At 46.9% G+C, this 57671-nt stretch carries 57 protein-coding genes (1 of these 57 running past the window's edge); 49 read left to right on the plus strand and 8 right to left on the minus strand.

Annotated features, from left to right (window positions below; genetic code table 11):
- The 15 genes from QTO06_RS00005 to fliJ form a co-directional block, all read left to right on the plus strand.
- Positions 1 to 241 (plus strand): flagellin (locus tag QTO06_RS00005; protein WP_331406452.1); only part of this gene is annotated, 241 nt, incomplete at its 5' end.
- A gap of 299 nt (positions 242 to 540) precedes the next feature.
- On the plus strand, positions 541 to 1671 hold the full coding sequence (locus tag QTO06_RS00010) for a flagellin (RefSeq protein ID WP_331406453.1): 1131 nt from the start codon (positions 541 to 543) through the stop codon (positions 1669 to 1671).
- An 80-nt stretch (positions 1672 to 1751) separates the two neighbouring features.
- Entirely contained in the window at positions 1752 to 2180 is a 429-nt protein-coding gene (gene flaG / locus QTO06_RS00015; protein ID WP_331406454.1) for a flagellar protein FlaG, read from the plus strand.
- 20 nt (positions 2181 to 2200) lie between these two features.
- Positions 2201 to 4213: a flagellar filament capping protein FliD gene (gene fliD, locus QTO06_RS00020; RefSeq protein WP_331406456.1), complete on the plus strand. Its 2013-nt coding sequence runs from the start codon at positions 2201 to 2203 to the stop codon at positions 4211 to 4213.
- Positions 4214 to 4519: a flagellar protein FliT gene (locus tag QTO06_RS00025; protein ID WP_331406458.1), complete on the plus strand. Its 306-nt coding sequence runs from the start codon at positions 4214 to 4216 to the stop codon at positions 4517 to 4519.
- 12 nt (positions 4520 to 4531) lie between these two features.
- Positions 4532 to 4942, plus strand: coding sequence for a flagellar export chaperone FliS (gene fliS / locus QTO06_RS00030; RefSeq protein WP_005438665.1), 411 nt, complete (start codon positions 4532 to 4534; stop codon positions 4940 to 4942).
- Positions 4943 to 5228: 286 nt separating this feature from the next.
- Positions 5229 to 6695, plus strand: coding sequence for a sigma-54 dependent transcriptional regulator (locus tag QTO06_RS00035; protein WP_331406459.1), 1467 nt, complete (start codon positions 5229 to 5231; stop codon positions 6693 to 6695).
- A 192-nt stretch (positions 6696 to 6887) separates the two neighbouring features.
- Positions 6888 to 7919, plus strand: a complete 1032-nt coding sequence (locus tag QTO06_RS00040) for a sensor histidine kinase (protein WP_005438668.1) — start codon at positions 6888 to 6890, stop codon at positions 7917 to 7919.
- A gap of 36 nt (positions 7920 to 7955) precedes the next feature.
- The gene (locus QTO06_RS00045) at positions 7956 to 9365 is read left to right on the plus strand and encodes a sigma-54-dependent transcriptional regulator (protein ID WP_009707377.1); all 1410 of its coding nucleotides are present in this window, start codon (positions 7956 to 7958) and stop codon (positions 9363 to 9365) included.
- A gap of 126 nt (positions 9366 to 9491) precedes the next feature.
- Entirely contained in the window at positions 9492 to 9803 is a 312-nt protein-coding gene (fliE, locus tag QTO06_RS00050) for a flagellar hook-basal body complex protein FliE (RefSeq protein WP_005438670.1), read from the plus strand.
- A gap of 15 nt (positions 9804 to 9818) precedes the next feature.
- Positions 9819 to 11561, plus strand: coding sequence for a flagellar basal-body MS-ring/collar protein FliF (gene fliF / locus QTO06_RS00055; RefSeq protein WP_331406460.1), 1743 nt, complete (start codon positions 9819 to 9821; stop codon positions 11559 to 11561).
- Entirely contained in the window at positions 11554 to 12609 is a 1056-nt protein-coding gene (gene fliG / locus QTO06_RS00060; RefSeq protein WP_005433061.1) for a flagellar motor switch protein FliG, read from the plus strand. The genes fliF and fliG overlap by 8 nt, the downstream gene beginning before the upstream one ends.
- A gap of 113 nt (positions 12610 to 12722) precedes the next feature.
- Positions 12723 to 13523, plus strand: coding sequence for a flagellar assembly protein FliH (fliH, locus tag QTO06_RS00065; RefSeq protein WP_039842490.1), 801 nt, complete (start codon positions 12723 to 12725; stop codon positions 13521 to 13523).
- 3 nt (positions 13524 to 13526) lie between these two features.
- Positions 13527 to 14846, plus strand: a complete 1320-nt coding sequence (gene fliI / locus QTO06_RS00070; RefSeq protein WP_199436685.1) for a flagellar protein export ATPase FliI — start codon at positions 13527 to 13529, stop codon at positions 14844 to 14846.
- Positions 14847 to 14852: 6 nt separating this feature from the next.
- Complete coding sequence (fliJ, locus tag QTO06_RS00075; RefSeq protein WP_038896140.1) at positions 14853 to 15296, plus strand: flagellar export protein FliJ; 444 nt, start codon at positions 14853 to 14855, stop codon at positions 15294 to 15296.
- A gap of 36 nt (positions 15297 to 15332) precedes the next feature.
- Here the strand turns inward: fliJ and QTO06_RS00080 are convergent, their stop codons facing one another.
- Positions 15333 to 15647, minus strand: coding sequence for an NIPSNAP family protein (locus tag QTO06_RS00080; RefSeq protein WP_331406461.1), 315 nt, complete (start codon positions 15645 to 15647; stop codon positions 15333 to 15335).
- A gap of 282 nt (positions 15648 to 15929) precedes the next feature.
- Here QTO06_RS00080 and QTO06_RS00085 point away from each other — a divergent pair, with 282 nt between their 5' ends.
- The 31 genes from QTO06_RS00085 (at position 15930) to QTO06_RS00235 (ending at position 44893) form a co-directional block, all read left to right on the plus strand.
- Positions 15930 to 17987, plus strand: a complete 2058-nt coding sequence (locus QTO06_RS00085) for a flagellar hook-length control protein FliK (RefSeq protein ID WP_331406462.1) — start codon at positions 15930 to 15932, stop codon at positions 17985 to 17987.
- A gap of 38 nt (positions 17988 to 18025) precedes the next feature.
- Positions 18026 to 18526, plus strand: coding sequence for a flagellar basal body-associated protein FliL (fliL, locus tag QTO06_RS00090; RefSeq protein ID WP_331406463.1), 501 nt, complete (start codon positions 18026 to 18028; stop codon positions 18524 to 18526).
- A gap of 7 nt (positions 18527 to 18533) precedes the next feature.
- Positions 18534 to 19580 (plus strand): flagellar motor switch protein FliM, encoded by a 1047-nt coding sequence (gene fliM / locus QTO06_RS00095; RefSeq protein WP_005438695.1) that lies wholly within the window; start codon positions 18534 to 18536, stop codon positions 19578 to 19580.
- A gap of 101 nt (positions 19581 to 19681) precedes the next feature.
- Entirely contained in the window at positions 19682 to 20092 is a 411-nt protein-coding gene (fliN, locus tag QTO06_RS00100) for a flagellar motor switch protein FliN (RefSeq protein ID WP_005438697.1), read from the plus strand.
- A 1-nt stretch (position 20093) separates the two neighbouring features.
- Positions 20094 to 20507 carry a flagellar biosynthetic protein FliO gene (gene fliO, locus QTO06_RS00105; RefSeq protein ID WP_005438699.1) on the plus strand — a complete coding sequence of 138 codons (414 nt, stop codon included), beginning with the start codon at positions 20094 to 20096 and terminating at the stop codon, positions 20505 to 20507.
- Complete coding sequence (gene fliP, locus QTO06_RS00110) at positions 20494 to 21363, plus strand: flagellar type III secretion system pore protein FliP (protein WP_032802991.1); 870 nt, start codon at positions 20494 to 20496, stop codon at positions 21361 to 21363. Before fliO ends, fliP begins: the two co-directional genes overlap by 14 nt.
- Positions 21364 to 21390: 27 nt before the next feature.
- A complete protein-coding gene (fliQ, locus tag QTO06_RS00115; RefSeq protein WP_005433008.1) occupies positions 21391 to 21660 on the plus strand; it encodes a flagellar biosynthesis protein FliQ in 270 nt (89 codons plus the stop codon).
- Between the two features lie 8 nt (positions 21661 to 21668).
- Positions 21669 to 22451, plus strand: coding sequence for a flagellar biosynthetic protein FliR (gene fliR, locus QTO06_RS00120; protein ID WP_005438703.1), 783 nt, complete (start codon positions 21669 to 21671; stop codon positions 22449 to 22451).
- Positions 22452 to 22460: 9 nt separating this feature from the next.
- The gene (flhB, locus tag QTO06_RS00125) at positions 22461 to 23591 is read left to right on the plus strand and encodes a flagellar biosynthesis protein FlhB (RefSeq protein WP_038896138.1); all 1131 of its coding nucleotides are present in this window, start codon (positions 22461 to 22463) and stop codon (positions 23589 to 23591) included.
- Between the two features lie 239 nt (positions 23592 to 23830).
- On the plus strand, positions 23831 to 25930 hold the full coding sequence (flhA, locus tag QTO06_RS00130) for a flagellar biosynthesis protein FlhA (protein ID WP_005438706.1): 2100 nt from the start codon (positions 23831 to 23833) through the stop codon (positions 25928 to 25930).
- A 28-nt stretch (positions 25931 to 25958) separates the two neighbouring features.
- Positions 25959 to 27470: a flagellar biosynthesis protein FlhF gene (flhF, locus tag QTO06_RS00135; RefSeq protein WP_009707369.1), complete on the plus strand. Its 1512-nt coding sequence runs from the start codon at positions 25959 to 25961 to the stop codon at positions 27468 to 27470.
- 14 nt (positions 27471 to 27484) lie between these two features.
- Positions 27485 to 28372 carry a MinD/ParA family protein gene (locus tag QTO06_RS00140; RefSeq protein ID WP_005438708.1) on the plus strand — a complete coding sequence of 296 codons (888 nt, stop codon included), beginning with the start codon at positions 27485 to 27487 and terminating at the stop codon, positions 28370 to 28372.
- Positions 28365 to 29099, plus strand: a complete 735-nt coding sequence (locus QTO06_RS00145) for an RNA polymerase sigma factor FliA (RefSeq protein ID WP_005438709.1) — start codon at positions 28365 to 28367, stop codon at positions 29097 to 29099. The genes QTO06_RS00140 and QTO06_RS00145 overlap by 8 nt, the downstream gene beginning before the upstream one ends.
- A 45-nt stretch (positions 29100 to 29144) precedes the next feature.
- Positions 29145 to 29513, plus strand: a complete 369-nt coding sequence (gene cheY, locus QTO06_RS00150) for a chemotaxis response regulator CheY (protein WP_017635949.1) — start codon at positions 29145 to 29147, stop codon at positions 29511 to 29513.
- Between the two features lie 119 nt (positions 29514 to 29632).
- Entirely contained in the window at positions 29633 to 30373 is a 741-nt protein-coding gene (locus tag QTO06_RS00155) for a protein phosphatase CheZ (RefSeq protein ID WP_005438710.1), read from the plus strand.
- A 9-nt stretch (positions 30374 to 30382) separates the two neighbouring features.
- A complete protein-coding gene (locus tag QTO06_RS00160) occupies positions 30383 to 32620 on the plus strand; it encodes a chemotaxis protein CheA (protein ID WP_331406464.1) in 2238 nt (745 codons plus the stop codon).
- 29 nt (positions 32621 to 32649) lie between these two features.
- On the plus strand, positions 32650 to 33765 hold the full coding sequence (locus QTO06_RS00165) for a protein-glutamate methylesterase/protein-glutamine glutaminase (protein WP_331406465.1): 1116 nt from the start codon (positions 32650 to 32652) through the stop codon (positions 33763 to 33765).
- A gap of 8 nt (positions 33766 to 33773) precedes the next feature.
- Positions 33774 to 34553 carry a ParA family protein gene (locus QTO06_RS00170; RefSeq protein ID WP_005438728.1) on the plus strand — a complete coding sequence of 260 codons (780 nt, stop codon included), beginning with the start codon at positions 33774 to 33776 and terminating at the stop codon, positions 34551 to 34553.
- Complete coding sequence (locus QTO06_RS00175; protein WP_331406467.1) at positions 34543 to 35604, plus strand: chemotaxis protein CheW; 1062 nt, start codon at positions 34543 to 34545, stop codon at positions 35602 to 35604. Before QTO06_RS00170 ends, QTO06_RS00175 begins: the two co-directional genes overlap by 11 nt.
- Positions 35605 to 35640: 36 nt before the next feature.
- Positions 35641 to 36135 carry a chemotaxis protein CheW gene (locus QTO06_RS00180; protein WP_005438733.1) on the plus strand — a complete coding sequence of 165 codons (495 nt, stop codon included), beginning with the start codon at positions 35641 to 35643 and terminating at the stop codon, positions 36133 to 36135.
- Positions 36136 to 36149: 14 nt separating this feature from the next.
- Complete coding sequence (locus tag QTO06_RS00185) at positions 36150 to 36641, plus strand: DUF2802 domain-containing protein (RefSeq protein WP_005438735.1); 492 nt, start codon at positions 36150 to 36152, stop codon at positions 36639 to 36641.
- Positions 36642 to 36839: 198 nt separating this feature from the next.
- Entirely contained in the window at positions 36840 to 37457 is a 618-nt protein-coding gene (ccmA, locus tag QTO06_RS00190; protein WP_038896124.1) for a cytochrome c biogenesis heme-transporting ATPase CcmA, read from the plus strand.
- A gap of 1 nt (position 37458) precedes the next feature.
- The gene (ccmB, locus tag QTO06_RS00195; protein ID WP_005438746.1) at positions 37459 to 38127 is read left to right on the plus strand and encodes a heme exporter protein CcmB; all 669 of its coding nucleotides are present in this window, start codon (positions 37459 to 37461) and stop codon (positions 38125 to 38127) included.
- Between the two features lie 108 nt (positions 38128 to 38235).
- Complete coding sequence (locus QTO06_RS00200) at positions 38236 to 38979, plus strand: heme ABC transporter permease (RefSeq protein ID WP_009707361.1); 744 nt, start codon at positions 38236 to 38238, stop codon at positions 38977 to 38979.
- Positions 38980 to 38990: 11 nt separating this feature from the next.
- Positions 38991 to 39197 (plus strand): heme exporter protein CcmD, encoded by a 207-nt coding sequence (gene ccmD, locus QTO06_RS00205; protein WP_005433154.1) that lies wholly within the window; start codon positions 38991 to 38993, stop codon positions 39195 to 39197.
- Entirely contained in the window at positions 39194 to 39679 is a 486-nt protein-coding gene (ccmE, locus tag QTO06_RS00210) for a cytochrome c maturation protein CcmE (RefSeq protein WP_005433109.1), read from the plus strand. The genes ccmD and ccmE overlap by 4 nt, the downstream gene beginning before the upstream one ends.
- On the plus strand, positions 39676 to 41658 hold the full coding sequence (locus tag QTO06_RS00215) for a heme lyase CcmF/NrfE family subunit (protein WP_039842472.1): 1983 nt from the start codon (positions 39676 to 39678) through the stop codon (positions 41656 to 41658). Before ccmE ends, QTO06_RS00215 begins: the two co-directional genes overlap by 4 nt.
- Before the next feature lie 3 nt (positions 41659 to 41661).
- A complete protein-coding gene (locus QTO06_RS00220; RefSeq protein WP_331406469.1) occupies positions 41662 to 42216 on the plus strand; it encodes a DsbE family thiol:disulfide interchange protein in 555 nt (184 codons plus the stop codon).
- Entirely contained in the window at positions 42213 to 42698 is a 486-nt protein-coding gene (locus tag QTO06_RS00225) for a cytochrome c-type biogenesis protein (protein ID WP_005433110.1), read from the plus strand. The genes QTO06_RS00220 and QTO06_RS00225 overlap by 4 nt, the downstream gene beginning before the upstream one ends.
- Positions 42698 to 43915 (plus strand): c-type cytochrome biogenesis protein CcmI, encoded by a 1218-nt coding sequence (gene ccmI / locus QTO06_RS00230; RefSeq protein ID WP_331406470.1) that lies wholly within the window; start codon positions 42698 to 42700, stop codon positions 43913 to 43915. Before QTO06_RS00225 ends, ccmI begins: the two co-directional genes overlap by 1 nt.
- A gap of 198 nt (positions 43916 to 44113) precedes the next feature.
- On the plus strand, positions 44114 to 44893 hold the full coding sequence (locus QTO06_RS00235; protein WP_009707358.1) for an MlaA family lipoprotein: 780 nt from the start codon (positions 44114 to 44116) through the stop codon (positions 44891 to 44893).
- A gap of 93 nt (positions 44894 to 44986) precedes the next feature.
- Here the strand turns inward: QTO06_RS00235 and QTO06_RS00240 are convergent, their stop codons facing one another.
- The 4 genes from QTO06_RS00240 to QTO06_RS00255 form a co-directional block, all read right to left on the minus strand.
- The gene (locus QTO06_RS00240) at positions 44987 to 46285 is read right to left on the minus strand and encodes an outer membrane protein transport protein (protein WP_331406471.1); all 1299 of its coding nucleotides are present in this window, start codon (positions 46283 to 46285) and stop codon (positions 44987 to 44989) included.
- A 309-nt stretch (positions 46286 to 46594) separates the two neighbouring features.
- On the minus strand, positions 46595 to 47818 hold the full coding sequence (locus tag QTO06_RS00245; RefSeq protein ID WP_039842468.1) for an outer membrane protein transport protein: 1224 nt from the start codon (positions 47816 to 47818) through the stop codon (positions 46595 to 46597).
- Positions 47819 to 48116: 298 nt separating this feature from the next.
- Positions 48117 to 48851: a DUF3379 domain-containing protein gene (locus tag QTO06_RS00250; RefSeq protein WP_331406473.1), complete on the minus strand. Its 735-nt coding sequence runs from the start codon at positions 48849 to 48851 to the stop codon at positions 48117 to 48119.
- A complete protein-coding gene (locus QTO06_RS00255; RefSeq protein ID WP_331406474.1) occupies positions 48844 to 49419 on the minus strand; it encodes a sigma-70 family RNA polymerase sigma factor in 576 nt (191 codons plus the stop codon). The genes QTO06_RS00250 and QTO06_RS00255 overlap by 8 nt, the downstream gene beginning before the upstream one ends.
- A 631-nt stretch (positions 49420 to 50050) precedes the next feature.
- Between QTO06_RS00255 and fadI the strand changes: the two genes are divergently transcribed.
- Together fadI and fadJ are read left to right on the plus strand one after the other, a co-directional pair.
- Positions 50051 to 51358 (plus strand): acetyl-CoA C-acyltransferase FadI, encoded by a 1308-nt coding sequence (gene fadI, locus QTO06_RS00260; RefSeq protein WP_005433092.1) that lies wholly within the window; start codon positions 50051 to 50053, stop codon positions 51356 to 51358.
- Complete coding sequence (gene fadJ / locus QTO06_RS00265) at positions 51358 to 53472, plus strand: fatty acid oxidation complex subunit alpha FadJ (RefSeq protein WP_331406475.1); 2115 nt, start codon at positions 51358 to 51360, stop codon at positions 53470 to 53472. The genes fadI and fadJ overlap by 1 nt, the downstream gene beginning before the upstream one ends.
- 67 nt (positions 53473 to 53539) lie before the next feature.
- On the opposite strand, the gene QTO06_RS00270 is transcribed toward fadJ, so the two are convergent.
- The gene (locus QTO06_RS00270) at positions 53540 to 53794 is read right to left on the minus strand and encodes a hypothetical protein (protein ID WP_009707352.1); all 255 of its coding nucleotides are present in this window, start codon (positions 53792 to 53794) and stop codon (positions 53540 to 53542) included.
- Positions 53795 to 53891: 97 nt separating this feature from the next.
- Positions 53892 to 56669 carry an insulinase family protein gene (locus QTO06_RS00275; RefSeq protein ID WP_331406476.1) on the minus strand — a complete coding sequence of 926 codons (2778 nt, stop codon included), beginning with the start codon at positions 56667 to 56669 and terminating at the stop codon, positions 53892 to 53894.
- Between the two features lie 377 nt (positions 56670 to 57046).
- On the opposite strand from QTO06_RS00275, the gene sixA reads away from it, so the two are divergent.
- The gene (gene sixA, locus QTO06_RS00280; protein WP_005438776.1) at positions 57047 to 57511 is read left to right on the plus strand and encodes a phosphohistidine phosphatase SixA; all 465 of its coding nucleotides are present in this window, start codon (positions 57047 to 57049) and stop codon (positions 57509 to 57511) included.
- 103 nt (positions 57512 to 57614) lie between these two features.
- On the opposite strand, the gene smrB is transcribed toward sixA, so the two are convergent.
- Positions 57615 to 57671 carry the final stretch of an endonuclease SmrB gene (gene smrB / locus QTO06_RS00285; RefSeq protein ID WP_009698558.1) on the minus strand. Its footprint extends 474 nt past the window's final position, so the window shows 57 of its 531 coding nt (coding positions 475–531); its start codon lies beyond the right edge, outside the window; its stop codon occupies positions 57615 to 57617.

A 57671-nucleotide genomic window follows, 5' to 3' on the forward strand; every position in this document is an offset into this window, starting at 1 on the left:
GAAATACGTAGACAGCCACCGTGCAGAGCTAGGTGCTTTCCAAAACCGTTTCAACCACGCAATCAGCAACTTGGATAACATCAACGAGAACGTGAACGCGTCGAAGAGCCGTATTAAAGATACTGACTTCGCGAAAGAAACGACTCAAATGACTAAGTCACAAATTCTATCGCAAGCGTCAAGCTCAATCCTTGCGCAAGCGAAACAAGCGCCAAACTCAGCGCTAAGCCTACTAGGTTAATTGATAACCTAAGGCGAGAACCTCATTGGCTCGTGGTGAGAGATGAGCGAGTAAACCCAGCTTCGGCTGGGTTTTTTTATGTCTGTTTTTGAGGTTTGGACAAGCTTGAGTTACTTCTAGTTACAATATTAGAGATGCATCACACTTCAGTAAGCCAAAGAAATTAATCGCAAAAAATTGAAAATTTCTCCTAAAGGATATTTATAGGCCGCCGTTAAAGGGACTGAGAGAAATGAGATGTACCTAAGTGAGGTGAGAGACACGACGGTACATCAACTAAAGCCTTAAGGAGATCAACTATGGCGATTAACGTTAATACTAACGTTTCTGCGATGACCGCACAGCGTTACCTAAACCAAGCGGCTGAAGGTCAACAAAAATCAATGGAGCGTTTGTCTTCGGGTTATAAAATCAATAGCGCGAAAGATGATGCTGCAGGTCTACAGATTTCTAACCGTTTGAATGCACAGAGCCGTGGTCTAGACATGGCTGTGAAAAACGCGAACGACGGTATTTCTATTGCACAGGTTGCTGAAGGTGCAATGAATGAATCTACCAACATCCTACAACGTATGCGTGACCTATCGCTTCAATCTGCGAACGGTTCAAACTCGCGTTCTGAGCGTGTAGCGATTCAAGAAGAAGTAACAGCACTTAACGACGAACTAAACCGTATCGCTGAAACAACTTCATTTGGTGGTAACAAGCTTCTTAACGGTACTTACGGTACTCAATCTTTCCAAATCGGTGCGGACTCTGGTGAAGCAGTAATGCTTTCTATGGGTAACCTACGTTCTGATACTTCTGCAATGGGCGGTAAGAGCTACGCAGCAGAAGATGGCAAAGATGCATCTTGGGCAGTAGGTGATAACACTGAACTTAAGATGACTTACACCAACAAGCAAGGTGAAGAGAAAGAGCTGACTATCAACGCGAAACAAGGCGATGATATCGAGCAGCTAGCAACTTACATCAACGGTCAAAGCGAAGATGTAAAAGCATCTGTTGGCGAAGATGGCAAGCTACAAGTATTCGCTGCTACTCAAAAAGTAACAGGCGATGTAGAGTTCTCTGGCAACCTAGCGGGTGAAATTGGCTTCGGCGATGCAAAAGACGTAACGGTTAAAGACATCGACGTAACCACAGTAGCAGGCTCTCAAGAAGCAGTAGCGATCATTGACGGCGCACTAAAATCAGTAGACAGCCAACGTGCGTCTCTTGGTGCATTCCAAAACCGTTTCAACCACGCCATCAGCAACCTAGACAACATTAACGAGAACGTTAACGCGTCTAACAGCCGTATTAAAGATACTGACTACGCGAAGGAAACGACAGCAATGACTAAGTCGCAAATCCTTCAACAAGCAAGTACTTCAATCTTGGCACAAGCGAAGCAGTCACCATCTGCAGCGCTGAGCTTGTTGGGCTAATTGGGTCGACTCAGCCTAGTGATACCATCACCAAAGCGATAGACCTAATCGTTAGCTCATAAGGTGGAAGGGAGATTGTAATGGAAATATCCTCCTACGCATCGAACATCCAGCCTTACGGCACACCGAGTGGCACAAAAGTTGCTAAAGAAAATGGCATAGGCACGCCTAGCACAGCAAGTTCTAACGGCACCGTTCCCGTTGAAAAACTGAACGATGCCGAACGTGATCTCTCTGTTCAAGCTGCGATTGAAATGGCGGAGTCCCGCCAAGAGCTGAACAAAGAAGAACGCGAAAAAATGGTCGAGCAAATGAATGAATTTGTGAGCGCCATGAATAAAGGGGTAGCGTTTCGAGTCGATGAAGAATCTGGCCGAGATGTCGTGACGATTTACGAAGCCACAACCGGTGATGTAATTCGTCAAATCCCTGATGAAGAAATGCTCGTGGTATTGCGTCGCCTAGCTGAGCACACAGCTAACCGCGGTTTGTTAGTTGAAAAGGTGTAAGTCGTTTTTGAGGTGATTTGATGAGTTTAGGCCCTTTGGGGATGTCTGGCGGCATGGATATCAATTCCATGGTCAGCAAAATTGTAGATGCCGAGCGTGTGCCAAAGCAGCAACGCATCGACAACGAGCGCGCGACAATTGACGCCAGCATCAGTGCCTATGGGCGACTCAGAGAATCGTTGGATACGATGAAGAATCTCATGACGAACTTTCGTCAGGAGAAGGCGTTTGCCGTTCGTACGGTAGAAACCACCGATGATAAAATCGTATCTGCGACCGCAACAACAGACGCTATAGCCGGTAAGTATGCTATCGATGTGTTGCAGCTTGCACAGAGTCATAAAGTGGCTTCTGACGTTTTGCCAGAAGATGCCAAGTTTGGCGCTGGTAAGCTGCAGATTTCTCTTGGTGATGACACCTTCGACGTTAATGTTCGTTCTAGCTCCAAGCTAGTTGATGTCGTTCGTGGAATTAACGGCGCTAAGGATAACCCAGGCGTACGTGCTTCCGTAATTAACGACGTAGAAGGGCCGCGTTTGATCCTTGCTTCGAACCTTTCGGGCAAGGACCATCAAATCAAAGTCAGTGTGGAAGCCGAAGTCGGTAACCCTCTGAAACATTTCGAATACAAAACTCTGGAAGACCGAGTGAACGCGCTTGAAGAAGCTCGTGAAGCGGCAGAAGCCGTACTTGGCCCCCTTAAAGAACCAGAGTCAAACACCGATGCAGACAAACCTGAACAGGTGGATGCAGACGGCAATCCTATACCTCCTGAAGAACAAAAAGCGGCAGAGAATGCGCAAGATGGCGCAACGGATGAACCGATCTCTGCAGCGGGTGCCGCTGCGGCGAAAGCAGGGCAAGAAGCGATTGATGCTGCCAATAAACGAGCGGGTATGCGTCCGCAAGACAGTATCCCAGGCTGGACTGAAACCGCTTCAGGTACACTTCTCGACTCTTACCATCCGCCAGAATTAGAGCTGGATGAAGAAGCCATCGTGAAAGCACCAGACGTTCCGGGCTGGAACAATGCCGCCTCAGGTACGCTGACCGACTCTTACGTGACGACCAAGGAAGCTAAACAACAGCTCGAACAAGAGAAAGCTGAAATCGAGCAAAAGATTGCCGATGAAAAGCAAGAGCTTGACCAAAAAGTTGAGCGTGGCGAGTTGACGGAAGAACAAGCGAAACAAATCCATCGTGCCAAGCTCGAGCCTGAAGAGCGTGAGCGTCTTGAGAAAATTGATGCCGCAGAGGCAAAGATCGCAGAAGCGCAAAAAGCCTTTGAAGTTTATTCAGGCATGACAGAAGTGCAAGCGGGTCAGGATTCGCAAGTGATGCTTGATGGCGTCGCACAACTGTCGAGCCACAACAACGTGATTGAAGATGCCATTGAAGGTGTAAACCTCACGTTGAAAGGCAAATCCGAACTGGGTAAGCCGCCAGCCGAAATTGGCGTAGAGTACGATCGCCAAAGCGTTCGCGCAGACATCGAAAACTTTGTTTCAGCGTACAACTCGTTCTACCAAACCTCAAAAGCGCTCGCTAGCGTCGATCCGACAACAGGTCAGAAAGGGCCGCTTGCGGGCGATAGCACAGTACGTAACGCTGATGCGCGCCTGAAATCGGTGTTCTCAACATCCATTGAAAAAGCCCCAGAAGATCTGAAATCTTTAACAGAGTTCGGTATTACCACCACGCGCCAAGGTTCATTGGAAATCAATTACGATATGTTGGATCGCCAACTGAACAACAACTTTAACGAGTTAGAGAAGTTCTTTGGCGGCAACACCGGTTTTGCCAAACGCGTTGAAGACGCAATCCAAGGCATTACCGGTTTTACGGGTAGCATCCGTACGCGAGAGAAGAGCCTAACTGAACAAAACTATCGCCTTGGAGACGACCAAGCGGCATTAGATCGCCGCATGGACAGTTTAGAAAAACGTACCCACGCAAAATTTGCTGCAATGCAAGATGCCACAGGCAAGATGCAAGGGCAGTTGGGGGCGTTGATGAACGCGCTGGGTCAATAGATGAAAAACGAACTCATTGAAATTAGTGATGTTGATCAACTAATTACGCAAGAACTGGAAAAAGTCGACTTTAACGCTGAAGAAATTCAACGTTTGGTCGATATCAGGGAACAGTTATTGCAAAACCTGCTAACCATTGTTGAAAGCAATCCATCGGTTAAGCAGGAAGCAGAGTGGCAAGACTTGCTCATTCGTACCAAAAGAATTGTAGAGCTGATGCAAAACGAGACCACTAATGTTGGTAAAGAGCTTCATAAGTTCCGTTATGGTCAACGTTCGCTTCAGCAGTACAAAAAATTTATATAAAAGAGGAATACTATGCGCGGTTCTTTGCAAGCATACAAAAAGGTATCAGTCGACAGCCAATTGAGCGCGGCTTCTCCGCACAAAGTCATTCAAATGCTAATGGCGGGTGCAATTGAGCGCCTGATCCAAGGTAAAGCAGCAATGCAAGCAGGCAACATTCCTGCAAAAGGTGAGCGTCTGGGTAAAGCGTTGGACATCATCATCGCACTGCGCAGCTGTCTGTCTATGGACGACGGTGGTGATATTGCATCAAACTTAGATTCACTTTACGAGTTCATGATCACTCAGATCTCGGCAGCGAACCACCAAAACGATCCTCAACCGATCGACGACGTTATCGACATTATTCGTGAGATCAAATCAGCTTGGGACCAGATCCCAACTGAGTTTCACAACTTAACGGCTGCTGAAGTCGGCATTTAATAGATAAAACAATACCTTACTTATTTAGTAGGGTATTGTGTCTGATTGCACAGAAAGTCGTTCAGTAAAGTTACAATCAAGCTCACACCTCTTTATTGCTTGGTTGCCTTATTTTTTTATTCAAATAAAATAGAAGTCATTAGTGGCCCCTAATGGCTTTTTTTTGTTGCTGATTTTCCTATTTTGTCTATCGTTAATTGAGAGTGGTCCCACCTTTCTGACACTCAATTGCGCAAATCAAGGTCTGGCCGCAACACACCCATAATAAAGGCAATCATTCTTACTTATGCAAGGTTTGGCAAAGCTGCTTGTAATCGATGACGATGCACCAAGTCGTTTGAATATAAGCAATATATTGGAATTTGTTGGAGAAAGTTGCGAAGCTGTCAGTTCTGATCAGCTAGGCGATGTAGACTGGTCTAGCGTTTGGTCAGGTTGCATTGTTGGTAACATCTCTGCAGGTCGTGCTGCGACAGCGGTGATGACCCACCTCAACGAAGCGTACCATATCCCCCTTCTGGTTCTGGGTTCTTTCCCATTGCCTGTTGATGACTTGCCAAATTTTGTCGGTGAATTAGAACAACCTTTAAACTACCCACAACTTAGCGAAGCGTTACGTCACTGCAAAGACTTCCTTGGTCGCAAGGGCGTTAATGTAGTCGCAAGCGCGCGTAAAAATACCCTTTTCCGTAGCCTTGTTGGCCAAAGCCGAGGCATTCAAGAAGTTCGTCATTTGATCGAACAAGTATCGGGCACAGAAGCAAATGTGCTGATCTTGGGTGAGTCTGGCACAGGTAAAGAAGTAGTCGCACGTAACATTCACTACCATTCTGCCTATCGTAATGGCCCGTTTGTGCCAATTAACTGTGGGGCTATCCCACCAGAGCTTCTTGAAAGTGAGCTGTTTGGTCATGAGAAAGGCGCATTTACTGGTGCTTTAACAGCGCGTAAAGGCCGTTTTGAACTGGCTGAGGGTGGCACCATCTTCCTTGATGAAATTGGCGATATGCCGATGTCGATGCAAGTGAAGTTATTGCGTGTACTGCAAGAGCGTTGCTTCGAGCGTGTTGGTGGTAATACGACGATCAAGGTGAACGTTCGTGTTGTAGCCGCAACGCACCGTGATCTAGAAACCATGATCGACAACGGCACGTTCCGTGAAGACCTTTTCTACCGCTTGAATGTTTTCCCTATCGAGATGCCTGCGCTAAAAGCGCGTAAGCAAGATATCCCGTTGTTGCTACAAGAGCTGATGACTCGCCTTGAAGCAGAAGGCGGACAACCAATTTGTTTCACACCTCGTGCGATTAACTCGCTGATGGAACACAACTGGCCGGGTAACGTTCGTGAACTTGCCAACCTTGTCGAGCGCATGATCATTCTCTACCCAAACAGTTTGGTCGACGTAAACCATCTGCCGACAAAGTACCGTTACAGTGATATTCCTGAGTTCCAACCAGAAGGTAACCCGTTTGCTTCGGTTGAAGAACAAGAGCGTGACGTGTTCCAAGATATCTTCTCTGAGAACTTCAGTTTTGAAGATCAAAGCGACTTGGACCACAACATGAATGCCCCTCAAGCGCTACCGCCAGAAGGCGTGAACTTGAAAGAGCTTCTAGCCGATATGGAAGTCAACATGATCAGCCAAGCGTTAGAAGCACAAGGTGGTGTTGTAGCAAGAGCTGCTGACATGCTAGGTATGCGACGCACGACTTTGGTGGAGAAGATGCGCAAATACAACCTACAACGCTAGGTTTTATCTGACATTGAAGTAAGCACTTTTCATTGAAGTTGTTGTCTTTTCCGACAAGAAAAGCGCGCTTTTCCTAGTGTCAACTTCTTGTCGTTAGTATAACGCTATGATAAATATAGAAAATAGCTTGGTACGCTAATTGCTTGCCAAGCTATTTTAGTTTTTAAATGGCGATATTTCGACAGGCAGTGAATGGACAATAATACCAACCAATCCCATTTAGACTCGGTAGAGAATCAGGTCGAGCGTTATAAGCAGGTTTTGGATGTGATGCCCGCAGGTGTGATCTTATTGGATACACACGGTGTGGTACGCGAAGCCAACCCAGAAGCGCACCGTATCCTTGAGATCCCACTGGTCAACGAGAAATGGTTCAACATCATCCAAGTGGTATTTGATCCGCGCGAAGATGATGGTCATGAAGTCTCACTGCGTAATGGCCGTAAGGTCCGTTTGGCGATCTCGGCCTCTGCTACGGGTCAGCTTATCCTGATCACCGACCTAACAGAAACGCGTTTGCTGCAATCTCGCGTGAGTGACTTGCAGCGCTTGTCATCGCTTGGTCGCATGGTGGCTTCTCTGGCTCACCAAGTGAGAACGCCGTTATCGAGTGCCATGCTATATGCATCCAATTTAGGTGCGCCAAATCTCCCTCCGGCGACAAGAGAGCGATTCCAAAGCAAATTAATGGATCGACTGCACGATTTGGAGAAGCAGGTTAATGATATGCTGCTTTTTGCCAAAGGTGGTGATAATAAAGTCATTAAGCCTTTTAACATTGCTCAGCTTGTTGCCGAATATCAGCCAATGGTGGAAACCGCGCTGAAGAACAACAGCATCGACTACTTCCTAGAAGTTGAAGAAGAGAACACTGAGCTGTTAGGCAACGCTAACGCCATTGCTTCAGCACTGAGTAACTTAGTGATGAACGCGATTCAGATGTCTGGAAAGGAATCGCAAATAGATGTCTTTTTCCGCCCGGTGAACGGTGAACTGCGCATTTCTGTGCAAGACAGCGGTCCGGGTGTACCAAAAGAACTGCAAGCAAAAATTATGGAGCCATTCTTTACCACGCGTTCTCAAGGAACTGGGTTAGGGCTCGCTGTGGTTCAAATGGTTTGCCGTGCCCATGACGGTCGATTGGAACTTATTTCAGAGCAGGGTGATGGAGCCTGCTTTACCATGTGCATTCCGCTAGAGCGAGTGCAAGCAGAAGCGCAATAAGCGGCTTTTGTCGATAACAATTACTGGAGAATCATAATGGCGCAAAGCAAAGTGCTGATCGTAGAAGACGATGAAGGTCTTCGTGAAGCCCTAGTGGATACTCTGGCTCTGGCAGGGTACGAGTGGTTAGAAGCTGATTGTGCAGAAGACGCTTTAGTAAAGCTGAAGTCGAACGCGGTGGACATCGTGGTTTCTGACGTGCAAATGGCAGGCATGGGCGGTTTGGCTCTGCTACGCAATATCAAACAGAATTGGCCAAACTTGCCAGTTCTTCTTATGACGGCTTACGCAAACATTGAAGACGCCGTGTCGGCAATGAAAGAAGGTGCGATTGATTACATGGCGAAGCCATTTGCACCAGAAGTTCTGCTGAACATGGTGAGCCGTTATGCACCAATCAAAAGTGATGACAACGGTGATGCCGTTGTTGCAGACGAGAAAAGCCTGCGTCTACTTGCGTTAGCTGACAAAGTGGCACGCACGGATGCTAACGTAATGATCTTGGGTCCAAGTGGCTCAGGTAAAGAAGTCATGTCTCGCTACATCCATAACGCTTCAAACCGTAAAGATGGTCCTTTTGTTGCAATCAACTGTGCGGCGATTCCAGACAACATGCTGGAAGCAACACTATTTGGTTACGAGAAAGGCGCGTTTACTGGCGCAGTCCAAGCGTGTCCGGGTAAGTTTGAACAAGCTCAAGGCGGCACGATTTTGCTGGATGAAATCAGTGAAATGGATTTGAGCCTACAAGCGAAACTGCTGCGCGTTCTTCAAGAGCGTGAAGTAGAGCGTTTGGGTAGCCGTAAGAGCATCAAACTGGACGTTCGTGTATTAGCAACCAGTAACCGTGACCTTAAGCAGTATGTATCAGAAGGCAACTTCCGTGAAGATTTGTACTACCGCTTGAACGTATTCCCAATCTCATGGCCAGCACTTTGTGAGCGTAAAGGTGACATCTCGCCACTTGCGCAGCACCTTGCTGAACGTCATTGCAGCAAAATGGGCATGCCAGTGCCTAAGTTCTCTCAAGTCGCGTTAGATAAGCTGCTTCAATACCCATGGCCGGGTAACGTTCGTGAGTTGGATAACGTGGTTCAACGTGCTCTGATTTTGAGTGAAAACGGTGACATTGATGCAGAACACATTTTGCTGGAAGGTGTAGATTGGCAAGATGCCAGCAGCCTGCAACATGTTGTACAAAATGCAGAAGTGGTGGTACCGGATGTTAAGCCAGTCGCGCAAGCAGAATCTATCAACCGTGTTGCCGCTGGTGGTGAAGGACTCGGTGGTGAACTGCGTGACCAAGAATACGCGATCATTTTGGAAACGCTGATCGAATGTAACGGTCGTCGTAAAGAAATGGCAGAGAAGCTGGGCATCAGTCCACGTACTTTGCGCTATAAACTTGCCAAAATGCGTGACGCTGGTATCGATATTCCGGCTTAGTATTCACATAAATAGCCATAGGACAAAAGTGTGGGTACACTACGGCACTATTGTCTTATGGCACAGTAATTGCTGTGTCAATAATCAGTTTTATTTAATAGTCAAACTTTTGGCTTAGAGGTGACAATGAAAGTTGATGGTATTCAGGCAGAAATGCGCGCCATGATGGTGGAAGCGACCAACACCGCTCCCGTTGCAACAGGTGCGAAAGTTGGGGCAGATTTTGGTGATCTCCTAACAAAAGCCATCAATAACGTAAACTCACTTCAAAAAGCATCGGGCGATCTGCAAACGCGTTTCGACCGTGGTGATGCCGATGTTTCCCTTTCTGACGTTATGATTGCTCGTAACAAGTCCAGTGTTGCATTTGATGCCACTGTACAAATCCGCAATAAGCTCGTTGAGTCCTACAAGGACCTCATGAACATGCCAGTGTAATTTTAGGTAATAAGTGTGGCAGACAAGTCTACAGATTTAACCGTCACTGATGGCGGCGCAGATGGTGCACTGATCGCTGGCTCAGATTTGGATGTGGATAGCCAAAACCCAGATCTTGAAGAGCGCAGTGCGTCAAAATTCGATATGGCAGTAGGCGACCTCGATTTACTTCGTCAGGTCGTATTAGTGCTGTCCATCTCTATCTGTGTTGCGTTGATCGTGATGCTTTTCTTCTGGGTAAAAGAACCGGAAATGCGCCCACTTGGTGCATACGAAACCGAAGAACTGATCCCAGTGCTGGATTACCTCGACCAGCAAAAAATCAATTACAAGCTAGATGGCAACACCATTTCTGTGGAATCGAGTGATTACAACTCGATCAAACTGGGCATGGTGCGTGCGGGCGTGAACCAAGCAACAGCGGCAGGCGATGACATTCTGCTGCAAGACATGGGCTTTGGTGTATCACAACGTTTGGAACAAGAACGTTTGAAGCTCAGCCGCGAACGCCAACTTGCACAAGCGATTGAAGAGATGAAGCAGGTACGCAAAGCGCGTGTGTTGCTCGCTCTGCCAAAACACAGTGTGTTTGTTCGTCATAACCAAGAAGCGTCTGCTTCAGTATTTTTGACGCTCTCTACAGGCGCAAACCTAAAACAACAAGAAGTGGATTCCATCGTTGATATGGTGGCAAGTGCCGTTCCGGGCATGAAGACCTCTCGTATTACGGTCACCGACCAACACGGTCGCCTGCTTAGCTCAGGTTCTCAAGACCCTGCGTCTGCAGCGCGTCGTAAAGAACAAGAGTTAGAGCGCAGCCAAGAGCAAGCGCTGCGCGAAAAAATTGATTCAGTACTTCTGCCTATTCTAGGTTTTGGTAACTATACCGCTCAGGTCGATATCCAAATGGATTTCAGCACTGTTGAGCAAACTCGTAAAAACTTCGATCCGAATACTCCAGCAACGCGCAGTGAATACGCACTAGAAGATTACAATAACGGCAACATGGTTGCGGGCATTCCTGGTGCACTGAGTAACCAACCGCCAGCTGATGCGTCGATCCCTCAAGATGTGGCGCAGATGAAAGACGGTTCGCTGACTGGCCAAGGCTCAGTTCGTAAAGAATCGACGCGCAACTTTGAGCTTGATACCACCATCAGCCACGAGCGCAAGCAAACCGGCACGTTGGCGCGTCAGACCGTTTCGGTTGCAATCAAAGACCGTCGCACCTTAAACCCAGATACGGGTGACGTGACGTACACGCCACTTTCAGAATCTGAAATCAACGCGATTCGCCAAGTGCTGATCGGTACCGTTGGCTTTGATGAGAACCGCGGTGACTTGCTCAATGTACTGAGTGTGAAGTTTGCTGAGCCAGAGCTTGAGCAAATGGTTGATCCACCTATTTGGGAACATCCAAACTTCAACGATTGGGTTCGTTGGTTCGCGAGTGCGTTGGTGATCATCGTGGTTATTTTGGTTCTGGTTCGCCCTGCGATGAAGAAACTGCTTAACCCTGCGAGCAATGACGAAGATGAAATGTACGGACCAGATGGCTTGCCAATTGGTGCGGATGGCGAAACCAGCCTGATTGGTAGCGACATCGAAAGCGGTGAACTGTTTGAGTTTGGTTCAAGCATTGATCTGCCTAACCTGCACAAAGATGAAGATGTACTCAAAGCAGTACGTGCTCTGGTGGCAAACGAGCCAGAGCTTGCTGCTCAAGTTGTGAAAAACTGGATGAACGAAAATGGCTAACGATATCGTACCTCAAGATGAAAACGGCGCAGGTTTGCCAGCGGAGTTTGATGTCTCTAGCATGACAGGCGAAGAGAAAGCGGCGATTTTGCTGCTGAGCCTGAACGAAAACGACGCGGCGGGCATCATCCGTCACCTAGAACCAAAACAGGTTCAGCGTGTGGGTAGCGCAATGGCGCGAGCGAAAGACCTAAGCCAAGATAAAGTGTCTGGTGTGCATCGTGCGTTTTTAGAAGACATCCAGAAATACACCAACATCGGTATGGGCAGCGAAGACTTCATGCGTAATGCACTGGTGGCTGCTCTGGGTGAAGACAAAGCTAACAACTTGGTCGACCAAATCCTATTGGGTACTGGCTCGAAAGGTCTGGATTCACTTAAGTGGATGGACCCTCGCCAAGTGGCAAGTATCATCGTCAACGAACACCCGCAGATTCAAACCATCGTACTTTCGTACTTGGAAGCAGACCAATCGGCAGAAATCCTTTCTCAGTTCCCAGAGCGTGTGCGTCTGGATCTGATGATGCGTATTGCCAACCTAGAAGAAGTTCAGCCATCGGCATTGGCAGAGCTGAACGAAATCATGGAGAAACAGTTCGCAGGTCAAGCGGGTGCACAAGCAGCGAAGATTGGCGGCTTGAAGGCAGCAGCAGAAATCATGAACTACCTAGACAACAACGTCGAAGGTATCTTGATGGAGCAAATCCGCGACCAAGACGAAGACATGGCAACACAAATCCAAGATCTCATGTTCGTATTCGAGAACTTGGTGGAAGTGGACGACCAAGGTATTCAGAAATTGCTGCGTGACGTTCCTCAAGACGTTCTGCAACGTGCACTTAAAGGTGCCGACGACTCTCTACGTGAGAAAGTCTTCAAGAACATGTCTAAGCGTGCAGCTGAGATGATGCGTGACGATATCGAGGCAATGCCTCCGGTTCGCGTAGCAGACGTAGAAGCGGCGCAAAAAGAAATCTTGGCGATTGCTCGTCGTATGGCCGACGCTGGCGAAATCATGCTGTCTGGCGGTGCAGACGAGTTCTTATAATCCTTTCTTATTCCTCCTGCTTAAGTGGGAGGAATGCACTTCCTTAGTCGCGCATTTTTCAAAGCACTTTATTTTTAAAATCAATTTCAACATAGACAGATTGTAGGTTAAGCATGGCTGGCGATAGAAAACGTGGATTTATCCGTCCTGATGAAGACGATGCGATGATCGAACCGCAGCGCTGGGGGTTGCCTGATTATGGTGAGCCGAAAGCAAAGCAAGCCAAGCAAACTGCGTTTAACTACGATCCAGGTTGGGTGCCAAATTTTGACGAACCGGAAGAAGAGCAAGCGCTTGAGCTGACAGAAGAACAGATCGAACTGATCAAGCAAGGCGCTTATCAAGAAGGTCTGTATCAAGGTCAAGAAGCAGGCTTTAAACAAGGTTACGACAAAGGCAAAGAAGAAGGCATTCAAGCAGGTCATGCAGAAGGTCTTGAGCTGGGTAAAGCGGAAGGCGTTACCGCTGGGCAAGAGTACATCCAGCAGCAGGTAGAAACCTTCATGAACTTGGCTAACCAGTTTGCTCAACCTTTAGAGCTGATGAACGCTCAGGTTGAAAAGCAGCTAGTAGACATGGTGCTGTGCCTAGTTAAAGAAGTTGTGCATGTAGAAGTGCAAACCAACCCTCAAATTATTCTCGATACAGTAAAACAATCTGTCGAAGCGCTGCCAATTTCTGGCCATCCAATTACTTTGCACTTGAATCCAGACGATGTGGCGATCATTCGCTCTGCATACGGCGAAGAAGAACTTGATTGTCGTAATTGGACATTGGTTGCAGAGCCAGCATTAAATCGCGGTGATGTACAAATTGCTGCTGGCGAATCGAGCATTAACTACCGCATGGAAGAGCGCGTTAAAAGCGTGCTGAACAGCTTTTGTGGTGCAAACCGCCATCAAGGGGGCGAATAATCCATGCAAGCCTTGGCCGACCGTTTAAAAAACTACAAAGTTGAAGGGTTGACCACGCGTCCAGTTGCTTCAGGCAAGCTTGTGCGTGTTGTTGGCTTAACTTTGGAAGCGACAGGTTGTCGTGCTCCGATTGGCAGCTTGTGTTTGGTCGAAACTATGTCCGGTCATATGGAAGCGGAAGTGGTGGGCTTTTCTGGTGATAACCTTTTCTTAATGCCGAGTGAGCAGATTACGGGTATCTTACCGGGCGCGAAAGTGACACCGTTGACCAGTGAAGCGGGTTTGCCAGTCGGAATGGAACTGCTTGGGCGTGTGATTGATGGTGTGGGCAACCCACTTGATGGTCTTGGTCCTCTTTACACGGAGCATCGAGCTTCGTTCAATGCCGAACCAATAAACCCCCTAGCACGTAAACCTATTTCTGAGCCGCTTGATGTCGGCTTAAAAGCCATTAACGGTTTGTTGACCGTAGGTAAAGGCCAACGTATCGGTCTGTTTGCGGGTTCTGGTGTGGGTAAATCGGTCACCCTTGGCATGATGACGCGAGGCACGACGGCGCAAGTTGTTGTCGTTGGCCTGATTGGTGAACGTGGACGCGAAGTAAAAGAATTCATCGAAGAAATTTTGGGTGAAGATGGACGCCGCCGTTCTGTGGTGGTGGCTGCACCTGCCGATGCTTCGCCTTTGATGCGCTTAAAAGGCTGTCAAACCGCACTGACGATTGCCGAATACTTCCGTGACCAAGGACTAGATGTTCTCCTACTAATGGACTCTCTGACGCGTTTTGCTCAAGCACAGCGTGAGATTGCATTGTCTGTGGGTGAGCCGCCTGCAACCAAAGGTTATCCGCCTTCGGTATTTGCTAAATTGCCTGCCTTGGTGGAACGTGCAGGTAACGGTGGTGATGATCAAGGTTCGATCACCGCATTCTTTACCGTTCTGACCGAAGGTGACGATCTACAAGATCCGATAGCCGATGCGTCACGTGCGATCCTCGATGGTCACATTGTTTTGTCTCGTGAAATGGCGGATGCAGGTCACTACCCAGCCATTGATGTCGAGAAATCGGTGAGTCGTGTTATGCCGCAAATCACCACAGAAGAGCACGTGTTGATGTCGAAAGCGGTGCGTCAGGTGTTGTCGATTTGCCGTAAAAACCAAGATCTGGTGTCGATTGGCGCTTATAAACCGGGGACTGACCCTGCTATCGATGGCGCATTTACCCTCAAGCCAAAACTGGACGAATACTTGCAGCAGCGCATGAAAGAGTCTGTGCCTTATGACATGTGCGTCAACATGTTGAAGAGCATCTTGGGTGGGTAATAACGTATGAATAACGCCATGGAATTCTTACTTGAGCAGGCAAAAGAACGCGAAGACCAAGCCGTATTAGCGCTCAATAAAGCCCGCTCGGAGCTTGAAGATTACTACCGCCAAGTAGAGCAAATTGAAAAGTACCGCTTAGATTACTGTCAGCAGTTGGTAGACCGTGGTATGGCAGGACTCACCGCAAGCCAATATGGCCACTTAAACCGCTTCTTAACCCAGCTTGATGAAACGCTTTCCAAGCAAAAACAGGCAGAAAACCACTTTAAAGAGCAGGTGGTGAACTGCCAAGATTACTGGTTAAACATGCGTAAAGAACGGATGTCTTACGAGTGGATGATTGAAAAGCGCGAGAAAGAAAAGCAAATTGCGGAAGCGAAGCGTGAGCAAAAGCAGATGGATGAGTTTTCTACCTTGCTGTATAGCCGAAAACCGCAACGTTTCTAAGCGTTTCTCATCGTTATATCGCGCAAGTGCTGCTGGTTATATATCTACTGATTCAAGCAAGGTCACTTTGACCGAGTCTTGCTCTATCAACTCAAACACTTTTGGTCGAATCTCGCGAATCCACCATTCATTGTAAGTCTCTGCGTATATCGTTTGTCGCGCTTGTTCACTGTCGAACTCACGCAACCAGACAAAGTAATCGTGCCCATCTTCACCCGTGTGAACATAGGTGTTTAAGACACGCATGCCTTTGGAGCGTTGGTAGGGCAGCAACTTGTCTTTCATCCACGTTAACCATTGCTCTGTTTTGCCAGTCTTAATTTTATATTGGCGAAGTTCTGTGACTTTCAAAGCGATTCCTTATTGATTGAGCAAGGTTTCTGTTTACGCTCCCACTAATGAATAGTCAAATCATGATGATGGTTTACACATCTTTGATGTCGTTTAGGGATATCGCAAAGTTGATCTTTGTTCCACTGATGTTGCCTCACTTAACCGTCAGAAATTCCACACTATGCGTTGGCGTGATTTTTGCAATTTAGCCGTCAGTATCGGGTCTTTTGACCTAAGTTTGCCGCCTATGTGCAATCCGACAGCGAGTTGCTCAACGCTGCCGATGACGAGAGTTTCTATATGAATGTGAATTTATCCAATGTTTCTGCAACCAATAAGACGTCGGTTTCCGATTCTTCAAATAAAGTTGATGCAGAAAACCCTGAAAGCAAAGGTTTTTTTGAAACCTTAGCCGGGGTATTTACTGATTCACAAAAAGCCGAAAAAGCGGTGGCAAAATCTGATGCGCCAGACGTATCGGCAGAAAACACAGATGAGGCGACAAAAGTCGCATCGGCAAACTCAGAAGGTGAGAGCCGAGAAAAAGTCGCTGAAGCTGTGGATGGCGAGAAAGTGGCATCTGCAGAATCAACCGACGAACTACTTGCTCAAGGCGACGGTAAACAAGTTGCGAGCAGCAAAGCAGGTGAGCTTTCAGATAGCGAATCGGCTTCTAGCGGTGTTAAACAAACAAATTCATCACAAGGTGATGCAACCCAGTCAGCAGCAAATGGTGCTTCAAGCCAAGTTGCCCAAGGCGCGATAGCAAACCAAACGCAACCTAATGATGCAGACGTTTCTGAACAGGCGCCTAATGCTCAAGTGAAAAGTGCGATGGGTGAAGGCCAACAATTGTTGGGACGTATTGAGCAAGCAAACCAAACGCTTAAGCCTAATGAGCAATTAGTTGATAGCGGCAAAGCATTGCCACCTGAGGCAGTATCAACACAAAGCGTTGCTCAACAGGAAAAAGGCACCCCACTTACTCCAGAACAACAAGCGATGCTTTCTGCTAAGCAATCCGGTCCACAAAGCGGCGCGGCGCAACCTGTTGGCAGTGACAAAGTAACGTTGGATGCCAATGGCAAACCCGTTGTATTGACGACGGAATCTGCCGCGAACGTACAAGCAGCAAACACAAATCAAGCGGCTCCAGTTGCCGCGCAAATTGATTGGAACTCGCCAAGTACTCAAGCTGTTCACACAGAAGCAACGGTGAATGCGACAACTCAAGCCGCGGTTAACGGTCAAGTTGTGGCTCAAGGTGCTCAGTCGATGGTTGGTGGAGAAGTATTGCAAACGACACTGCCAGTCGAGACTGAGATCTCTGAAGTAAAACGCGTTTCTCTTGATGAGCTGCACATCATTGATACCAAGTTAGCGCAGGGTAAGCCTCTTTCTCAACAAGAACTTGATGTGATTGAAGGGCTAAAAACAGGTGAAATGGTTGCGGATATCCCTGTGCAAGAATTAGCGCAATTCGCGGCTTTGCCAAGCGATGTAAAAGTGGCGATGGCAGAGCATCAAGCTGCTCATAACCAAACTCGTGTTGCGGCGTCTTCAGTGGCGGCTCAACAAGCTCATCAACTAGCCACGCAGGACATGAAGCACGCTGCAGCTCAAGCGAGTGGGCAGGCAGCCGTATACCCAAATGCTGACAAAGCCGCGTTATCTGCAATGCCAGAAGCGCTAGTGGCAGCAAATCTTAACCCAGCGGCGCAGGCTGCTTCTAGTGCAGAGCTGAGCAAGAAAGTGATGAATGCTGGTCTTGCTGCAGGCGCATTGAAAGGTGCTTCAAGTAAGCAAGATAAGCCGGAACCACAACATGGTTTAGCGGGACAAATTCAAGCGGCAGCAGGTCAACAAGGTGTGACAGCTCAGCAACAAGCACGAGTAGATGCTGCGCAACAGGCACAGTTACCGTTGCAACTAACCAAAGAACTGGCCAATGACCAAGTGGCAGAGAAAGTACAAATGATGATGTCGAAGAACTTAAAGAACCTCGATATCCGTCTTGACCCACCTGAACTTGGTCGTATGCAGATCCGCATGACAATGAACAACGACCTTGCCAATGTGTATTTTACGGTGGCAAACCCTCAAGCTCGTGACTTGATTGAACAAACCTTACCTCGCCTGAGAGAGATGTTGGCTCAGCAAGGTATGCAATTAGCGGATTCTTCGGTTCAGCAGCAGAGCAGTGGTCAGCAACAAAGTGGCTACGCCAATGCGGAACAAAACGATCAAGGCTTTCAAGGTCGTGGATTTTCTGGTCAGTCAGATGAAAACTTTGATGCCGACACGAATCTTGATTTGAATGTGGTTTCAAAGCGTGATGGAATTAGTTTTTACGCATAAAATAGCGGCCTAAAAAAGCAGAACAATAAGAGACAGTAATGGCAGAAGAACAGCTACAAGGTGTGGATGCACCAAAAGGAAAAAGTAAGTTACTGATCATCATTATCGCAGTGGTGGTTTTGCTTATCGGTGGTGGTGCGGCAGCTTTCTTTTTAATGGGTTCTGATGAACCTGCGCAAGCAGCACAAACCGAGCAAGCACAAGCGCAAACGGCAGCAGCACCAATTGCGTACGTGAACATTGCACAACCGTTTATTTTTAACGTGACGGGAGACCGCCGCGATAGACTGGTACAAATCAAAGCGCAACTGATGGTGCGTGGCAGCGAGAATGAGCAATTAGCTCGTTACCATTCTCCACTGATAGAGAGTTCACTGCTATCGACATTTGCGTCAGCGACCGTGGAGCAACTTCGTTCTCCAACAGGACGAACTGAACTGCGTGATCGCGCTTCTGATGATATCAAAGCTGCATTGAATGCCGCTGTTGGTAAGCCAGTGATTGAGAAAGTACTGTTTACAGATTTTGTAATTCAATAGGTATAACGTGACCGATCTATTAAGCCAAGACGAGATTGATGCGCTTCTGCATGGGGTTGACGATGTTGATGACGTCGATGAACCCATAGATAACGACACCGAGGGTGCCGTCAGTTTCGATTTCTCGTCTCAAGACAGGATTGTCCGTGGTCGAATGCCGACGCTCGAACTTATCAATGAGCGTTTTGCCCGACACATGCGAATCAGCCTGTTTAACATGTTGCGTAAAACCGCTGAAGTGTCGATCAACGGCGTGCAGATGATGAAGTTTGGTGAATACCAAAATACCCTGTACGTTCCGACAAGTTTGAACATGGTGCGCTTCCGTCCACTTAAAGGTACGGCGCTGATCACCATGGAAGCACGCTTGGTGTTTATTCTGGTAGAGAACTTCTTTGGTGGTGATGGCCGTTTCCACGCCAAAATTGAAGGTCGTGAATTTACCCCAACTGAGCGTCGCATCATCCAGCTTCTGCTGAAAATTGTTTTCGAAGACTACAAAGAAGCGTGGTCGCCAGTAATGGGTGTGGAATTTGAATACCTCGATTCTGAAGTAAACCCAAGCATGGCAAACATCGTCAGCCCGACCGAAGTGATCGTCGTGAGCTCATTCCATATCGAAGTCGATGGCGGTGGTGGTGATTTCCACGTGGTCATGCCTTATTCGATGGTGGAACCAATCCGCGAACTGCTCGATGCGGGTGTTCAATCCGACAAGATGGAAACTGACGTGCGTTGGAGCTCTGCACTGCGTGAAGAGATCATGGATTGCCCAGTCAACTTCCGTGTGAATCTGTTAGAGAAGGACATCTCTCTGCGTGATTTGATGGAGCTGCAACCTGGCGACGTGATCCCGATTGAAATGCCAGAACACGCCACCATGTTCATCGAAGACTTACCAACTTACCGTGTGAAAATGGGTCGCTCCGAAGACAAGATGGCAGTGCAGATCTCTGAAGAGATCGAACGCCCACACGTAGTAAAAACAGATTTAGCGTTCTTGGGTAAAGACATCATGTCTGAACTTGAAAACGACGACGATACAGACGATTAAAACCCTTACTCATTACAATCGCTTCGCTTTGTTCTCTGTTATCGACAACAAAGAATGAAGCCAGAAGTATGGCGTAGTAAGGTTTAACACAGGACAGAAAAATGGAACCAAGTGACGATCAAAAGCTAGCAGACGAATGGGCAGCCGCTCTTGGCGAAGACCCGTCTGCACCTTCAATTGATGTTGATGAAATATTGGCAGCGCCACTGGAAGAGTTAAAAGACACGTCGGCTCCAATTACGGAAGATGAGCGTCGCAAACTCGACACCATCATGGATATTCCAGTGACTATTTCGATGGAAGTTGGGCGCTCACAAATCAGTATCCGTAACCTACTGCAATTGAACCAAGGTTCGGTTGTAGAGCTTGATCGCCTAGCGGGTGAATCGCTCGATGTACTGGTTAACGGTACTTTGATTGCGCACGGCGAAGTCGTTGTCGTCAACGATAAGTTTGGTATTCGTCTAACTGACGTGATCAGCCAAACTGAACGCATCAAAAAGCTGCGTTAATATGAGCAGTTCAATCAAAACGCGATTGAAGCAAATTACAGGAGCACTCGGCTTAATGCTGAGTGCTCCTTATGCATTTGCTGCCGCGCCAACGAGTTTGGATCTTGCGACCACATTAGGTTCTTTAGTGCTGGTTATTGGTGTGATTCTATTTCTGGCTTGGTTGCTAAAGCGCATGCAAGTACCAGCAATGGGTCAACAAAAAGGGCTACGAATTGTTAGCCAGTTACCAGTCGGTACCAAAGAGCGCATTGCGGTTGTGCAAGTCGGGGAAGAACAGTTTTTGGTGGGCATTACCAGCCAATCTATCCAAACCCTAGCCAAGCTTGAAAAGCCATTGAAAGAGGAAGAGTTGGCGACCAGCGCCTTCGCGAGTCAATTTAGCCAACTGATAAAAAAACATGACAAAGGATAATTCAATCCGCCTAATGCTGAGCACTTTTATGCTGCTCGTTGGCGTGCTGTTTTCTTCACTTTCGTTTGCGCAGGCAGAGGAATCGCCATTGCCTTCTAACCTTGCACAAGGTGATAGTGTGACGGTTCAGGCGATGGAAAACGAGTCGGGCTCAAGTCGAAGTATGTCCGTGGGCAATGGTGGAGGGATTCCTGCCTTTACCATGACGACCAATGCCGATGGCAGCGAAGACTACTCGGTTACTCTACAAATTCTTGCGTTGATGACCATGCTTGGCTTCTTGCCAGCCATGGTGATTTTGATGACGTCGTTTACCCGTATCGTGGTGGTTATGTCCATCTTGCGACAGGCAATGGGTCTACAACAAACGCCATCTAACCAAGTCATTATTGGTATCGCGCTATTTTTGACGTTCTTTATCATGTCCCCTGTTTTGAATGAAATTAACGATCAAGCGGTACAACCTTATTTGAACGAGCAAGTGACAGCACGTGAAGCCTTTGATGCGGCGCAAGCACCGATGAAAGCGTTCATGCTTAAACAGACCCGAATTAAAGATTTGGAAACGTTCGTCAATATGTCTGGCGAAGAGGTGACAAACCCAGAAGATGTGTCGATGGCGGTGTTGATTCCTGCTTTCATTACTTCTGAGCTTAAGACCGCTTTCCAAATTGGTTTCATGCTGTTCTTACCATTCTTGATCATCGACCTAGTTGTTGCGTCGGTGTTGATGGCAATGGGTATGATGATGCTATCACCAATGATCGTATCGCTACCATTTAAGCTGATGCTGTTTGTGCTGGTGGATGGGTGGAACCTGATATTGTCGACACTCGCCGGCAGTTTTGCCCTTTAGATTGGCACAGAGAGAAGAGGGTAAGACATGACTCCAGAAATGTTTGTCGAGCTTTTCCGTGATGCACTTTGGATGGTGCTGATCATGGTTTGTGCCATCATTATCCCAAGTTTGCTTATTGGTCTTGTCGTCGCTATTTTCCAAGCGGCAACCTCTATCAACGAACAAACGTTGAGTTTCTTACCGCGTTTGATTGTTACCTTGTTGGCGTTAATGTTGTTCGGCCACTGGATGACCCAAATGTTGATGGAATACTTCTTCGGCCTGATTGAACGTCTACCACAGGTGCTCTACTAGAGGCGCGTATGGAGTATCCGACCCATATCGTCCTCGACTGGATCGCAAACTACTTTTGGCCCTATACCCGTATTTCTGCCATGTTGATGGTGATGACGGTAACCGGGGCTCGTTTTGTCTCACCTCGAATTCGTCTCTACCTCGGTTTAGCGATCACTTTTGCCGTTGCTCCTGCGATTCCTGCTGTACCTCAAGATATTGAGCTGCTCTCTTTCCGTGGTTTTATGACCATTGCTGAGCAAATCATTATTGGTGTAGCGATGGGCATGGTGACCCAGTTTATGATCCAGACCTTTGTACTTTTAGGTCAGATCTTAGGTATGCAATCGAGCTTGGGTTTCGCATCCATGGTCGATCCCGCGAACGGCCAAAACACCCCTTTGCTTGGTCAGCTATTTATGTTCTTGGCGACCATGTTCTTCCTTGCTACCGATGGGCATTTAAAAATGCTGCAATTGGTGGTGTTTAGTTTCAAGACCTTGCCAATTGGGTCTGGCTCGCTCAATGCGGTTGATTTCCGTGAAATGGCGAGCTGGCTTGGCATCATGTTTAAGACGGCATTGAGTATGTCGTTGTCAGGCATTATCGCACTGCTCACGATTAACTTGTCATTCGGTGTAATGACACGTGCCGCACCGCAGCTGAATATCTTCTCACTCGGTTTTGCCTTTGCCTTGATGGTGGGCTTGTTACTTTGTTGGTACATTCTGGCTGGTTTGTACAGTCATTATGAATTGTTCTGGGCAGTGGGTGAGGAGCAGATTTGTAACCTCATTCGCTTGGATTGCTAGGAGGCTGGATTGGCAGAGTCAGACGGTCAGGAACGCACCGAAGAAGCCACGCCCCGACGGTTACAACAAGCTAGAGAAAAGGGGCAGGTTGCTCGGTCTAAAGAGCTCGCATCAGCGTCAGTGCTGATAGTGGGGGCTATCGCCTTAATGTGGTTTGGCGAGTCTTTGGCACGCTCGCTGTTTTCCATCATGAGTCGTTTGTTTGATCTCAAACGCGATGAAATCTTCGATACCGCTAAGTTATTCGACATTGCGTTTGGTGCGATGACGGATCTGCTGTTCCCGCTGTTCCTTATCCTCATCACCTTGTTTGTCGCTGCCATGATTGGAGCAGCAGGGGTGGGGGGCATCAGCTTTTCTGCCGAAGCGGCAATGCCAAAGCTTTCCAAGATGAACCCGCTCAGTGGTCTAAAGCGCATGGTGGGCATGCAAAGTTGGGTTGAGCTGATCAAATCGATTTTAAAAGTTGCGTTGGTAACGGGGATGGCAATCTACCTGATTCAAGCGTCGCAAGCGGATTTGATTCAGTTAAGCATGGATGTGTACCCGCAAAACATCTTCCATGCTTTGGATATCTTGCTCAACTTCATCCTGCTGATCAGTTGTTCTTTGCTCATCGTTGTGGCGATCGATATTCCGTTCCAAATTTGGCAACACGCTGATCAGCTTAAAATGACCAAACAAGAGATCAAAGACGAATACAAAGAGACCGAAGGTAAGCCTGAAGTGAAAGGTCGTATTCGTATGTTGCAACGTGAAGCAGCTCAGCGTCGAATGATGGCCGATGTGCCACAGGCCGACGTTATCATTACCAACCCTGAGCATTTCTCTGTTGCGTTGCGTTATAAGCAGAAAACCGACCGTGCGCCAGTGGTGATCGCCAAAGGTACCGACCATATGGCGATGAAGATCCGAGAAGTAGCGCGCGAACACGACATTACCATCGTACCTGCTCCGCCATTGGCGCGTGCGCTCTACCACACCACAGAGTTGGAGCAGGAAATTCCTGACGGCTTGTTTACCGCCGTAGCGCAAGTTCTGGCGTTCGTTTTCCAACTTAAGCAGTATCGTAAACGTGGCGGTCAACGACCGAAAATTCAGGACTACGACCTACCAATCCCACCTGAACATCGTCACTAATGAAAATAATTGCATGGTGTGATTAGACAAAAATTCACATTAGATCAAAGGATTGTGATTTCTTTGAGCAACTAGTCATTATTTTGGCGTTAATCATGGTACACACATTGCTTAAATCGCGCTAATCAACAACAATACCTAAACTTTTAGGCGAAAGCTGTCGCGTAATACTAGTTACATGTGTGTACTTGCATGCCTCTGTTACGTGATGCTCCAGACCGATTGAGACACCTCGCAGTATGAAGTTAAGCCTGCCATTTGCAGATAAATTACCCAAAATTCCACAGCGTTCCATGCCTGCCATTGGTGCGCCTGTTATGGTATTGGCCACCCTTGCAATGGTGGTGTTACCTATACCTGCATTCCTGCTGGATTTATTCTTCACCTTTAACATCGCCCTCGCTATGGTGGTGTTGTTAGTGACCGTTTACACACGTCGTCCACTCGACTTTGCGGCGTTCCCTACGGTACTGCTTATCGCGACGTTATTACGTTTGGCGCTGAACGTTGCTTCAACCCGTGTGGTACTTCTGTACGGTCATGAAGGGGGCAATGCGGCCGGTAACGTAATCGAAGCCTTTGGTAACGTTGTTATCGGTGGTAACTATGCCGTCGGTCTGGTGGTCTTCCTTATCTTGATGATCATTAACTTCATGGTTGTGACCAAAGGTGCGGGTCGTATTTCTGAGGTAAGTGCTCGCTTCACCTTGGATGCCTTACCAGGTAAACAAATGGCGATCGATGCAGACTTAAACGCTGGTTTGATTGACCAAGACCAAGCGCGTTTACGCCGTTTTGAAGTGACCAAAGAAGCCGACTTCTACGGTTCAATGGACGGTGCGTCTAAATTCGTAAAAGGTGATGCGATTGCGGGTATTTTAATCCTGTTCATCAACATCATCGGTGGTCTATCGATTGGTATGGCGCAATACGGTTTGGGCTTCTCTGAAGCAATGCAAATCTACACCTTGCTGACCATCGGTGACGGCTTGGTGGCACAGATTCCATCGCTATTATTGTCTATCGCGGCTGCGATGATGGTAACGCGTCAAAATACTGATGAAGACATGGGCGAGCAGCTGATTTTCCAGATGTTCGACAACCCGAAAGCCCTGATGATCACCGCCGCGATTCTTGGTGTGATGGGTATCGTTCCGGGTATGCCTCATTTCTCATTCTTGTCATTAGCGGTTATTGCTGGTGGTGCAGCTTACTGGCTCGATAAGAAGCAAAAACAAAAAGCCAAAGAACCCGCCTTACCCGCCAAAGCGGAAGATGGCAGTGAACCAATTTCTCAACGCGAATTGTCGTGGGATGACGTGCAACCCGTCGATATCATTGGTCTAGAAGTAGGCTATCGCTTGATCCCATTGGTGGATCGCGACCAAGGTGGTGAGTTGCTTGAGCGTGTCAAAGGGGTACGTAAAAAGCTATCTCAAGACTTCGGTTTCCTTATTCCTGCGGTTCATATCCGTGACAACCTAGAACTGACGCCGAACAGCTATCGCATCACCTTAATGGGCGTTGCCGTTGGTGAGGCCGAGATTCGTCCTGATCAAGAACTGGCGATTAACCCAGGTCAGGTTTACGGCATGATTGAAGGCGAGCCAACCATGGACCCTGCATTCGGTCTAGAAGCGGTTTGGATTCGTGAAGAGCAGCGTGAACACGCCCAAGCATTAGGCTACACCGTAGTGGACTCATCCACGGTACTCGCTACCCATTTGAGCCAACTGCTTACCAATAACGCGTCACAACTGATTGGTCATGAAGAAGTACAGAACCTATTGGAAATGCTCGGTCGAAGCGCGCCTAAATTGGTAGAGAACTTTGTTCCTGATCAGTTGCAACTTGGCGTGGTCGTGAAAGTGCTGCAGAACCTGCTTAACGAAGCGATCCCAATTCGCGATATTCGAACCATCGTGCAAACCTTGGCGGAGTACTCGAGTAAGAGTCAAGAACCTGACATTTTGACTGCCGCAGTTCGTATCAGTTTGAAACGTCTAATTGTTCAGGAAATCAATGGTATAGAGCCTGAATTACCAGTGATAACACTGATTCCTGAGCTGGAACAAATCTTGCATCAAACCATGCAGGCCTCAGGCGGCGAATCCGCTGGTATTGAACCGGGATTAGCTGAGCGACTTCAGTCCTCTCTGAGCCAAGCGACACAAGAGCAAGAACTGAAAGGCGAGCCTGCGGTTCTGCTGACATCTGGCGTATTGCGTTCCACATTAGCGAAGTTCGTTAAGAACACAATACCGAACCTCCGCGTACTGTCTTACCAAGAAATACCGGACGAAAAGCAGATCAGAATTGTGCAAGCCGTGGGCAACTAAGCCTGCGCATCATTAATGGATTTATAGTTTGAAAATTAAACGATTTTTTGCCAAAGACATGCGAACAGCGCTGCTCCAAGTGAAAGAAGAGCTTGGTGCAGAAGCGGTGATCATGTCGAATAAGAAAGTGGCAGGCGGTGTAGAGATCGTAGCGGCAATCGACGGCGAGTCCAATGCAGCTCCGACTTCACAGGCGCACTCTCTTCCTAACCGTGGCGCAGCTCAACCAAATCGTTATAGCGAACAACGTCAATTGCCGTCATCTGCAGCAGAGCGTTATCAAGATCGCCGTTTGGATGAAGACAGAATTAGCCTAAACGCGAACAATGAAAAATCAGGCTCAATGACGCAACGTTTCGCGAACATGCTCAAGCAATACAGCAATGGTGCTGCTGAGTCAGATGACCATGTGGCAGAGAACGAAGATTCTTTGTCGGCACTACTGCAGCGCCAAAACAAGCATCGTGAAAGCTATAACCAAGAAAAGCCAGCGCCATATCAACCCGATTCGCCACTGGCGAAGTTGATTGCACAAGACAACCGATTTGAGCGCCCAACACCTAAGTTGGATCCAACACGCTATGACCGTCGTCGTCCGTCGGATGAGCGAGAAGAATCTAGTAGTGAACTAGAGAACATGCGCGAAGAGATGACATCGATTCGTCGCTTGTTGGAGCACCAAGTTTCCGGTTTGATGTGGCAAGAGGTTGAACGCCGTGAACCATTGCGCGCGATGCTGATTAAGCGTCTAGAGCGAATGGGCGTTTCGCCGGAGTTGGCAGATCAAATGGCTTGCTACATTCCAGAAGACACTAAGCCGGCGCGAGCGTGGAAGGCACTGCTTTCTCTCGTGGCGGATCAAATCAGCATTCCAAAACAAGACATCTTGAAGCGTGGTGGTGTGGTTGCACTGCTTGGCCCGACAGGTGTTGGTAAAACCACCACGGTTGCAAAGCTTGCAGCGCGTGCGGCAATGGAGTTTGGTGCCGACAATGTCGCCCTTGTGACAACAGATACATATCGCATAGGTGCACATGAGCAGCTCTCAATTTACGGAAGAATTATGGGTTGTCCTGTAAGAGTTGCTAAAGATTCTAACGAGTTAGCCGATGTTATATATCAGCTAAGAAACAGAAGACTGATTTTGGTCGATACGGCAGGGATGGGGCAGCGAGACGTAAGACTCTCTGAGCAGCTCGATACCCTGATGCAAGAGAGCGGAGAAGTGATTCACAGCTACCTTGTTTTGCCAGCTACCGCACAACGTCGTGTTCTACAAGAAACACTGGATCATTTCCGACGCATTCCGCTGTCGGGCTGTATTTTGACTAAGCTTGATGAATCATTAAGTCTTGGCGAATTCATCAGCGTGGTGATTCAGAACGCGATGCCAGTGGCTTATATTGCCAATGGTCAACGCGTACCAGAAGACATTGTGATAGCACAACCAAAATACATGATTGCGAAAGCAAATGAACTGTTAGAGAAGTCGACAGAGAACGAACCTCACTTTTGGAACAGTGACAGCGAAGGACTCTAGGGCGGCGGACTACTATGACTGAGAATATGATACACGATCAAGCAAGCGGCCTCCGTCGCTTAACACAACCATCATTGACTAAAGTAATTGCTGTTACTGGCGGTAAAGGTGGTGTGGGTAAATCAAACGTAACACTGGGTCTGGCGATCTGTATGGCGCGCCAAGGCAAAAAGGTGATGGTTCTCGACGCGGACTTAGGTCTGGCGAATGTGGACGTTATGCTCGGAATCCGTTCAAAACGTAACCTAGGGCATGTCCTTGCGGGTGAATGTGAGCTAAAAGATGCGATTGTTGAAGGCCCTTATGGTATAAAGATAGTCCCTGCAACTTCTGGCACACAAAGCATGACCGAGCTGTCTCACGCTCAACATGCTGGACTCATCCGTGCATTTGGTAGTCTTGAAGAAGAAATGGACGTACTGCTGATTGATACAGCAGCGGGCATTTCTGACATGGTAATTAGCTTTTCACGTGCAGCTCAAGATGTAGTGGTTGTGGTTTGCGATGAGCCAACTTCAATCACCGATGCCTACGCATTAATCAAGCTGTTGAGTAAAGAACACCAGGTTCAGCGCTTCAAAGTTGTTGCAAATATGGTCAGAAGCTACCGTGAAGGCAGAGAATTATTCGCAAAGTTGACTCTAGTCACAGAGCGCTTCTTGAATGTCAGCCTCGAACTCGTAGCATGTATTCCATTGGATGACAAAGTACGTCAAGCCGTGAAAAGACAGAAGATCGTTGTGGATGCCTTCCCTCGCTCTCCTGCGGCTTTAGCGATCAGCTCATTAGCGAACAAAGCACTGACGTGGCCACTACCAAAGACACCAAGTGGACACCTAGAATTTTTCGTTGAAAGGTTGCTAAATCGTACTGAATTGGCAGAGGACCCTTTTGGTGAATAAAGCGATTACCTATGACCAACATGGCAAATTTAATAGCCAGCAGGCGTTCATTGAACGTTACTCGGTGTTGGTTAAGCGTATTGCTCATCACCTGTTAGGCCGTTTACCGCCGAGTGTTCAGGTAGAAGATTTAATTCAGGCCGGCATGATCGGCCTTATCGAAGCTCAGCAGAATTATGATGGTTCTAAAGGTGCGAGCTTTGAAACTTATGCAGGTATCCGAATTCGCGGTGCAATGTTGGATGACATTCGCAAAGGCGACTGGGTACCTCGTTCTGTTCATAAGAACAATCGCGAAATTAACCAAGCGATCGCAGAGCTGGAAGGTGTACTAAATCGTGACCCATCGGACTCAGAAGTAGCAGCACATCTCGGCATGACACTAGACCAATATCATAGTGCGCTTACCGACATAAACTGTTCAAAACTGGTGGGAATTGAAGATTTAGGCGTCTCTGATGATGTGATTTCACCGGCTGATGAAACCGATGACAGCAACCCATTTAAGGGCGTTGCTGATGAATCGTTCAAAAAAGCACTGGTTGAATCAATAAAACAGCTTCCAGAGCGTGAAGCGCTAGTACTTTCGCTTTATTATGACGAAGAACTCAATTTGAAAGAGATTGGCGATGTGTTGGGCGTAAGCGAATCTCGCGTAAGTCAAATACTGAGTCAATCGATGCAACGTTTACGCACCAAGCTCAGTGCGTGGACACAAAATGACTAAACACACTGATTTTACGATTCAGTGGAGGCAATTTTGAATAAAAACATGAAGATCCTTATTGTTGATGATTTCTCAACAATGCGCCGTATTGTTAAAAACCTGCTTCGTGACTTGGGTTTCAATAACACTCAAGAAGCGGACGATGGTTTAACTGCATTACCTATGCTGAAAAAAGGTGACTTCGACTTTGTTGTAACTGACTGGAACATGCCAGGTATGCAAGGCATCGACCTGCTTAAACACATCCGTGCGGATGCTGAACTTAAGCACCTACCTGTTCTAATGATCACAGCTGAAGCAAAGCGTGAGCAGATCATCGAAGCAGCTCAAGCAGGCGTTAACGGTTACATCGTTAAGCCGTTTACTGCTGCAACACTAAAAGAAAAATTAGATAAAATTTTCGAACGTTTATAACTCTCTCTTTCTCTTTGTTAATCGAGTCATCACTCCTAATACCTAATACTAAAGGGTGGCTCGTTTAACGCTAAAAAAGCGAAAAGAAAGAACTAAACGTAAAAAAGGGTCTATTCAGGATGATCTCACTAGAGCAGGCGAAGTCGCTCGTTCAGATGCTAGAAAACGGGGAACAGGACCAAGCTAATGCGCTTGTTGCCTCGATATATGAAAGCGATGGGAATCCGATGCTAAAAGAAATCGGAACATTAACCCGCGACCTTCATGATTCACTTAAGCACTTCAACATCGATCAACGCATGACAGAAATTGCCAGGGCGGAAATCCCTGATGCAAGAGACCGTCTGCAATATGTGATTGATAAAACTGAGTTAGCAGCAAATAAAACGATGGACGCGGTTGAGTGCTGCTTGCCTATCGCCGATAACCTGCATGAGTGCCTTCAACAAGTTCGCCCTCAATGGAACGAACTCATGCACGGACGCATTGAATTAAGCGATTTTAAAGCGCTTTGCCATCGTATCGACGAGCTGTTGGTTCAAGTCGAAGGTGATAGCACTGAATTGCGCGGTCAGCTGACCGAAATTCTTATGGCACAAGACTTCCAAGACTTAACGGGTCAAATCATTCGCCGCGTGATCACGCTTGTCAATGAAGTGGAAGATCGCCTGGTTGAGATCTTGACCGTCTTTTCTGGCAATAAACCAGAAGAACAGACTCAAGTTTTGCCAGAACCGTCAGATAAAAAGATTAAACAATCAAGCGAAGCAGAAGGCCCAATTCTTAACCCTGAACAAAGGGAAGATGCGGTCTCGTCGCAGGACGAAGTCGACGACTTGTTGTCCAGTCTTGGATTTTAAAGGTAACGTATGAGCTACGATTTAGACGAAGATATTCTTCAGGACTTTCTAATTGAGGCTGGGGAAATCCTTGAGCTGCTGTCTGAGCAGTTAGTTGAACTGGAAAATAATCCAGAAGACAAAGATCTCCTAAACGCGATTTTCCGCGGTTTCCACACGGTGAAAGGTGGTGCTGGTTTCCTATCCTTGGCAGAACTGGTTGATACCTGTCACGGTGCTGAGAACGTGTTCGACGTGTTGCGAAACGGTCAACGTTCAGTGACGCCAAGCCTAATGGACACCATGCTGAAAGCGCTTGATACGGTTAACCATCAATTCCAAGCGGTTCAAGATCGTGAGTCACTAGATGCGGCGGATCCTGCGTTGCTAGAAGAGCTTCACCGCCTATGCAAACCAGAGTCTGAAGACGAAGTGGTCGCTGCTGTTGAAGCGCCAGTCGTAACACCAGAACCTGTGATTCCTGAGCCAGTCATCGAACAACCTGCTGCGCCAGTTGAGTCTGCTCCTGCATCTTCAAGCGTTGGCTCTGTTGACGAAATCACTCAAGACGAATTTGAAAAGCTATTGGACGAGCTGCACGGTAAAGGTACTGCTCCAGGTGCGTCTACATCAGCGCCAGTAGCTCCAGCTGCGCCTGTTCAAGCAAGTGCGCCTGCGGCAGATAGCGGCGACATTACTGATGATGAATTTGAACGTCTATTGGACGAGCTACACGGTGTAGGCAAAAGCCCATCGGCATCAGATGTTGCTCCAGTAGAACCACCAAAAGCACCAGAGCCGGTTGCGCCGGTCTCAAACGACAGCGACTTAATGACGGATGAAGAGTTTGAGAAGTTACTTGATGAACTACACGGTGCTGGTAAAGGACCGACTCTTGAAGAGTTAGACTTTGCAACCAAACCTGCATCGGCAAACGTGGCACCAGAAGCGCCAAAAACAGAACCAGCTCCAGCGCCTCAACCAGCTCCAGTAGCGGCTGCGCCTTCTCCTGCACCAGCTCCTAAGCCAGAAGCAAAACCGGTTGCGGTAAAAGAAGAAGCGAAAGCGCCAGCGGTTAAGAAGCCACAAGCAGAAGCAACTGTACGTGTTGATACTTCGACGCTAGACACCATCATGAACATGGTTGGTGAGCTTGTATTGGTGCGTAACCGTCTACTAAGCCTTGGTTTGAACAGCAACGACGAAGAAATGTCGAAAGCGGTAGCAAACTTAGACGTCGTGACTGCAGACCTTCAAGGTGCAGTGATGAAAACGCGTATGCAGCCAATCAAGAAAGTATTTGGCCGTTTCCCACGCGTTGTTCGCGACTTGGCGCGTAACCTAAATAAAGACATCGTGCTTGAAATGCGCGGTGAAGAAACCGACCTAGATAAAAACCTAGTAGAGGCGCTTGCGGATCCATTGATCCACTTGGTGCGCAACTCGGTTGACCACGGTATCGAAATGCCAGACGACCGCGCGAAAGCAGGTAAATCTCGTACTGGTAAAGTGATCCTGTCTGCATCACAAGAAGGTGATCATATTGAACTGGCTATCGTTGACGATGGCGGCGGTATGGACCCGAACAAACTTCGTGGCATCGCGGTGAAACGCGGCATGATGGACGAAGATGCGGCAGCACGCCTGTCAGATAAAGAGTGTTTCAACCTGATCTTTGCACCAGGCTTCTCAAGCAAAGAGAAGATTTCAGATATCTCTGGTCGTGGTGTAGGTATGGACGTGGTTAAAACCGCGATCAACACCCTAAACGGCTCTATCGATATCGACTCTGAGCTAGGCAAGGGCACTAAGATCACCATCAAAGTTCCACTAACACTGGCGATTCTTCCAACACTGATGGTTGGTGTAGGCGGTCATCCGTTTGCTCTGCCACTGGCGTCGGTGAACGAGATTTTCCACCTAGATCTAAGCCGCACTAACGTGGTCGATGGTCAGTTGACGATCATCGTGCGTGATAAATCTATCCCATTGTTCTACCTACAAAATTGGTTGGCTTCTAAGTCTCCACGTGTACAAGAGCGTACCGGCCACGGTCATGTTGTTATCGTACAGATCGGTAGCCAACGCGTTGGTTTTGTAGTGGATACATTGATCGGCCAAGAAGAAGTGGTGATCAAGCCGCTAGATAACCTATTGCAAGGCACGCCAGGTATGGCAGGTGCGACGATCACCAGTGATGGCCACATCGCATTGATTCTTGATGTGCCAGACCTACTTAAGCAATACGCTGCAGCTTCGCGCATCTAAGCGAAGCTGGAGTCGATAAAAGGAATAAAATGGCGATTAAAGTACTAGTCGTTGATGATTCGAGTTTTTTCCGTCGTCGCGTTAGCGAAATCATCAACTCAGAATCGCGCCTAGAAGTGATTGACGTTGCGGTTAACGGCAGAGAAGCGGTTGAGAAAGCCAAAACTCTTAAGCCTGACGTCATCACGATGGATATTGAAATGCCAGTCATGGACGGTATCACTGCCGTTCGTGAAATCATGGCTGCGTCTCCTACGCCAATCCTGATGTTTTCGTCCCTGACTCACGATGGGGCGAAAGCAACGCTTGACGCACTAGACGCGGGTGCGTTGGATTTCTTACCGAAAAAGTTCGAAGACATTGCCCGCAACCGTGATGAAGCGGTGTCACTGCTTCAACAGCGAGTGATTCAAATTGCGTCTAAGCGCGCGTTTATGCGTCGTCCAATTGCGCGACCAGCGTCTGCTGCGACCAGTTCGACAGCGCGTCCTTTGGCTTCTCGCACTGCTGCGCCGACTGCATCTGCGCCAAGTCGTCCGATGGCTGCGAAATTCCGTGCATCAGGTAAGAAGTATCAGCTAACAGCGATTGGTACGTCGACTGGCGGCCCTGTCGCGCTACAAAAAATTCTGACTCGTTTACCAGTTAACTATCCACATCCAATCGTGCTTATCCAGCACATGCCAGCGACATTCACTGCGGCATTTGCAAGCCGTCTAAATACGCTATGCAAAATCCAAGTGAAAGAAGCGCAAGATGGTGATGTGTTGCAAGCGGGTGTGGCTTATCTTGCCCCAGGCGGCAAACAGATGATGGTTGACGGTCGCGCTGGTGCTGCTCGTCTTCGTATTATCGATGGCGGCGATCGCATGAACTACAAACCGTGTGTCGATGTAACCTTCGGTTCTGCTGCAAAAGTCTACGGCGACAAAGTGTTGTCGATGGTACTCACGGGCATGGGTGCTGATGGTCGTGAAGGTGCACGTATGTTGAAATCAGCAGGTTCCACCATTTGGGCTCAAGACGAAGAAAGTTGCGTCGTTTATGGTATGCCACAAGCGGTTGCGAAAGCGGGCATCTCTACTGAAGATTTACCACTTGAACGCATTGCAGAGCGCATGCTGGTGGAAGTGGGCTTAGCGTAGGAAAGATCATGATCGTTTGGAGTGTAGCAAACCAAAAAGGTGGGGTAGGTAAAACCACATCAACCGTGACATTAGCTGGTTTATTGAGCCAAAAAGGTCACCGAGTGTTGATGGTGGATACCGATCCGCACGCGTCGCTGACGACTTATCTTGGTTATGATCCGGATGCCGTAACAACAAGCTTGTTCGATCTTTTTCAGCTGAAGACGTTTTCACGTGAGACGGTAAAGCCGTTGATCTTAGAAACGGATCTTGAAGGTATGGACATCATTCCTGCGCACATGTCGCTTGCTACGCTAGACCGCGTAATGGGCAACCGCAGCGGGATGGGTTTGATCTTAAAGCGTGCGTTACAAGCGGTTGCGCAAGACTACGATTATGTCTTGATTGACTGTCCGCCGATTCTTGGTGTGATGATGGTTAACGCACTAGCAGCTAGTGACCGCATCTTGATTCCGGTTCAAACTGAATTCCTTGCGATGAAAGGTTTGGAGCGAATGATTCGCACTCTGACCATCATGCAAAAGTCTCGTCCGGGTGGCTTCAAAGTGACTATCGTTCCGACTATGTACGATAAGCGCACGAAAGCCTCGTTGCAGACACTGACTCAGCTTAAAAAGGACTACCCGAATCAGGTGTGGACTTCAGCGGTGCCAATTGACACCAAATTCCGCGATGCGAGCTTAAAACATCTGCCAGCTTCGCATTTTGCTTCTGGTAGTCGTGGCGTGTTTGCTTACAAGCAACTGTTGATTTACTTGGAGAGGTTAGCGTTCGATGAGCAATAACGACGTACTTTCCAGTGAACAAGCACTAGATGATTACTTCAGTGCTTTGCTTGGCGAAGAGGTCGAAGTTATTGAGCAAGAAGAAGAGCTTGACTTGCTCGCTCAAGAACTATCATCTGCAGAGCCAGAGCCAGAGCCAGAGCCAGAGCCAGAGCCAAAATTACAGCTGCAATACGCAGAACCGGAGTCGTATCAATACAGTGATTCGTACTCGCCAGAATTAGAAGCGCCTAATCTGGAAGACGTTCAGCGATTGCTTAGCCAACTTGAGTCCACCAACGTGGTGGCAGAGTTGGATATCGATGACATTCTGGAACAAAACACCATTGATATTGCGACTGAAGCAAAAGCAATGGAACCAGAAGTTGAAGTCGAAACTGCGGTGGAAACCGTTGAAGAAATTCAAGAGTGGGTGATCGACGAAGAGCCGACACCGTCTGTTGAGGTTGAACAACCTGAGCCAGTTTGGGAGCAACCAGAAATTGAAATGGTTGAACCCACAGTTGACGTTAAAGTGGAGATTGAACAGCACACTGAGACAGAAACAGAACTGGAAACCGAAGCGGGTGCAAAGTTACCCAATACTTGGGAGAGCACGCAGCGTAGCGCTGACTTTCAAGTGCTTTACTTTGATGTAAATGGTGTGACTTTTGCGGTGCCGCTTGATGAGTTAGGTGGTATTCACCGCATCACAGAGCTGAACCATTTGATTGGTCGCCCTGCATGGTACTTAGGTTTGCAAACCAGTCGTGAGCAACAATTTGATGTCGTCGACACTGCAAAGTGGGTGATGGCGGATAAGCTTCGCGACGAAAACTACAAAGATAACTACCAATACGTCGTTATGCTTGGTGAAAGCATGTGGGGGTTGGCCAGTAACCAATTGATGGGGACTGAAACGCTCAATATCGACAAAGTCCGTTGGCGTGAACAAGCGGGCAAACGCCCTTGGCTAGCGGGCATGGTGAAAGAAAAAATGTGTGCTTTAATTCATGTCCAAGCACTCATAGACATGCTAAACGCGGGTTTAGATGTAAAATCACTGAATTAGATTTTTGGTCGGGAACGACATTAACGAGGATTAACTATGTCTCAAGCTTTTGAAGTAGAAGTGAAGAAAGATACATCGAACGACGAAGTTCTTCAGTGGGTGACGTTCCAACTAGAAGAAGAAACGTACGGCATTAACGTAATGCAAGTTCGTGAAGTTCTTCGCTACACAGAAATCGCTCCAGTTCCAGGTGCGCCAGATTACGTGCTAGGTATTATTAACCTACGTGGCAACGTTGTAACGGTTATCGATACACGTTCACGTTTTGGCCTAATGGAAGGCGAAGTAACAGACAACACGCGTATCATCGTGATTGAGTCTGAGCGTCAAGTTATCGGTATCCTAGTAGACAGCGTTGCTGAAGTGGTTTACCTACGTTCTTCTGAGATCGATACAACACCTTCTGTAGGTACTGACGAAAGCGCGAAGTTCATCCAAGGCGTAAGCAACCGTGATGGTAAACTGCTTATCCTTGTTGATTTGAACAAGCTGCTAACTGATGACGAATGGGATGAGATGGCTCACCTATAATTGGCTGATGAATCATGGCTGAAGAAACCTTGCTATCTTTGCCGCTCATATTGGGTGGCCTAGCGTTTGTATTCTTAGTGCTACTTTTGCTTCAACTGCGCGTGCGTGCCGGTTTGCAAAAGCAGATGGATCAGCAACGTGCACAGTCACGCCATGCTGACAAAGAAACACAAAAACTAAACAAGCAACTGTTGGAAGTGCGTTCAGTGGTGGTAGGCCTAGGTCAAAAAGTGACTGAACAACAAGATGTGATTCAACATCTTAATGAACGCATTCGTGAACTTGAACACGCAGATACAGACGGACGTTTGTACAGCCGCGCTTCGAAAATGGTTCAACTTGGTGCCGACATCAATGAGTTGATTGAAGAGTGTGAATTGCCAAAAGCAGAAGCAGAATTGATGCTTTCGCTGCAGAAAAAATTGGCAGGGAAAGAGAAAATCCCACCGCTAAGCAGTCAACCCTCTGATGACCCGACTTATCCACCCCGTGGAAGACGTCGATAAAGATTAAAAAAGAAGCTTCGGCTTCTTTTTTTATTTTTAAAATAAAAACTTATAATCACTTATGGTTATTTTTATCAAAATGTGACCATAAGTTAACAAAAACTCACGAACTTACATACATCATCGCTTTCTTATCCTGTTTTGTCACAACTAAGCTGTGCTAATATAGCGGCTCGTTCATTTTTTAGTTGAAGCCCTATGTTAGAAGTCTCTAACCTAACTGCGATCCGTGATGACAGGGTCCTGTTTGAAAACCTGCAATTCGAAATCAAGCCTGGTGAATTGGTCCAGATTGAAGGACGCAACGGCACAGGCAAAACCACATTGCTGCGTATCGTGACAGGGTTAGGGGACAGAGAAGAAGGCACCATTAAATGGAAAGGCGAAGAGGTTGAAAAATCTCGTGACGTTTTCCATCAAGACCTTCTGTTCTTAGGGCATCAAACTGGCGTTAAACGCGAACTTACCGCGTTTGAAAACCTGCGCTTTTACCAATCTATCCATAATAATCGCTCCTCCGATGAAGAAATCTTTGCTGCTTTAACCCAAGTAGGGCTTGCGGGTCGAGAAGATGTGCCTGTAGCACAGCTTTCTGCTGGCCAACAGCGTCGTGTGGCGTTGGCAAGGCTTTGGCTAAGCAATCAAATCCTATGGATTCTGGACGAACCTTTAACTGCAATCGACAAACAAGGCGTGAAAGTGCTAGAGGCATTGTTTGTTAGCCATGCTGACAATGGCGGCATTGTCGTGCTAACCACGCACCAAGATATGTTTGCAGACAGCCCGAAACTTAGAAAAATAAAACTGGGTGATTGATATGATTTCGGCCATGACAACCATTATTCGCCGTGAGCTTCTGATCGCATTTCGTCGTCAAGCGGACATTTTGAATCCATTGTGGTTCTTCATCATTGTGATCACACTTTTCCCTCTTAGCATCGGTCCTGAGCCTAATTTGTTAGCACGTATTGCAGCTGGCATTGTTTGGGTTGCTGCTCTGCTGTCCGCCTTATTATCATTAGAGCGTCTATTTCGTGATGATTTTCAAGACGGCGCACTAGAGCAAATGATGCTAATGCCAATTCCATTGCAACTTGTTGTGATTTCTAAGGTCATAGCTCACTGGTTGTTAACGGGATTGCCTCTGATTTTAATCAGCCCATTGTTGGCGATTCTGCTTTCTCTTGATTTCAACACTTGGCTGTCTGTCGTACTGACTTTAGTGATTGGTACGCCGACGTTGAGTTTTATCGGTGCCATTGGTGTGGCACTGACGGTTGGGTTGCAAAAAGGCGGCGTTCTTTTGAGTTTGCTCATTCTTCCGCTCTACATCCCAATTCTGATTTTCGCTACGTCCGCGATTGATGCTGCAGCACTAGGTATGGCGTATAACGGACAACTGGCGATTTTAGGCGCAATGTTGATGGGGGCTGTCACCCTAACACCGTTTGCTATCAGCGCAGCACTGCGAGTTAGTGTTAACTAACTCAATAAGTGCGATTTAAGCGACGTTTGATCAAAGAATTATTATTAAAGCACTGCTACGGTCTCGGCCCTCTGGACAGTGTCCCTGAAGTAAGAGTGAGAACTTAACATGTGGAAATGGCTACATCCTTATGCCAAGCCTGAAGCAGCTTATCACCTGAGTGGTAAGTTCCTACCTTGGTTTTCTGTATTGGCCCTCGTATGCCTAACAGTTGGTACTGTCTGGGGCCTTGCATTTGCGCCTTCTGATTACCAACAAGGTGACAGTTTCCGAATCATCTACATCCATGTACCTTCGGCTATTTGGTCGATGGGTGTTTACATGTCGATGGCCATCGCTGCGTTTATCGGCTTGGTTTGGCAAGTGCGCCTGTCTGATATGGCAGCATTGGCTATGGCGCCGATCGGTGCAGTATTCACCTTTATTGCTCTACTAACGGGTGCCGTTTGGGGTAAACCTATGTGGGGTACTTGGTGGGTATGGGATGCACGCCTTACTTCCGAATTAATTCTTCTATTCTTGTACCTTGGTGTTATTGCACTTTACCACGCATTTGATGACCAAAAGACCGCCGCAAAAGCCGCAGGTATTTTGGCTATCGTTGGTGTGGTAAATCTACCAATTATCCACTTCTCGGTTGAGTGGTGGAACACGCTTCACCAAGGCGCGACTATCACCAAATTTGAAAAACCATCGATCTCATCCAACATGCTTTGGCCTTTGTTGCTGAACATTTTTGGTTTTGCGTTCTTCTTTGGCGCGGTAACGATGGTGCGCTTCCGTAACGAAATTATCAGCAAAGAGAGTCATCGCCCTTGGGTGCAAAAACTCGCAGCTGAAAAAACTCAGTGAGGTAATTGATTATGCATTTTGATTCTCTGAGCGAACTCTTTGCCATGGGTGGCTACGCAGGTTACGTATGGAGCGCGTTTGGTATCACCTTCTTATCTATGCTTATTCTTCTGATTTCGAGCATCCGTCGTGGGGATGCATTGTTGAAAGAGGTGAAAGCGAAAATTGATCGTCAAGCGCGTATCGACGCGGCGAAGAATATGGAGAACACGTTATGAACCCGAGACGTAAAAAGAGGCTAGGCATTGTTTTAGCAATCTTTATCGGTATTAGTGCAACCATCGGTTTAATGCTATATGCACTGAACCAAAACATGGATCTATTCTACACGCCGACGGAATTGGTAAACGGTAAGCCAGACGGTACTAAACCTGAAGTAGGCCAACGCCTGCGTATCGGTGGCATGGTGGTTGAAGGTTCGGTTCGCCGTGACCCTGAATCATTAAAAGTAAGCTTTGATCTGCACGATGTGGGCCCTAAAGTAACCATCGTTTATGAAGGTATCCTTCCTGACTTGTTCCGTGAAGGTCAAGGTATCGTTGCTCAAGGTGTTCTTGAAGACGCAACAACCGTAAAAGCTTTTGAAGTGTTGGCAAAACACGACGAAGAATACATGCCACCTGAGATTGCAGAAGCAATGAAGAAGACTCATGAGCCTCTGCAGTACACAACTGAACAGAAACAAGGAAGCGGCCAATGATTGCTGAAATCGGTCACTTTGCCCTCATACTCTCGCTAGCAATGGCATTATTGCTCAGCGTATTGCCGCTATGGGGCGCATCAAATAACAACACCATGCTGATGAATACAGCACGACCGCTTTCGTGGTCGATGTTCATCATGCTGTTTTTCTCTTTCGTTATTCTATGTTGGGGTTTTTATACCAACGACTTTACTCTGCAATATGTAGCAAGTAACTCAAACAGCCAACTGCCTTGGTACTACCGTCTGACTGCTGTTTGGGGCGCGCACGAAGGTTCATTGTTGCTGTGGGTACTTATCCAAGCTGCGTGGACAGTGGCAGTTGCTACTTTCAGCCGTGGCATGCCACAAGAATCGGTTGCTCGTGTACTTGCAGTAATGGGTATGATCTCGGTGGGCTTCCTGCTGTTTATCATCCTGACGTCTAACCCATTCCTACGTACGTTGCCATTCTTCCCGGTCGATGGCCGTGACTTGAACCCTCTTCTTCAAGACCCAGGTTTGATTGTTCACCCACCTATGCTTTACATGGGTTACGTAGGCTTCTCGGTTGCGTTCTCGTTTGCAATTGCGTCTTTGATGACTGGTCGTCTTGATACTGCTTGGGCTCGTTGGTCTCGTCCTTGGACAACCGCAGCTTGGGTATTCCTAACACTAGGTATCGCGCTAGGCTCTTGGTGGGCTTACTACGAACTTGGCTGGGGTGGCTGGTGGTTCTGGGATCCAGTAGAAAACGCATCATTCATGCCTTGGCTAGCGGGTACAGCACTGATGCACTCTCTAGCGGTAACCGAAAAACGCGGTACATTTAAAGCTTGGACAGTTTTACTGGCGATCTCGGCATTCTCACTAAGTTTGTTGGGTACCTTCTTGGTTCGTTCCGGTATCTTGGTATCGGTTCACGCATTCGCGTCTGATCCATCTCGCGGTATGTTTATCCTAGGTTTCCTAGTCTTCGTAATCGGTGGCTCACTCCTGCTATTCGCAGTGAAAGGGGCAGCGGTTCGCGTACGTGGTAATTTCGATTTGGTGTCGCGTGAGAACGCGCTACTTGCTAACAACGTACTTCTGATTGCTGCGCTAGTCGTCGTATTGGTTGGTACCTTGTTGCCATTGGTTCACAAGCAAATTGGTCTTGGTTCAGTATCTATCGGTGCACCATTCTTCGACATGCTGTTCGCATGGTTGATGATGCCGTTCGCCTTCCTACTAGGTATTGGTCCTATGATTCGTTGGAAGCGCGACAATCTATCTAAGCTTATTAAGCCAATGATTGTTTCTGGTGTGCTTGCTTTCACACTAGGTGCAGTGTGCGTATTCCTGTTCGCAGACTTCTTCTCAGCGATGGCTTACATCGGCTGGGTAATGGCAATCTGGATCATTGCAATGCATGGCTTTGAGTTGTACGAGCGTGCTACTCACCGTCACAGCTTCGGTGAAGGTGTTCGTAAACTTCAACGTAGCCACTGGGCAATGATGCTTGGTCACATTGGTCTAGCTGTTACTGTGATTGGTATTGCGATGGTGCAAAACTACAGCATCGAACGTGACGTGCGTTTGGCGCCTGGTGAGCACTTCAAGATTTACGGTTACGATTTCTACTTCTCAGGTCTACGTGACAAAGACGGTCCAAACTACGATGGTTACATCGCGGACTTTGAAATCACCAATGATGGTAAGTACGTGAACACGCTACACGCTGAAAAACGTTTCTACCGCACGGCGAAGTCAATGATGACAGAAGCGGCTATCGACCGTGGTATCACTCGCGACTTATACATCGCAATGGGTGAGCGTCTAGACGATAACCGTTCTTGGGCAGTACGTATTTACTACAAACCATTCGTTCGTTGGATCTGGGCTGGTTCATTGATCATGTCTTTAGGTGGTGCGCTTGCTATTTCTGATAGACGTTACCGCTTCCGCAAAACGGCTAAGAAAGACGAAAAGTCAAAGCTAGCGGAGAAGGAGGCATAAGAAATGAATAAGAAAGTCCTATTTATCCCGTTGGTGGCGTTCATGGTACTGGCGGGTATCTTCGCAACTCAGTTGGTTCGTAACCAAGAGGGTGACGATCCAACAAAATTGGAATCAGTACTAGTCGGTAAGCCTGTACCTGAGTTCCATCTAGAAGATTTGGCGGAGCCGGGTAAGCAATACGATCAATCGATCTTTAAAGGCGAACCTTTGCTACTTAACGTGTGGGCGACTTGGTGTCCAACGTGTTATGCAGAGCATAAATACCTAAACGAACTTGCTGGTAAAGGTGTGAAGATCATCGGTATGAACTACAAAGATGATCGCAATAAAGCTGTGGGTTGGCTAAACGACCTAGGTAACCCATACCTAATCAGCCTGTTTGATGGCAGCGGCATGCTAGGTCTAGACCTTGGTGTATACGGTGCTCCAGAGACATTTATCATCGATGCTAACGGTGTAATTCGTTACCGCCATGTTGGTGACGTAAACCCTCGCAACTGGGCGGAAAAACTAGAGCCGCTTTACACCAAGTTGGTTGAGGAGGCGAAGCGATGAGAAAGTTTATCTTAGCAGCATTGGCTGCAATGACATTCTCTCTTGCTGCCCACGCAGCGATTGAAGTGTATGAGTTTGATAACCTAGAGCAAGAGCAGCAGTTCAAAGAGCTAGGTCATACTCTACGTTGTCCAAAATGTCAGAACAACACTATCTCAGATTCGAATGCGGAACTGGCTCAGGACCTACGCCACAAAGTGTACGAAATGACCAAAGAAGGTAAGTCGAAAGATGAGATTGTCGACTACATGATTGCTCGTTACGGTAACTTCGTAACTTACAATCCTCCGTTTACCTTTGCGACTGCAATTTTGTGGCTTGGCCCGCTAGCAGTGGTATTAGGCGGTTTTGGTTTGATCGTGCTACGTAGCCGCAAGTCAAAAGCAAAAGCAGTTCAAGCAAGCAATGAGCAATGGGACGAAGAGAAAGAAGCGCGTCTCAAATCATTACTTGATGAAGAGAACAACGGAGATAAGAAATAATGACACTATTTTGGGTTTCAACCGTTGTTCTTACGCTTGTGGCATGTGCATTGATTGCATTGCCACTGCTAAAGCAAAAAGCCAACAACGATGAAGTGTTACGTGATGAGCTCAACAAGGCATTCTATAAAGACCGTCTATCTGAGCTTGCTGAAGAAACAGACGAAGGTCTGGTGGAAAGCGAAGACGATCTGATTTCGGATCTAAAGCAGTCGCTACTTGACGATATTCCGGGTGATAAAGCGCAAAAAGAAACCAAGGTTTCTCCTATTGCAGTCTTAATCCCATCGGTCATTCTGACAGTAGTTTTGAGCTACGGCTTGTACTACAAGTTTGGTGCATCTCAAGATGTGATCAAGTGGCAAGAAGTCAACGAGAACCTACCAGAGCTTTCTAAAAAGCTAATGTCTGCGTCATCTGAACCTTTGAGTGAAGATGAAATGGCCGACCTATCTTTAGCACTGCGTACTCGTCTGCATTACCAGCCTGAAGATTCAACGGGGTGGTTGCTACTAGGTCGTATTGCTTTGGCTAACCGTGACGTGACGACTTCTATTGATGCGATGGAAAAAGCGAACAAGCTAGAGCCCAAAGACCCTGATGTACAACTTGGTTACGCACAAGCTCTGATGCTTTCTCAAGACGAGATGGATCAAGCTACGGCTCGTTCTCTGCTGGGTAAACTGATGCAGCAGGATTACGTTGATCTACGTGTATTCTCGCTACTAGCGTTTGATGCATTTGAGCGTCAAGACTTCCCAGCGGCAATCAAATACTGGGGTATCATGCAGCAAATGATTGGTCCAGAAGATAGCCGCTACGAAATGCTAGGCCGCAGTATCGAAAGCGCACGCAAGCAAATGGGCGAAGCGGTTTCTCCAGACAAGAGTGTGGCAGTGACGATTAACGTTGCGCCAGAAGCTCAGTTGGATCCAAACGCGGTATTGATCGTTTCAATCCACCGTGCAGATGGTTCTCCGATGCCAGTTGCAGCTGCTCGCTACCCGTTAGGTACATTCCCTCGTACAGTGGTACTGGATGATGGTAATGCGATGATGGACGGACAGAAGCTTTCTTCTCTAGAGAAGCTGATGGTTCGCGTTCGTGTCGACTCTGATGGCAACGTGGCAACTCGTGACCAAGATTGGCACGGTGAGAGCGCTGTGGTTGATTTTGGTCAGCCAGTTGAAGTGATGATCGATAAGCAGTATCAATAAGCATAATCGTCTCTGATATTTGACACTTAGTGATTGCCATCTCTGTTTTGTGGTATGACTAGCAACTATCGAGTAGAATGAAAAAGGCCAGCGATTGCTGGCCTTTATTTATATACCCAAGTGACTTTTCTTTCGGTGCTTACCGTACTTATATCAAAAGGTTGCTTAGGTATATTAATAGTCGTTATGGAACGAAGAATGTATAACAAGGGTAAATCCATCTTCTTGTTACTGTTCGCAGTTGGACTGGTTGGCTGTTCAAGTGCGCCCGAGGAGGCAGTAACTGAAGAAAACGAAACGAATCAAACGACTTCTGATGCTTATGATCCATTAGAAGGCTTCAACCGTGCAATGTGGGACATCAACTACGATTACTTAGACCCGTATTTGGTTCGTCCGATCTCTCTTGCGTACGTTGATTACACACCAGTGCCGGTTCGTTCTGGTATCGCTAATTTCTTAGCAAACTTAGATGAGCCAGCAAGTGTGGTAAACAACCTTGTTATGGGTAACGGCACTAAAGCCGTTGATCACTTTAACCGTTTTTGGATTAACTCCACGTTCGGTATTTTCGGCTTGTTCGATATTGCAACGGCCGCAGGTATTACTAAGTACGACAACAAAGAATTCAGCAGCGTAGTCGGGCACTATGGCGTTGGTAACGGCCCATACTTTATGATTCCTGGTTATGGTCCTTATACGCTACGTGAAGTGACAGATACTGTAGATGGTATGTATGTACCCTTGTCTTACCTTAACTTCTGGGCTGGTCTTGGTAAGTGGGCACTAGAGGGCATGGAGAAACGTGCGCTATTGGTTCCACAAGAAGCACAGCTTGAAGCATCGCCAGATCCTTACGTGTTAACGCGTGATGTTTACCTACAGCGCCAAGACTTTAAAGCGGAAATCAACAATGTTGATGAAGTGGATGAAGACGAAGAAGCATACTTGGATGAGTACTTAGAAGAAGATTTTTAATCGCTTCAACAAATAGCAAAATAAAAAGGCTTGGTATTCACCAAGCCTTTCTTTTTATCGGTCACTTTCTTTTATCGATAAATAACGTTCAGTTTAGAACGTGTAGTTCGCTTGAACACCGATTAGCCATACGTTACCAGTTACTTCACCTGTAAACGCGCCACCTAGAAGAGCAGCTTCGTTATCAGACGCATCGCGAGGTTCACTGATAGATGCATCTTTAGCAAAGATGTAAGTGAAGCCTGCGTCTAGCGTTAGGTTTTTAGACCATTCGTAACCTGCACCAACACTTAGCCATAGACGATCAGTTTCTGGAATGGTTGTTGTGCGGTACTTGTCATCAACCGCTGACATGTCATAAGCAACGCCTGAGCGCAGTGTCCATTTTTGGTCAAGCTTGTAAGTAGTACCTACAGCAAAGCGGTAGTTGTCTTTCCAGTTTTCAGATTTGATTAGATCTGATTTCTCTGGGAAATCTGCCACTAGCTCTTTAAAGCTGCTCCAATCAGTCCAGTTAATGCTAGCGTGTACTGCTAGTTGGTCACTTAGTTGGTGGAAGCTTGCTAGTTCCGCTGTTGCTGGCAGTGTTAAGTCCATTGAGCCTGCTTTTTTAGCGTTAGGGTTGATTGGGTTGAATGCCCAGCCTGTTGCATGACCATCTAGTGTTAGGTCTACCGCTGATTTGTAAGCAAAGCCAAGGCGGTTGTTGTCATTGATTTGCCAAGCTGCGCCAACTTGCCAACCCCAAGCAGTATCGTCACCTTCCATGTATTTTAACGTTGTCTGCGGCTTTAAGTTCATAGAAGGAACTGCAGGGAAGTGATTTGGCACTGATGCACCAATGCTGCCGTCTGCGATGATGTAACGAATACCACCACCAATGCTTAGCGCTTCATTCAGTTTGTAAGCCGCGTTCAGGTTCGCTTCCATCGACGTTACGCTAGCTTGGTTCCCAAAGTTAGCCGCCGCGAAATCTTTACCTAGATCCGTTTCCATACCGTAGTTAGTACCAAACGCTAGACCAATAGCAAACTTGTCGTTGTACTGATGAGATAGGTAGAAGTTAGGGATAACAGCGTCGTGTGCAAAGTCATGTGAGCTTGCTGGAAGAGTAGCACCACCACCAACATGCATTTGACCATCAACATCTACATTTGGGTTTACGTAAATAGCGCCAACAGACACTTGTGTGCCTTCTAGGTAAGTTAGCATTGCTGGGTTACGCCATTGTGCGCTTGCGTTATCAGCCATTGCTGCTTCACCAGCGTATGCACGACCTAGACCAGTCGCAGAGTATTCTGCAAGTTGGAAACCTGCTGCGTTTGCAACGCCTGAAGTACTAAGTAGACCGAATGCCACTGCTGTTGATAGGAGAGTCTTGTTGGTTTTCATTGTAATGTTCGCTGAGTTATTTATAACGTGGAGCGAAAGTTTACGACTAGAGTTATTACTTTAAAAATGAAAAGCCAATAAAACAGTGTTTTCAGTCCTATAATCTAATTATATATAGATATACAGATGATCTATCTAACTGTAACGGCTGTGTGAAAAAGTTTCAGCGAACACCTGTGAGTTATAATTACGGCTTTTGATTACACGTGTGCGCCCAATTTTGGTGAATGGAAAATAATAGATAAGAAAAAAGGCTGGAATTCCAGCCTTTTATATAGAGAGTGCTTATATTAGCTTGTCGCGTAACGCTTAGAAGCTGCGGCTGTACTGTAAGCCGAATAGAATAGCATCTGCACGTGTTGTACCAGTGAAAGAGCCAGTTGGCGCACTTGTCTCTACAACATCTACATCTTTACCAACCAGATATGTAAAGCCAAGATCGATGTTCGAGCTTGAATCTAGGTGATAAGTGAAGCCACCAGAGAACCATTGACGATCAGAGTCAGGCACAGAAACTGATGTTAGGTCAGCTTGAGCACTTGTGTCGTACATGTAGCCTGCACGCAGTGTCCAATCATTATTTAGGTAGTAAGTACCACCAATAGCGTAGTGCCAACCATCTTGCCATTCGTACGGCTTGTCGTAGCTACCTGACAGTACCGAATCTTTTAGGTTGCGGAATTCAATTTGGTCGAATGTTCCCCAACCGATGTATTGGATGCTGTAGTGAACGGCAAACTTGGTATCTTGAATTTTGTGGTAACCAGAGAACTCTGCCATATCTGGTAGAGGTAAAGTAATCTTCTGGCCTTTGTCGTCTTTAGCTTCCATCTCTGGGCTGTAGCGGTAAGAGAAACCAAAGCGGTTGTTTTCGTCTAGTTCAAATACAGTACCCACATTGAAACCAACAGCCCAACCATCAGCACCATCTACATCTAGTAGAGGCATTGGTAGAATTTCTGCTTCACGTTTCATTGTACCTTGACCGTAGATTAGGTCGATACCCGCACCAAAGCTCCATTGGTCGTTTAGACGGTAAGAACCTGCTAGACCAAAGTTTGCGCTTTTCACATCTGTTAGGCCGCCGTACTCGCGAGCTGCAAAGCTGTCATCAAACTCAGTTTTAGTACCGAAGTTTGAGTATGCATTTACACCCCACGCAAATTTGTCATTAACTGGAACGATTAGGTGGATATTTGGTGCGATAGAAGTGTCACCTGCATCGTCGTAGTTAGATGATGTACCTAGAGGAGCTGTTACACCGCGGTACGTTGCATCTTTAACTTCAATCATTGAAGTAATGCTTTCAAAACCTAGCGACAGTTCCATTTTGTCAAATAGAGCCATTGCTGCTGGGTTACGAGCCATTACAGATGCGTTATCTGCAATGACTGCATCACCTGCGAATGCACGACCAATACCAGTCGCTGATTGTGCGTTTAGCTGGAAACCAGCTGCCATTGCTTGACCAGATGCCATTGCAACCGTCACTGCTAGGAGAGTCTTTTTAAACAGACGCGTATTCTGAGTCATTATTTATTCCTTATTAGTTTCGTCTCTTTGGACGATAAGTTGAGCTTTTGCTCAGTGGCGCAGATAGTAGTATTAAGAGTGGACCATACAAATCCGACCATTGGATAAATTTGAATAAAAATTGCAGAAATGATGTCTAAATGTCGGGAAATTGCACCTAAAGTGCATAATTTAGAGTTTTGACTCTAAACTCAATAGGTGGGGTGAATGTTTTACTTTGAACTTATAAACAAAAAGCCGCTAGATTTCGAAACTTAGCGGCTTTTTACTGTTTAGTATTGTAGTTTCGATGAAGTTCTTACATCGGTTCCATCATTGGAGCAAGTTTTGCTGCAATAGCATCGATGTCTTCACCGCTGTGACCAACAAGAATCATGCTGGCTTTACCCACAGGTTTCACAACACCACTCATACCATCTTTATCAAAGTCGACTTTCTGGTCGCTCTTCACATCAGTCACAAACATGGTGACTTTGCCTTCTTTACCTTGGAAGACGATATGAAGTGCATTATTCGACTCACCAAAGCCACAATGGTTTAGGTAGTAGACGTGGTATGGGAAATCACCGTTTAGCTGATAATGGAAAGGCATCATTTTCGCATTGACTTGCTTATTCGAAACATCTTCATCGATGTTGCGAACGAACGGCTCTTCCGCCACGACGTGTTTCATTGCAGTGTCTGCGAGGCTTGCTTGCGCTGGAGAAACAATAACGTTACCCCAATTAATTTGACCTACGAGTAGACCCGCAGTAAATGCAACTGATGCTGCTAATGTCATCGCTTTGCGAGCAAAGTTCGGTCTTACGATTTTCTCGTCATCTAGCGCACTCGATGTCTGGTTAAACAGAATTTTATCAGCAAGATCTTCAGGCACATCCACATTCATGGCTTGCTTAATCTTAAGGTCGAGATCCAAAACATCATCAGCAAACTTACTGTTAGCGTCGCTCTCAGCGAAAGCTTGCAGAATCTCTTCATCCTTCTGTTTTGGATCCGACAAAATACGACGACGAAATTCTAAATCATCCATTTTTTTGTCCTCTCTGAGTATCTTGAGAATCCAACATCTCTTTTAATTGATTACGTGCACGGAATAGGCGTGTCATTACTGTGTTTTTGTTTAGATCAAGAATGCTGCCGATTTCTTCTCCACTGAAACCGCCTACAACTTGAAGAAACAAAGGCTCACGGTATTCAACATCAAGCTTCATGATTTGAGCTTGAAGCCATTCCTGTTGATGATGTGGGTCATCGCTGACTTTAGCATCATTGCCATAGCAATCGATATCAACCAAATCAAATTGTTTACGTTCGAAGCGGCGTGCGTTTTCTCGTCTTAATATGGTGATAAGCCAAGATTTTGCTGCCTTTTCATCTTGAAGACTATCCAGTGACTTCCATGCGCGCAAACAGGTTTCTTGAACCAAATCTTCTGCAATCGCCTTGTCTTTGCATAACCAGTAAGCGTAACGATACAAGTCTCTGTGATAGCCCCGAACAAGAGCTTCGTATTTTCTTTGTCTGTCCATATCAGAGTTGACCGGACTGTTGGAATTTTTCTTTCCAAACATTTTAAATATTGCCACAGGAGCCTCCATCTTGCTCTGTGAGGTCATATATACCGATTGTATTTATGAACGATCCGACTACATCACGATGTAGTGTCGCAGCAGCACAATATACTTCTTCAATGATCAAGCACTTATTTGAAGTGATGATAAATTATTCTATATAGTTTTAATAAGCGCTTTCATGCAACTATTTTAGAGTGATCAGGACTCTTTCGTACTTTGATACGTTCAGAAACTATAAAATCACCATAAAATTGATCTATTTCAAAATCTGATGCAGTGAAGGGGCTATAGTACATCTTGTCATCTAGTTAGTCATTGACGACTAACATGTTGAGCAAGATGACACTTCCTTTTGAAGGCTGACTTTACTTTCTCCTAATCAGGAAACTGATTAATTTTACAATTGGCGTATGTTAATTGTTTTATAGATATTCCGACCACACAGTTTTGTGTGGTTTTTTTTTGCTTCAATTTTACCTTCCGCACACTTCTCCTCTGTTTTACTCACTATAGTTAATCATTCTTAATCGCCGAATAATCAATGAACTAGAGCAATAGATCTACTCGCTTCACGTTTATTTAAACGCACGTTTGATAAATTTAACAAACTGATTACAATGCATCAGGTCAGACCTCTTGTATTTAAGGAGAAACAATGGGCAAGCAGGAAGTGAAAACACGCCACGGTGAACGTGTTGCTATTGTCGCAGGGCTACGAACCCCCTTTGCTCGTCAAAGCACTGAGTTCAGCCAGGTGCCAGCGGTCGATTTAGGCAAAATGGTAGTGAGCGAAATGCTTGCTCGTACAGACATCGACCCGAAACTCATCGAACAAGTGGTATTTGGACAAGTAGTTCAAATGCCAGAAGCGCCAAACATTGCGCGTGAAATCGTACTTGGCACAGGAATGCACATCCATACTGATGCCTACAGCGTAACTCGTGCGTGTGCGACCAGTTTCCAAGCTGCAGTCAACGTGGCAGAGAGCATTATGGCGGGCAGCATTGATGTTGGTATCGCGGGTGGTGCGGATTCTTCATCTGTTCTGCCAATTGGTGTTTCGAAGAAACTTGCCGCTAACTTGCTTGCGTTAAGCAAAACCAAAACGTTGGGTCAAAAGCTCAACATTCTTAAAAAACTCAGCTTTAAAGATTTGATGCCAGTACCACCTGCGGTAGCTGAGTACTCGACGGGTCTTTCAATGGGTCAAACTGCTGAGCAAATGGCGAAGTCACACGGCATTACTCGTGCAGAGCAAGATGCTTTGGCGCACCGTTCTCACTCTCTAGCTTCGCAAGCTTGGAAAGACGGCAAGATCCAAGACGAAGTGATGACAGCTTTCCCAGAACCTTACAAAAAGTGGATCTCTGAAGATAACAACATTCGTCATGACTCTACATTAGAGGGCTACGCGAAACTGCGTCCGGCTTTCGACCGTCAATACGGCAGCGTAACAGCCGCGAACAGTACGCCATTAACCGATGGCGGTGCGGCGGTGATGTTAATGCGTGAAGGCAAAGCGAAAGAGCTGGGTATGGAAATACTTGGCTACATCCGCGGTTATGCATTCTCAGCCATTGGCGTAGAAATGGACATGCTGATGGGGCCAACATACGCAACAGCAAAAGTGTTGGAGAACACCGGTCTAGAGCTTTCAGACCTAACGCTTATTGATATGCACGAAGCCTTTGCTGCTCAAGCATTGGCGAACGTAAAGATGTTTGCTTCTGATAAATTTGCCCAAGAAAACCTAGGTCGCTCGAAAGCGATAGGTGAAATCGATATGGATAAGTTCAACGTCCTTGGCGGTTCCATTGCCTACGGTCACCCATTTGCCGCAACTGGTGCACGTATGATGACGCAAACGCTGCGTGAGCTTAAACGTCGTGGCGGTGGTCTTGCGTTGAATACTGCATGTGCCGCAGGTGGTCTTGGTGCAGCAATGATTTTGGAGGTTGAGTAATGAGCGAGCAAAAAGCATTTAGTCTAAAGATTGATGAGCAGAACATTGCTTGGCTAGCCATCGATGTGCCAAACGAGAAAATGAACACGCTGCAAGCGGCGTTTGCAGATGAGATGAAAGAAATTTTCGCTCAATTGAAAGACACCAGCGGCGTGAAAGGGATGATTATTCACTCCCTAAAACCAGATAACTTTGTTGCGGGCGCTGACGTTCGTATGCTTGAAGCGTGCACAACGGCGAGTGAAGCGGAAGCATTGGCTAAGCAAGGCCAAGACTTGTTCCAACAGCTATCTGATCTGCCTTATCCGGTTGTCGCTGCGATTCACGGTCCATGTCTAGGTGGCGGTTTAGAGCTTGCTCTAGCGTGTGACTACCGTGTGTGTACTGATTCCGATAAAACGCGTCTTGGTTTGCCTGAAGTGCAACTTGGTTTGCTGCCAGGCTCCGGTGGTACTCAACGTCTTCCGCGTTTGATTGGTCTATTACCTTCGTTGGATTTAATCCTTACAGGTAAACAACTGCGTGCAAAGAAAGCGAAAAAGTTGGGTGTGGTTGACGCATGTGTGCCAGAGACTGTCTTACTCGATGTCGCGAAGATGCATCTCGAAAAAGGGAAGAACAAAGGTAACAAGAAGCAATCGACAAAAGAGAAGTTGATGTCGGGCAGCGGTTTAGGTCGTAAGTTTGTATTCGAGCAAGCCGCGAAGAAAACCAATGAGAAGACCCGCGGTAACTACCCAGCAACGGTTGCGATTCTCGAAGTCATTCAGCACGGTCTTGAAAAAGGCTTTGCTCAAGGTCAAGAGCTCGAAGCGAAGCGCTTTGGCGAATTGGTGATGAGCTCAGAATCAAAAGCATTGCGTTCTATTTTCTTTGCTACTACTGAAATGAAGAAAGAAAACGGTGCGGAAGCCGAGCCTGCAACTGTCAACAGAGTTGGCGTTTTGGGTGGTGGTCTAATGGGGGCAGGCATCAGCCATGTTTCTGTTGCGAAGGCAAAAGTGCCAGTACGTATTAAAGACGTCAGCAATGATGGCGTGCTTAACGCGTTGAACTACAACTACAAGTTGTTCGAAAAGCAGCGTAAGCGCCGCATTATCTCTAAAGCGGGCCTGCAATCTAAAATGCTGCAACTGTCTGGTGGCATTGACTTCACAAGCTTCAACCATATTGATGTGGTTATCGAAGCCGTGTTTGAAGATCTTGACCTGAAACAGACGATGGTTGCGGATATTGAAGCGAACGCAAAACCAGAGACTATCTTTGCGACTAACACGTCTTCGTTACCAATTCACAAAATTGCAGAAAAAGCAGAGCGTCCAGAAAACATCGTCGGTCTGCATTACTTCAGCCCAGTGGAGAAAATGCCATTGGTGGAAGTGATTCCTCACGAAACCACGTCAGAAGAGACCATTTCTACCGTTGTTGCACTAGCGAAGAAGCAGGGCAAGACGCCGATCGTCGTGAAAGATAAAGCGGGCTTCTATGTAAACCGCATTCTTGCGCCTTATATGAACGAAGCTGCACACATCTTGTTGGCAAATGAGCCGATCGAACAACTTGATGGAGCGCTGCTCGACTTCGGTTTCCCAGTTGGTCCTATCACATTGTTGGATGAAGTCGGTGTGGATATCGGTGCTAAGATCATGCCGATCTTGGTTAACGAATTGGGCGAACGATTTAAAGGTCCAGACGTATTCGACACACTACTGAACGATGGTCGTAAAGGTCGTAAGAGTGGTAAAGGCTTCTACACCTACAAAGGTAAGAAGAAAGAAGTCGATAAGTCAGTGTACAAGCTATTGAACCTGACGCCAGAATCCAAGCTAAGCGACAATGACATTGCATTGCGTTGCGTACTGCCGATGCTCAACGAAGCCGTTCGCTGTTTGGACGACGGTATTATCCGTTCTCCACGCGATGGTGATATCGGTGCGATCTTTGGTATTGGTTTCCCACCATTCCTAGGTGGCCCATTCCGTTACATGGATCAATTCGGTTTGAAAGAGCTGGTTGAGAAAATGAATGAGTTTGCATCGAAATACGGCGATCGTTACGCGCCGTGTGATGGCTTACTCACTCGCGCGGGTGAAGGTCGTAACTTCTATGATTAATGGCTAGCGCTAAAAAGAGAAAGGCTTGCGTGATGCAAGCCTTTTTTGTATTTGAGGTTATGAGACATTATTTCTTTTTGTCTTTTTTACCCTTGTCGTGGCCTTTGCCTGGGTTGTCGTCACCATGAACGCTTGCGTTACCTTTGTGGTCTTTGTCATGCTTGCCTGATGAACAGTCATCAGACTTAATTGATACATTGTCACCATCAAGGCGCAAACAGTCGTCACTTAGCTCAAAATCATCACCTTTAATCGTGATATCAGCGTAAGCAGCAGGTGCAAGTGGCATTAGTACAGCAGCAATTAAAAGTAGCTTTTTCATGTATTCCTCGTGTTTGCGAATTTGTTGAACAAGGTAATTACAGCATAAACTAAATTACTACTTTTACCATTTTATGCCATTTCTACCATTCTTTCTCTCATCCGAGACCGAAGTCTTTCGGGCGTAGCTGAAACTCTTCTATCGAGCCAATTTCTAAACCAAGATTGATACGCGGTGCGTCCTCATGGGCGATGCCTTGTGAATGCATTACCAAACGATTAGCAGTACGAGGTTTAAGCTCATTGACTACGAAGCGAATCATGTCAGTGCGAGTTAACTCTTTAAGCTCTTCCAACACTTTTTCGCGCTGATTAAAGTCGGTGTCTTTGTTGCCAATTGCTACCCATAGGCGCTGCGCTCGCCCACGTAATGTAGTATCAGGCGTTGCAATTTGGTTCCACAATCCGCGTTTACTGCTGTGCCACTGGTATTCGTTGAGCTCTAACAACACCATGTAGAACGCATTTAAAAACTCATCGATTGAGGTAACCAGTTCGGCTGGTGCAGCATTCGGTGACTGTACATAAAGCACAATCCCCGGATGGCGGTTAAGTGGCATGTTCCCTGTACCAACCATGTAGCCTAACTGTTGTTTAGTTCGGATCTCGTGGAAGAAGGTTGCCGACATTAGGTGGTTTGCCAAGGAATAAAGTGCAATGTTACGAGGCGAGATGTCTTCGCATTGGTGATAAATCACTACAGCTGAGTCTTGCTGGTTACAGTTCACTTCGCGTTGGAAACTGCCGTTTTCACCCAGCATGACGAGTGGGCGAAGCGCTTCTTCGTAACGTTGTTCTTTTACACGAAGTGCGTCTTTCAATGTGTTTGCCATGTCATGAGCTTGCTGACGCTGCCAATCGCCATAAACAAACATTTCAACATGCAACTCGGCAAGAATCGATTCAACAAACACTGACAGCTCATCCACTTCAATCTCTTCCAATGCTTCAACCAATGTTGCGAATGGTGGATTGTTCGGTTGGAGTAGGCCTGTTAGTGCATTAAAAAGCTGTGAAATAGGACGATCTTGCGATGAATTTCGCCAATTGCGCAATAGTTGCTGCTTAATGGTCTCAAAGCGAGCAGGGCTAAACTCACGCGCAGCAAAGCGATGCAGAATCATTTCTAGCAGTTGAGGTAGTTTCTGGCTGAAGCCCGATAATGTCAGCGTGACGCCGCCTTGGTGAGCATACATGTTGTAACCCATGCCTGCGATTTCAGCTTGATACGTCTCTTTTGCCAGAGAATCGAGGAACATCTCAACACATAGTCGCGTTTTCACGATGTTTTTCGGTGATGCTACAGCGTGTGAACTATCGATAGCGACGTAAACGACACCTTTTGGTACTCGGAATTCATCGTCTTGCAAGTGCCATAAACGGAAGCCTTCTACATCTTCCACCAACTCCGGCAATGCTCCTCCGTTTTCAAACGGTTTTGGATCGAGTTCGTAGCAAATGTATGGGTTCTTTTCTGGAAGAACGAATTGCCAACTTGGGTCGATTTGTTGATAGAAACGGCGTTGTTCTTCGCTGAATGGCGTTACCGAGTAAGGCGTGAAGTACCACTCTGCGGTTTGGTTGTATTCCAAGCCTTTTGCTATCAATGTAACGCGAACATTTTCAACTGAAAGATACTGGAGTAATGAGCGTTGAAGCGCTTCATCATAGCCCGCCATTTTGTAGTCACCATAAACCGTGTCTTCCGGTTGATAATGCTGCATGTTGATCACTAGATGGCTGACCAAATCCATTGGGCGCGATGGCTCTTGGAAGCGAAAAGCAGATTCCAACACCGCTTGTTTTTCCAAGTAGCGCCACTCATCCATACCATCTTGTTTGATCATGGAGAGATATTGGAATACCGCTTGAACGATGTCATCGATATGGTCCAAGCCGTTCGGCGTCAGTGTGCAACTTACGGTGAAATCGCGGTAGTTACTGCCACTCGCACCGCCGCCTGCAGAAAGGGAGGTAATCCAGCCTTTCTCTTTGAGTTGAAGCATCAGACTGCCTTCACCTTCGTAACCCAACAGGTGAGCAAAGTAGGAGAGGGGCTTCACGCTATAGTGCGCGTCCATTCCCGGCATTGGGAACGTGAGAATCAGTTTACGGAATTCTTTAATTGGCTCGACTTGAACCAAGATGCCTGTGCTGTCTTCAGTACCAATAGGCACATCGATCGACTTGCCTTGTAGTTGGTGATTTGGAATGTCGGCAAACATGGTTTCTACCCATGCTTGCTGCTCATCAAGAGATTGCGGACCAAACAAAGTCAGCGTCATCAAATCGGCAGAATACTGTGAGTGGTGAAATTCAACTATCTCGTCGCGGATGGATTTGCCATCGCGATCGCCAAGTGTATCTAAGTTGCCGACAGAAAATTTTGAAAACGGGTGCTCTGGGTTGATGACTTCTTTGTTGACTTGATACAGACGGCGAGAATCGTCATTCAATTTGAGCTTGTATTCGGAGTCGACCGCTTGGCGTTCTTTGTCTAACGCTTCTTCGTTAAACAGTGGTGCGGTAAAAAATTGGCTGAAGCGATCAAGCGCAGTTTCAAAAGCAGTTGGTGTGACATCGAAGAAGAAACAGGTGTGCTCGGTGCCCGTCCAAGCGTTGTTGGTGCCACCATGTTGACTAATATAACTTTGAAACTCGCCCACTTTAGGGTATTTTTCCGTACCCAAAAAAAGCATGTGTTCTAGATAGTGTGCCAGACCTTGGCGATCCATCGGATCATCGAAGTGCCCAACGTTTACTGCTAGGGCTGCTGCCGACTGTTGAGCCGTGTCGGAATGAATCAGCAACACGCGCAGGGCATTACTCAATGTAATGTAGCGGTATTGATTTGAATCGTTTGGACTTAGGTGCACGATGCGTCTCCAGATTTCGCATTACAGTAATTATGATCCCCGAGCGGGGAGGCGCAAAGTTTGCGCTTCGACAAATACTGCTTGCCGCATTTTTGTTATTCGTAAGAGTACTGCATAAGCCCATCAGCAAATTGCTATGGGGTTCGAGCTATTCGAAGGAATGCACTGAGTTCATAACTTCATCGTAGAATGTGATGAACTGAGTATATTCTTTTTAATAGATTGTTAAGAAAGTCGCTATCTTTAGCAAGCGAATTGGTATAATGAACCGATAATTATATCAGTATTTTTGTTTCGACATTATTAAAGTTAGCCCGCTATCCGTATAAAGATAGCAGTCAACCTTTTGGTAGCGTTAGCTATCCCTAGGAAATAACATGAAAATATTTATCTTGCGTCACGGTGAAGCTGAGCATTTTGCGAACACCGACGCAGAAAGACAACTGACCCCAAGAGGCAGAACTGAATCGGAAGCAGTTGCCCGAGCATGTAAAGAGCAAGGTTTTGCTCAATTCGACAAAGTACTGGTGAGCCCGTACATTCGAGCGCAGCAAACTTGGCAAGAAATCAGCGCACACTTTTCGGCCAAGAGCATCGAAACGTGTGAAGACATCACGCCTTACGGTCAATCCGACCAAGTGTTTGATTTCGCTAACGCGTTGATTGAAGTTGAGAAGCTGGAGTCTCTGCTGTTTGTGTCGCACTTGCCGCTGGTGGGCTACCTTACCTCGGAGTTTGTGAAAGACATGACGCCACCAATGTTTCCAACATCTGGCTTAGTGTGCATTGAATTTGATCCGCAAACACAACGCGGTGAAGTGCTTTGGCACATCACGCCATAGAACACTAGCTCTCGGGACAATGGCTCGAGAAAAACAAAAAGGCAGGGTTAACCTGCCTTTGTCGTTCTTGCTCGTCCGAGAAGTACTTCTTGAATTCGGTGAGTTATTTTTCTGGAATAGACAGCAGCACCAGTAGGGCACCATCGCCGCCAAACTCTAG

Origin of the sequence: Vibrio sp. M260121 (assembly GCF_036533715.1) — a bacterium.
Lineage (GTDB): Bacteria > Pseudomonadota > Gammaproteobacteria > Enterobacterales > Vibrionaceae > Vibrio.

Bases quoted from the DNA above. Each gene is read 5' to 3' on its own strand.
- QTO06_RS00010 (WP_331406453.1), top strand. From the start codon at position 541: ATGGCGATTAACGTTAATACTAACGTTTCTGCGATGACCGCACAGCGT.
- flaG (WP_331406454.1), top strand. From the start codon at position 1,752: ATGGAAATATCCTCCTACGCATCGAACATCCAGCCTTACGGCACACCG.
- fliD (WP_331406456.1), top strand. From the start codon at position 2,201: ATGAGTTTAGGCCCTTTGGGGATGTCTGGCGGCATGGATATCAATTCC.
- QTO06_RS00025 (WP_331406458.1), top strand. From the start codon at position 4,214: ATGAAAAACGAACTCATTGAAATTAGTGATGTTGATCAACTAATTACG.
- fliS (WP_005438665.1), top strand. From the start codon at position 4,532: ATGCGCGGTTCTTTGCAAGCATACAAAAAGGTATCAGTCGACAGCCAA.
- QTO06_RS00035 (WP_331406459.1), top strand. From the start codon at position 5,229: ATGCAAGGTTTGGCAAAGCTGCTTGTAATCGATGACGATGCACCAAGT.
- QTO06_RS00040 (WP_005438668.1), top strand. From the start codon at position 6,888: ATGGACAATAATACCAACCAATCCCATTTAGACTCGGTAGAGAATCAG.
- QTO06_RS00045 (WP_009707377.1), top strand. From the start codon at position 7,956: ATGGCGCAAAGCAAAGTGCTGATCGTAGAAGACGATGAAGGTCTTCGT.
- fliE (WP_005438670.1), top strand. From the start codon at position 9,492: ATGAAAGTTGATGGTATTCAGGCAGAAATGCGCGCCATGATGGTGGAA.
- fliG (WP_005433061.1), top strand. From the start codon at position 11,554: ATGGCTAACGATATCGTACCTCAAGATGAAAACGGCGCAGGTTTGCCA.
- fliH (WP_039842490.1), top strand. From the start codon at position 12,723: ATGGCTGGCGATAGAAAACGTGGATTTATCCGTCCTGATGAAGACGAT.
- fliI (WP_199436685.1), top strand. From the start codon at position 13,527: ATGCAAGCCTTGGCCGACCGTTTAAAAAACTACAAAGTTGAAGGGTTG.
- fliJ (WP_038896140.1), top strand. From the start codon at position 14,853: ATGAATAACGCCATGGAATTCTTACTTGAGCAGGCAAAAGAACGCGAA.
- QTO06_RS00085 (WP_331406462.1), top strand. From the start codon at position 15,930: ATGAATGTGAATTTATCCAATGTTTCTGCAACCAATAAGACGTCGGTT.
- fliL (WP_331406463.1), top strand. From the start codon at position 18,026: ATGGCAGAAGAACAGCTACAAGGTGTGGATGCACCAAAAGGAAAAAGT.
- fliN (WP_005438697.1), top strand. From the start codon at position 19,682: ATGGAACCAAGTGACGATCAAAAGCTAGCAGACGAATGGGCAGCCGCT.
- fliO (WP_005438699.1), top strand. From the start codon at position 20,094: ATGAGCAGTTCAATCAAAACGCGATTGAAGCAAATTACAGGAGCACTC.
- fliP (WP_032802991.1), top strand. From the start codon at position 20,494: ATGACAAAGGATAATTCAATCCGCCTAATGCTGAGCACTTTTATGCTG.
- fliQ (WP_005433008.1), top strand. From the start codon at position 21,391: ATGACTCCAGAAATGTTTGTCGAGCTTTTCCGTGATGCACTTTGGATG.
- fliR (WP_005438703.1), top strand. From the start codon at position 21,669: ATGGAGTATCCGACCCATATCGTCCTCGACTGGATCGCAAACTACTTT.
- flhA (WP_005438706.1), top strand. From the start codon at position 23,831: ATGAAGTTAAGCCTGCCATTTGCAGATAAATTACCCAAAATTCCACAG.
- QTO06_RS00140 (WP_005438708.1), top strand. From the start codon at position 27,485: ATGACTGAGAATATGATACACGATCAAGCAAGCGGCCTCCGTCGCTTA.
- cheY (WP_017635949.1), top strand. From the start codon at position 29,145: ATGAAGATCCTTATTGTTGATGATTTCTCAACAATGCGCCGTATTGTT.
- QTO06_RS00155 (WP_005438710.1), top strand. From the start codon at position 29,633: ATGATCTCACTAGAGCAGGCGAAGTCGCTCGTTCAGATGCTAGAAAAC.
- QTO06_RS00160 (WP_331406464.1), top strand. From the start codon at position 30,383: ATGAGCTACGATTTAGACGAAGATATTCTTCAGGACTTTCTAATTGAG.
- QTO06_RS00165 (WP_331406465.1), top strand. From the start codon at position 32,650: ATGGCGATTAAAGTACTAGTCGTTGATGATTCGAGTTTTTTCCGTCGT.
- QTO06_RS00170 (WP_005438728.1), top strand. From the start codon at position 33,774: ATGATCGTTTGGAGTGTAGCAAACCAAAAAGGTGGGGTAGGTAAAACC.
- QTO06_RS00175 (WP_331406467.1), top strand. From the start codon at position 34,543: ATGAGCAATAACGACGTACTTTCCAGTGAACAAGCACTAGATGATTAC.
- QTO06_RS00180 (WP_005438733.1), top strand. From the start codon at position 35,641: ATGTCTCAAGCTTTTGAAGTAGAAGTGAAGAAAGATACATCGAACGAC.
- QTO06_RS00185 (WP_005438735.1), top strand. From the start codon at position 36,150: ATGGCTGAAGAAACCTTGCTATCTTTGCCGCTCATATTGGGTGGCCTA.
- ccmA (WP_038896124.1), top strand. From the start codon at position 36,840: ATGTTAGAAGTCTCTAACCTAACTGCGATCCGTGATGACAGGGTCCTG.
- ccmB (WP_005438746.1), top strand. From the start codon at position 37,459: ATGATTTCGGCCATGACAACCATTATTCGCCGTGAGCTTCTGATCGCA.
- QTO06_RS00200 (WP_009707361.1), top strand. From the start codon at position 38,236: ATGTGGAAATGGCTACATCCTTATGCCAAGCCTGAAGCAGCTTATCAC.
- ccmD (WP_005433154.1), top strand. From the start codon at position 38,991: ATGCATTTTGATTCTCTGAGCGAACTCTTTGCCATGGGTGGCTACGCA.
- ccmE (WP_005433109.1), top strand. From the start codon at position 39,194: ATGAACCCGAGACGTAAAAAGAGGCTAGGCATTGTTTTAGCAATCTTT.
- QTO06_RS00215 (WP_039842472.1), top strand. From the start codon at position 39,676: ATGATTGCTGAAATCGGTCACTTTGCCCTCATACTCTCGCTAGCAATG.
- QTO06_RS00220 (WP_331406469.1), top strand. From the start codon at position 41,662: ATGAATAAGAAAGTCCTATTTATCCCGTTGGTGGCGTTCATGGTACTG.
- QTO06_RS00225 (WP_005433110.1), top strand. From the start codon at position 42,213: ATGAGAAAGTTTATCTTAGCAGCATTGGCTGCAATGACATTCTCTCTT.
- ccmI (WP_331406470.1), top strand. From the start codon at position 42,698: ATGACACTATTTTGGGTTTCAACCGTTGTTCTTACGCTTGTGGCATGT.
- QTO06_RS00235 (WP_009707358.1), top strand. From the start codon at position 44,114: ATGTATAACAAGGGTAAATCCATCTTCTTGTTACTGTTCGCAGTTGGA.
- QTO06_RS00240 (WP_331406471.1), bottom strand. From the start codon at position 46,285: ATGAAAACCAACAAGACTCTCCTATCAACAGCAGTGGCATTCGGTCTA.
- QTO06_RS00245 (WP_039842468.1), bottom strand. From the start codon at position 47,818: ATGACTCAGAATACGCGTCTGTTTAAAAAGACTCTCCTAGCAGTGACG.
- QTO06_RS00250 (WP_331406473.1), bottom strand. From the start codon at position 48,851: ATGGATGATTTAGAATTTCGTCGTCGTATTTTGTCGGATCCAAAACAG.
- QTO06_RS00255 (WP_331406474.1), bottom strand. From the start codon at position 49,419: ATGGAGGCTCCTGTGGCAATATTTAAAATGTTTGGAAAGAAAAATTCC.
- fadI (WP_005433092.1), top strand. From the start codon at position 50,051: ATGGGCAAGCAGGAAGTGAAAACACGCCACGGTGAACGTGTTGCTATT.
- fadJ (WP_331406475.1), top strand. From the start codon at position 51,358: ATGAGCGAGCAAAAAGCATTTAGTCTAAAGATTGATGAGCAGAACATT.
- QTO06_RS00270 (WP_009707352.1), bottom strand. From the start codon at position 53,794: ATGAAAAAGCTACTTTTAATTGCTGCTGTACTAATGCCACTTGCACCT.
- sixA (WP_005438776.1), top strand. From the start codon at position 57,047: ATGAAAATATTTATCTTGCGTCACGGTGAAGCTGAGCATTTTGCGAAC.